The organism is Pseudomonas sp. CP4, assembly GCF_047758505.1.
GTDB classification, from domain to species: Bacteria; Pseudomonadota; Gammaproteobacteria; order Pseudomonadales; family Pseudomonadaceae; genus Aquipseudomonas; species Aquipseudomonas fluorescens_AO.
On record NZ_CP180489.1, the window covers coordinates 5,674,830 to 5,729,940 of the forward strand.

The 55,111-nt window shown below is 60.4% G+C and carries 57 protein-coding genes (1 of these 57 running past the window's edge); 26 read left to right on the plus strand and 31 right to left on the minus strand.

The genetic code is table 11. The features are described 5' to 3' along the window. The 3 genes from ACMYUN_RS25570 to ACMYUN_RS25580 form a co-directional block, all read left to right on the plus strand. Nucleotides 1-218 carry the final stretch of a Gfo/Idh/MocA family protein gene (locus ACMYUN_RS25570; RefSeq protein ID WP_415762128.1) on the plus strand. The gene continues 709 nt to the left of window position 1, outside the view, so only the last 218 of its 927 coding nucleotides appear in the window; its start codon lies beyond the left edge, outside the window; the stop codon is at nt 216-218. A 129-nt stretch (nt 219-347) separates the two neighbouring features. After that, the gene (ycaC, locus tag ACMYUN_RS25575) at nt 348-977 is read left to right on the plus strand and encodes an isochorismate family cysteine hydrolase YcaC (protein WP_016774235.1); all 630 of its coding nucleotides are present in this window, start codon (nt 348-350) and stop codon (nt 975-977) included. Nucleotides 978-1,122: 145 nt separating this feature from the next. Continuing rightward, nucleotides 1,123-1,323, plus strand: a complete 201-nt coding sequence (locus ACMYUN_RS25580; protein WP_415762129.1) for a hypothetical protein — start codon at nt 1,123-1,125, stop codon at nt 1,321-1,323. A gap of 35 nt (nt 1,324-1,358) precedes the next feature. On the opposite strand, the gene ACMYUN_RS25585 is transcribed toward ACMYUN_RS25580, so the two are convergent. Continuing rightward, a complete protein-coding gene (locus tag ACMYUN_RS25585; RefSeq protein WP_415762131.1) occupies nt 1,359-1,985 on the minus strand; it encodes a helix-turn-helix domain-containing protein in 627 nt (208 codons plus the stop codon). A 46-nt stretch (nt 1,986-2,031) separates the two neighbouring features. Between ACMYUN_RS25585 and ACMYUN_RS25590 the strand changes: the two genes are divergently transcribed. Next, on the plus strand, nt 2,032-2,727 hold the full coding sequence (locus ACMYUN_RS25590) for a B3/4 domain-containing protein (RefSeq protein WP_039763216.1): 696 nt from the start codon (nt 2,032-2,034) through the stop codon (nt 2,725-2,727). 1,055 nt (nt 2,728-3,782) lie between these two features. Here the strand turns inward: ACMYUN_RS25590 and ACMYUN_RS25595 are convergent. Both ACMYUN_RS25595 and ACMYUN_RS25600 read right to left on the minus strand, forming a co-directional pair. Then, complete coding sequence (locus ACMYUN_RS25595; protein ID WP_415762132.1) at nt 3,783-4,520, minus strand: SDR family oxidoreductase; 738 nt, start codon at nt 4,518-4,520, stop codon at nt 3,783-3,785. Nucleotides 4,521-4,646: 126 nt separating this feature from the next. Beyond that, a complete protein-coding gene (locus ACMYUN_RS25600) occupies nt 4,647-5,528 on the minus strand; it encodes a helix-turn-helix domain-containing protein (RefSeq protein WP_130000069.1) in 882 nt (293 codons plus the stop codon). Between the two features lie 258 nt (nt 5,529-5,786). Between ACMYUN_RS25600 and ACMYUN_RS25605 the strand changes: the two genes are divergently transcribed. Further along, nucleotides 5,787-6,551, plus strand: a complete 765-nt coding sequence (locus tag ACMYUN_RS25605; protein ID WP_039763211.1) for an SDR family NAD(P)-dependent oxidoreductase — start codon at nt 5,787-5,789, stop codon at nt 6,549-6,551. A 170-nt stretch (nt 6,552-6,721) separates the two neighbouring features. Next, entirely contained in the window at nt 6,722-7,639 is a 918-nt protein-coding gene (locus ACMYUN_RS25610; RefSeq protein ID WP_415762133.1) for an AraC family transcriptional regulator N-terminal domain-containing protein, read from the plus strand. Here the strand turns inward: ACMYUN_RS25610 and ACMYUN_RS25615 are convergent, their stop codons facing one another. Together ACMYUN_RS25615 and ACMYUN_RS25620 are read right to left on the minus strand one after the other, a co-directional pair. Further along, nucleotides 7,640-8,569 (minus strand): LysR family transcriptional regulator, encoded by a 930-nt coding sequence (locus tag ACMYUN_RS25615; protein WP_039763207.1) that lies wholly within the window; start codon nt 8,567-8,569, stop codon nt 7,640-7,642. It lies immediately after the preceding gene. Nucleotides 8,570-8,663: 94 nt separating this feature from the next. After that, complete coding sequence (locus ACMYUN_RS25620) at nt 8,664-9,374, minus strand: SDR family NAD(P)-dependent oxidoreductase (RefSeq protein WP_415762134.1); 711 nt, start codon at nt 9,372-9,374, stop codon at nt 8,664-8,666. 375 nt (nt 9,375-9,749) lie between these two features. On the opposite strand from ACMYUN_RS25620, the gene ycaC (ACMYUN_RS25625) reads away from it, so the two are divergent. Beyond that, the gene (ycaC, locus tag ACMYUN_RS25625; protein ID WP_016774235.1) at nt 9,750-10,379 is read left to right on the plus strand and encodes an isochorismate family cysteine hydrolase YcaC; all 630 of its coding nucleotides are present in this window, start codon (nt 9,750-9,752) and stop codon (nt 10,377-10,379) included. Nucleotides 10,380-10,572: 193 nt separating this feature from the next. On the opposite strand, the gene ACMYUN_RS25630 is transcribed toward ycaC (ACMYUN_RS25625), so the two are convergent. The 3 genes from ACMYUN_RS25630 to ACMYUN_RS25640 all read right to left on the minus strand — a co-directional run bounded on the left by ACMYUN_RS25630 (nt 10,573) and on the right by ACMYUN_RS25640 (nt 12,827). Next, nucleotides 10,573-11,271: a tRNA (adenine(22)-N(1))-methyltransferase gene (locus tag ACMYUN_RS25630; protein WP_415762135.1), complete on the minus strand. Its 699-nt coding sequence runs from the start codon at nt 11,269-11,271 to the stop codon at nt 10,573-10,575. Between the two features lie 129 nt (nt 11,272-11,400). Further along, entirely contained in the window at nt 11,401-12,450 is a 1,050-nt protein-coding gene (locus ACMYUN_RS25635; protein WP_415762136.1) for an NAD(P)-dependent alcohol dehydrogenase, read from the minus strand. A 149-nt stretch (nt 12,451-12,599) separates the two neighbouring features. Then, nucleotides 12,600-12,827 carry a hypothetical protein gene (locus ACMYUN_RS25640; RefSeq protein ID WP_042609586.1) on the minus strand — a complete coding sequence of 76 codons (228 nt, stop codon included), beginning with the start codon at nt 12,825-12,827 and terminating at the stop codon, nt 12,600-12,602. A 164-nt stretch (nt 12,828-12,991) separates the two neighbouring features. On the opposite strand from ACMYUN_RS25640, the gene ACMYUN_RS25645 reads away from it, so the two are divergent. Then, entirely contained in the window at nt 12,992-13,201 is a 210-nt protein-coding gene (locus ACMYUN_RS25645; RefSeq protein WP_039763200.1) for a DUF2945 domain-containing protein, read from the plus strand. Here the strand turns inward: ACMYUN_RS25645 and ACMYUN_RS25650 are convergent. The 5 genes from ACMYUN_RS25650 to ACMYUN_RS25670 form a co-directional block, all read right to left on the minus strand. Further along, nucleotides 13,198-14,451 (minus strand): NAD(P)/FAD-dependent oxidoreductase, encoded by a 1,254-nt coding sequence (locus tag ACMYUN_RS25650; protein ID WP_415762137.1) that lies wholly within the window; start codon nt 14,449-14,451, stop codon nt 13,198-13,200. The two genes, ACMYUN_RS25645 and ACMYUN_RS25650, sit on opposite strands and share 4 nt — an antisense overlap. Beyond that, complete coding sequence (locus tag ACMYUN_RS25655) at nt 14,441-16,033, minus strand: aldehyde dehydrogenase (NADP(+)) (protein WP_415762138.1); 1,593 nt, start codon at nt 16,031-16,033, stop codon at nt 14,441-14,443. The genes ACMYUN_RS25650 and ACMYUN_RS25655 overlap by 11 nt, the downstream gene beginning before the upstream one ends. Nucleotides 16,034-16,096: 63 nt before the next feature. After that, the gene (locus ACMYUN_RS25660) at nt 16,097-17,044 is read right to left on the minus strand and encodes a dihydrodipicolinate synthase family protein (RefSeq protein ID WP_415762139.1); all 948 of its coding nucleotides are present in this window, start codon (nt 17,042-17,044) and stop codon (nt 16,097-16,099) included. 54 nt (nt 17,045-17,098) lie between these two features. Continuing rightward, complete coding sequence (locus ACMYUN_RS25665) at nt 17,099-18,025, minus strand: 4-hydroxyproline epimerase (RefSeq protein WP_415762140.1); 927 nt, start codon at nt 18,023-18,025, stop codon at nt 17,099-17,101. Between the two features lie 22 nt (nt 18,026-18,047). Then, nucleotides 18,048-19,664, minus strand: coding sequence for an APC family permease (locus tag ACMYUN_RS25670; RefSeq protein ID WP_415762141.1), 1,617 nt, complete (start codon nt 19,662-19,664; stop codon nt 18,048-18,050). Nucleotides 19,665-19,885: 221 nt separating this feature from the next. Between ACMYUN_RS25670 and ACMYUN_RS25675 the strand changes: the two genes are divergently transcribed. After that, nucleotides 19,886-20,656 carry a helix-turn-helix domain-containing protein gene (locus tag ACMYUN_RS25675; RefSeq protein WP_415762142.1) on the plus strand — a complete coding sequence of 257 codons (771 nt, stop codon included), beginning with the start codon at nt 19,886-19,888 and terminating at the stop codon, nt 20,654-20,656. Here the strand turns inward: ACMYUN_RS25675 and ACMYUN_RS25680 are convergent. Continuing rightward, a complete protein-coding gene (locus tag ACMYUN_RS25680) occupies nt 20,653-21,249 on the minus strand; it encodes a LysE family translocator (protein WP_122746929.1) in 597 nt (198 codons plus the stop codon). The two genes, ACMYUN_RS25675 and ACMYUN_RS25680, sit on opposite strands and share 4 nt — an antisense overlap. A gap of 54 nt (nt 21,250-21,303) precedes the next feature. After that, complete coding sequence (locus tag ACMYUN_RS25685; protein ID WP_016774246.1) at nt 21,304-22,140, minus strand: AraC family transcriptional regulator; 837 nt, start codon at nt 22,138-22,140, stop codon at nt 21,304-21,306. 1,027 nt (nt 22,141-23,167) lie between these two features. On the opposite strand from ACMYUN_RS25685, the gene ACMYUN_RS25690 reads away from it, so the two are divergent. Then, complete coding sequence (locus ACMYUN_RS25690) at nt 23,168-23,467, plus strand: hypothetical protein (RefSeq protein ID WP_039763483.1); 300 nt, start codon at nt 23,168-23,170, stop codon at nt 23,465-23,467. A gap of 79 nt (nt 23,468-23,546) precedes the next feature. Here ACMYUN_RS25690 and ACMYUN_RS25695 read toward each other — a convergent pair whose 3' ends face one another. The 3 genes from ACMYUN_RS25695 to ACMYUN_RS25705 are packed head-to-tail and all read right to left on the minus strand — an operon-like array spanning nt 23,547 to nt 27,090. After that, complete coding sequence (locus tag ACMYUN_RS25695; protein WP_415762143.1) at nt 23,547-24,785, minus strand: nucleoside permease; 1,239 nt, start codon at nt 24,783-24,785, stop codon at nt 23,547-23,549. A 42-nt stretch (nt 24,786-24,827) separates the two neighbouring features. Continuing rightward, nucleotides 24,828-25,910 carry a sugar phosphate isomerase/epimerase family protein gene (locus tag ACMYUN_RS25700; protein ID WP_415762144.1) on the minus strand — a complete coding sequence of 361 codons (1,083 nt, stop codon included), beginning with the start codon at nt 25,908-25,910 and terminating at the stop codon, nt 24,828-24,830. Then, nucleotides 25,900-27,090, minus strand: a complete 1,191-nt coding sequence (locus ACMYUN_RS25705) for a Gfo/Idh/MocA family protein (RefSeq protein WP_415762145.1) — start codon at nt 27,088-27,090, stop codon at nt 25,900-25,902. The genes ACMYUN_RS25700 and ACMYUN_RS25705 overlap by 11 nt, the downstream gene beginning before the upstream one ends. 177 nt (nt 27,091-27,267) lie before the next feature. Between ACMYUN_RS25705 and ACMYUN_RS25710 the strand changes: the two genes are divergently transcribed. Continuing rightward, on the plus strand, nt 27,268-28,281 hold the full coding sequence (locus ACMYUN_RS25710) for a LacI family DNA-binding transcriptional regulator (RefSeq protein WP_415762146.1): 1,014 nt from the start codon (nt 27,268-27,270) through the stop codon (nt 28,279-28,281). A gap of 5 nt (nt 28,282-28,286) precedes the next feature. Here the strand turns inward: ACMYUN_RS25710 and ACMYUN_RS25715 are convergent, their stop codons facing one another. Then, complete coding sequence (locus ACMYUN_RS25715; RefSeq protein ID WP_415762147.1) at nt 28,287-30,665, minus strand: DUF3772 domain-containing protein; 2,379 nt, start codon at nt 30,663-30,665, stop codon at nt 28,287-28,289. Between the two features lie 165 nt (nt 30,666-30,830). Here ACMYUN_RS25715 and ACMYUN_RS25720 point away from each other — a divergent pair, with 165 nt between their 5' ends. The 5 genes from ACMYUN_RS25720 (at nt 30,831) to ACMYUN_RS25740 (ending at nt 32,808) form a co-directional block, all read left to right on the plus strand. Further along, nucleotides 30,831-31,340: a CinA family protein gene (locus ACMYUN_RS25720; RefSeq protein WP_310408501.1), complete on the plus strand. Its 510-nt coding sequence runs from the start codon at nt 30,831-30,833 to the stop codon at nt 31,338-31,340. Beyond that, entirely contained in the window at nt 31,337-31,855 is a 519-nt protein-coding gene (locus ACMYUN_RS25725) for a hypothetical protein (protein ID WP_039763181.1), read from the plus strand. The genes ACMYUN_RS25720 and ACMYUN_RS25725 overlap by 4 nt, the downstream gene beginning before the upstream one ends. 7 nt (nt 31,856-31,862) lie before the next feature. Beyond that, the gene (locus ACMYUN_RS25730; protein ID WP_039763179.1) at nt 31,863-32,318 is read left to right on the plus strand and encodes a DUF421 domain-containing protein; all 456 of its coding nucleotides are present in this window, start codon (nt 31,863-31,865) and stop codon (nt 32,316-32,318) included. An 86-nt stretch (nt 32,319-32,404) separates the two neighbouring features. Continuing rightward, a complete protein-coding gene (locus tag ACMYUN_RS25735; protein WP_415762148.1) occupies nt 32,405-32,632 on the plus strand; it encodes a PLD nuclease N-terminal domain-containing protein in 228 nt (75 codons plus the stop codon). Nucleotides 32,633-32,670: 38 nt separating this feature from the next. After that, a complete protein-coding gene (locus ACMYUN_RS25740; RefSeq protein WP_165368439.1) occupies nt 32,671-32,808 on the plus strand; it encodes a hypothetical protein in 138 nt (45 codons plus the stop codon). A gap of 129 nt (nt 32,809-32,937) precedes the next feature. On the opposite strand, the gene ACMYUN_RS25745 is transcribed toward ACMYUN_RS25740, so the two are convergent. Continuing rightward, nucleotides 32,938-34,158: an MFS transporter gene (locus ACMYUN_RS25745; RefSeq protein ID WP_415762149.1), complete on the minus strand. Its 1,221-nt coding sequence runs from the start codon at nt 34,156-34,158 to the stop codon at nt 32,938-32,940. Between the two features lie 109 nt (nt 34,159-34,267). Here ACMYUN_RS25745 and ACMYUN_RS25750 point away from each other — a divergent pair, with 109 nt between their 5' ends. Continuing rightward, entirely contained in the window at nt 34,268-34,723 is a 456-nt protein-coding gene (locus ACMYUN_RS25750) for a winged helix-turn-helix transcriptional regulator (protein WP_415762150.1), read from the plus strand. 24 nt (nt 34,724-34,747) lie between these two features. Here ACMYUN_RS25750 and ACMYUN_RS25755 read toward each other — a convergent pair whose 3' ends face one another. Beyond that, nucleotides 34,748-35,611, minus strand: a complete 864-nt coding sequence (locus ACMYUN_RS25755; RefSeq protein ID WP_415762151.1) for an MBL fold metallo-hydrolase — start codon at nt 35,609-35,611, stop codon at nt 34,748-34,750. Nucleotides 35,612-35,703: 92 nt separating this feature from the next. Between ACMYUN_RS25755 and ACMYUN_RS25760 the strand changes: the two genes are divergently transcribed. The 3 genes from ACMYUN_RS25760 (at nt 35,704) to ACMYUN_RS25770 (ending at nt 38,266) form a co-directional block, all read left to right on the plus strand. Next, a complete protein-coding gene (locus ACMYUN_RS25760) occupies nt 35,704-36,045 on the plus strand; it encodes an ArsR/SmtB family transcription factor (RefSeq protein ID WP_039763171.1) in 342 nt (113 codons plus the stop codon). Between the two features lie 166 nt (nt 36,046-36,211). Continuing rightward, nucleotides 36,212-37,456 (plus strand): FAD-dependent oxidoreductase, encoded by a 1,245-nt coding sequence (locus ACMYUN_RS25765; protein WP_415762152.1) that lies wholly within the window; start codon nt 36,212-36,214, stop codon nt 37,454-37,456. Between the two features lie 9 nt (nt 37,457-37,465). After that, on the plus strand, nt 37,466-38,266 hold the full coding sequence (locus ACMYUN_RS25770) for a sulfite exporter TauE/SafE family protein (protein ID WP_415762153.1): 801 nt from the start codon (nt 37,466-37,468) through the stop codon (nt 38,264-38,266). Nucleotides 38,267-38,351: 85 nt separating this feature from the next. On the opposite strand, the gene ACMYUN_RS25775 is transcribed toward ACMYUN_RS25770, so the two are convergent. The 6 genes from ACMYUN_RS25775 to ACMYUN_RS25800 all read right to left on the minus strand — a co-directional run bounded on the left by ACMYUN_RS25775 (nt 38,352) and on the right by ACMYUN_RS25800 (nt 44,601). Next, nucleotides 38,352-39,632, minus strand: coding sequence for a TRAP transporter large permease (locus tag ACMYUN_RS25775; RefSeq protein WP_016775191.1), 1,281 nt, complete (start codon nt 39,630-39,632; stop codon nt 38,352-38,354). Then, entirely contained in the window at nt 39,632-40,159 is a 528-nt protein-coding gene (locus tag ACMYUN_RS25780; protein ID WP_415762154.1) for a TRAP transporter small permease, read from the minus strand. The genes ACMYUN_RS25775 and ACMYUN_RS25780 overlap by 1 nt, the downstream gene beginning before the upstream one ends. Nucleotides 40,160-40,235: 76 nt before the next feature. Further along, nucleotides 40,236-41,210 (minus strand): TRAP transporter substrate-binding protein, encoded by a 975-nt coding sequence (locus tag ACMYUN_RS25785; protein WP_415762156.1) that lies wholly within the window; start codon nt 41,208-41,210, stop codon nt 40,236-40,238. A 60-nt stretch (nt 41,211-41,270) separates the two neighbouring features. Beyond that, the gene (locus tag ACMYUN_RS25790; protein ID WP_415762157.1) at nt 41,271-42,164 is read right to left on the minus strand and encodes an SMP-30/gluconolactonase/LRE family protein; all 894 of its coding nucleotides are present in this window, start codon (nt 42,162-42,164) and stop codon (nt 41,271-41,273) included. A gap of 44 nt (nt 42,165-42,208) precedes the next feature. Next, complete coding sequence (locus tag ACMYUN_RS25795) at nt 42,209-43,033, minus strand: NAD-dependent epimerase/dehydratase family protein (RefSeq protein WP_415762158.1); 825 nt, start codon at nt 43,031-43,033, stop codon at nt 42,209-42,211. 272 nt (nt 43,034-43,305) lie between these two features. Next, a complete protein-coding gene (locus ACMYUN_RS25800; protein WP_415762159.1) occupies nt 43,306-44,601 on the minus strand; it encodes an OprD family porin in 1,296 nt (431 codons plus the stop codon). Nucleotides 44,602-44,908: 307 nt separating this feature from the next. On the opposite strand from ACMYUN_RS25800, the gene ACMYUN_RS25805 reads away from it, so the two are divergent. The 4 genes from ACMYUN_RS25805 (at nt 44,909) to ACMYUN_RS25820 (ending at nt 49,772) form a co-directional block, all read left to right on the plus strand. Further along, a complete protein-coding gene (locus ACMYUN_RS25805; protein WP_415762160.1) occupies nt 44,909-46,564 on the plus strand; it encodes an MFS transporter in 1,656 nt (551 codons plus the stop codon). Continuing rightward, nucleotides 46,561-47,703, plus strand: coding sequence for an HlyD family secretion protein (locus ACMYUN_RS25810; RefSeq protein ID WP_039763160.1), 1,143 nt, complete (start codon nt 46,561-46,563; stop codon nt 47,701-47,703). Before ACMYUN_RS25805 ends, ACMYUN_RS25810 begins: the two co-directional genes overlap by 4 nt. 174 nt (nt 47,704-47,877) lie before the next feature. Then, on the plus strand, nt 47,878-49,374 hold the full coding sequence (locus ACMYUN_RS25815) for a helix-turn-helix transcriptional regulator (RefSeq protein ID WP_415762161.1): 1,497 nt from the start codon (nt 47,878-47,880) through the stop codon (nt 49,372-49,374). Between the two features lie 140 nt (nt 49,375-49,514). Further along, nucleotides 49,515-49,772: a DUF1652 domain-containing protein gene (locus ACMYUN_RS25820; protein ID WP_415762162.1), complete on the plus strand. Its 258-nt coding sequence runs from the start codon at nt 49,515-49,517 to the stop codon at nt 49,770-49,772. Nucleotides 49,773-50,783: 1,011 nt separating this feature from the next. Here the strand turns inward: ACMYUN_RS25820 and ACMYUN_RS25825 are convergent. The 4 genes from ACMYUN_RS25825 to ACMYUN_RS25840 form a co-directional block, all read right to left on the minus strand. Then, a complete protein-coding gene (locus ACMYUN_RS25825) occupies nt 50,784-51,551 on the minus strand; it encodes an SDR family oxidoreductase (protein ID WP_024013283.1) in 768 nt (255 codons plus the stop codon). Nucleotides 51,552-51,588: 37 nt separating this feature from the next. After that, nucleotides 51,589-52,656, minus strand: a complete 1,068-nt coding sequence (locus tag ACMYUN_RS25830) for a phosphotransferase family protein (RefSeq protein WP_415762164.1) — start codon at nt 52,654-52,656, stop codon at nt 51,589-51,591. Between the two features lie 164 nt (nt 52,657-52,820). Further along, nucleotides 52,821-53,789: a 2-hydroxyacid dehydrogenase gene (locus tag ACMYUN_RS25835; RefSeq protein ID WP_415762165.1), complete on the minus strand. Its 969-nt coding sequence runs from the start codon at nt 53,787-53,789 to the stop codon at nt 52,821-52,823. A gap of 152 nt (nt 53,790-53,941) precedes the next feature. Then, complete coding sequence (locus ACMYUN_RS25840; RefSeq protein WP_415762166.1) at nt 53,942-54,325, minus strand: tautomerase family protein; 384 nt, start codon at nt 54,323-54,325, stop codon at nt 53,942-53,944. A gap of 247 nt (nt 54,326-54,572) precedes the next feature. Here ACMYUN_RS25840 and ACMYUN_RS25845 point away from each other — a divergent pair, with 247 nt between their 5' ends. Further along, on the plus strand, nt 54,573-54,767 hold the full coding sequence (locus tag ACMYUN_RS25845) for a hypothetical protein (protein ID WP_415762167.1): 195 nt from the start codon (nt 54,573-54,575) through the stop codon (nt 54,765-54,767). Between the two features lie 49 nt (nt 54,768-54,816). Further along, entirely contained in the window at nt 54,817-54,987 is a 171-nt protein-coding gene (locus ACMYUN_RS25850; RefSeq protein WP_163032915.1) for a hypothetical protein, read from the plus strand. Nucleotides 54,988-55,111 lie beyond the last annotated feature (124 nt).

The window sequence follows — 55,111 nt, forward strand, 5'->3', positions numbered from 1 at the left end:
TCGAAGGCGTCCTGCGCCTGGACAACGGCGGCGCGGTGCTGAGCATCGACGGCGAGCGCCAAAGCGTGTCTGAGGAGGGCGAGTACGCAGCGGTCTATCGCCACTTCCAGCAATTGATCGGCGACAAGGCCAGCGACCTCGACCTGCAACCGTTGCGCCTGGTGGCGGACAGTTTCTTTGTTGGCAGCCGCGCGTTGGTCGAGCCGTTTTACAACTGAAGTGGATTGTCCGGTCTGAGTGGACGGTGAAACGCTTTTCAGCCGATTTATCCCTTTGCTGTGCGTCAGTAATCTGTACCCAACTTGAACGCAACAACAAACTTCAAAATTTGAAAAGGGACGCACACCATGACCACTCCAACCTACAACCGCCTGAACAAAGACGACGCTATCGTGCTGCTGGTTGACCATCAGACCGGTCTCATCTCGCTGGTGCAGGACTTCTCGCCGAACGAGTTCAAGAACAACGTGCTGGCGCTGGCGGATCTGGCCAAGTTCTTCGACCTGCCAACCATCCTCACCACCAGCTTCGAACAAGGCCCGAACGGTCCGCTGGTGCCGGAGCTGAAAGAGATGTTCCCGGACGCGCCGTACATCGCTCGCCCAGGTCAGATCAACGCCTGGGACAACGAAGACTTCGTCAAGGCAATCAAGGCCACCGGGCGCAAGCAGATCATCATTGCCGGTGTCGTGACGGATGTGTGTGTAGCGTTCCCGACCCTGTCGGCACTGGCGGAAGGTTTTGATGTGTTCGTGGTCACCGATGCCTCCGGCACCTTCAACACCACCGTGCAGCAAGCCGCGTGGAGCCGCATGACCCAGGCTGGCGCGCAGATGATGAACTGGTTCTCGGTGGCCTGCGAGCTGCACCGCGACTGGCGCAACGACATCGAAGGCCTGGGCAACCTGCTGTCGCAGCGGATTCCCAACTACCGCAACCTGATGAACAGCTACTCGGCGTTGACGCAGCAGAAGTAAGCGTCAAATCCAAAGCAAAAGCCTGCCTCGAAAGCAGGCTTTTTGCGTTCTCTACAGAAAGCCGTTCGTCCAGTGCCGGGCACTTGTCACGCTTGGGCATTTCACACGCTCAGGTACATCTCGCTGAATCACATCGGAGACCGACATGGACATTGATGAAAACGCACCGGGCAACCACTCGCAACAAGTCGTGACGCGCACCACCGACAACGAGACCGGCCACGATCCCAAGCGTGGAAATCCAGAAGTGCCGTTGCGGCCGGACGATGAGGCACCGGTTGAGGAAGACATGTCGGATGTCGATGCGACGAACTCGGTTTCGACGGAGCATCCGCCGTCACGCTGATTGCGAGCTGTGAATCGATGCCTCTTGCTCCGAAACTAGAGTGAGGGGCTCTCGCGAGCGCCCTGATGCAGTTCAGTTACCGACATGGTGAACACCAGTTTCGACCGCCCACGGTTGGCGTACTCATGCGCCGCATCCGTCCGCGCTACCGCCGAACAGCCAGGCCCGACAAGCAGCTCGGCATCGCCAACCTTGAGATGCAACGTGCCTTTCTCGACATGAAACAGCTCGGTGGTGCCATTCGGGTGTCCGGCGGAAGAAAACGACTCGCCGGGAAACAGTTCCCAGCGCCACAACTCGAGCATGTTCGGGCCGCTGGTGCCGGCCAGCAGTCGCGCCGATCCACCCAGCTCACCGCTCCACAGCGTTGGGATGTCGTGGCTGTCGATCAGGTGCGCCGTCGGAGTGTCGGCGACATTGACGAAGTCGGCCACGGACAAGCCCAGCGCTGCGGCGATCTTGCACAGGGTCGCAATGCTCGGATTGGCCGAGCCTTTCTCGATCTCGACCACCATTCCTTTGCTCACGCCGGAGCGTCGGGACAGTTCGTCCAGGGTGATGCCCTGTTGTTTGCGCGCCTGTTTGAGCGTGCGTGAAACCGCGGCGCTCACGGTCTGGACGTCGGCGCCGGCTTCGGTCGATATATTGACTTTCTTGGTCATTGATCGCTAGCATCGTTTGAAATTCAGGTATGAGGGGGATTCTGGGATGCTGTCTGTCGTGCCGTCAATCGATCCGGCTGTTGCGCAACTCGCGCCGGGCTTCAGAGCGCTGAGTATTGTCGTGCAAGCGGCGCCGATTACTCAGGCCTATGTGGCCGGTGAAGCCTTGGCCAAAGCCTGTCAGGTCGTCGCCGCCGGTGGTCCGCAGTGGGCGCCCGCGCACTTGCAGGCCTGGGCGGACGTGTTTCGCCAGTTCGGCGCCAAGCCGCAGCGCACGCCGTGCTCCGCCGAGGCTCTGCGCAAACGCGTGTTGCGCGACGGCGAGTTGCCGAGCATCGATCCGGTGGTCGATCTGTACAACGCCATCAGCCTCGAATATGCGATTCCCGTCGGCGGCGAAAATGCCGAGGCCTACGTCGGTTCACCGCGTCTGGTCGTGGCTGATGGCAGCGAGCTGTTCGATACGATGAAAGAAGGTCAGCCCGCGCATGAATTTCCGGACGCTGGCGAAGTGGTCTGGCGCGACGATCAGGGCGTGACCTGCCGGCGCTGGAACTGGCGCCAAGGCGTGCGAACCCGCCTCGATGCGCAGGCGCAGCACATGTGGTTCATCCTTGAAAGCCTGCCGGCCATGCCGCTGGAAGCGCTGACCGAGGCCGGCGACAAGCTCATCGAAGGTTTACAGCAGATGATGCCCGGTGCCGAGATTGAAAGCATGTTGATCGGGCCGGGAGCGCGGTAGTCAGCAGCACCGCGATTCCTTGTGGGAGCGGGCTTGCTCGCGAAGACGGCGGCACATCCAACATCTTTGCCAACTGATCCACCGCTTTCGCGAGCAAGCTCGCTCCCACAATGCTCTGTGTTGACCATTGGTTTGGTGCTGCCACAAACCCCCTGTGGGAGCGGGCTTGCTCGCGAAGACGGCGGCACATCCAACATCTTTACCGACTGATTCACCGCTTTCGCGAGCAGGCTCACTCCTGCAATGTTCTGCGTTGACCATTGGTTTGGTGCTGCCACAAACCCCCTGCGGGAGCGAGCTTGCTCGCGAAGACGGCGGCACATCCAACATCTTTACCGACTGATCCACCGCTTTCGCGAGCAAGCTCACTCCTGCAATGTGCTGCGTTGACCATTGGTTTGGTGCTGCCACAAACCCCCAGTGGGAGCGGGCTTGCTCGCGAAGGCGGCGGCAAATCCAACATCTTTGCCGACTGATCCACCGCTTTCGCGAGCAAGCTCACTCCTGCAATGTTCTGCGTGGACCATTGGTTTGGTGCTGCCACAAACCCCCTGTGGGAGCGGGCTTGCTCGCGAAGGCGTCGGCACATCCAATATCTGTGTTGACTGATCCACCGCTTTCGCGAGCAAGCTCGCTCCCACAATGCTCTGTGTTGACCATTGGTTTGGTGCTGCCACAAACCCCCTGTGGGAGCGGGCTTGCTCGCGAAGGCGTCGGCACATCCAATATCTGTGTTGACTGATCCACCGCTTTCGCGAGCAAGCTCGCTCCCACAATTTTCGTGCTGACCATTGATTTGGTGGCGCCACAAATCCCCATTGAGACCGAGCTTGCTCGCGAAGGCGGCGGCACATCCAACTTCTTTACCGACTGATCCACCGCTTTCGCGAGCAAGCTCACTCCTGCAATGTTCTGCGTTGACCATTGGTTTGGTGCTGCCACAAACCCCCAGTGGGAGCGGGCTTGCTCGCGAAGGCGGCGGCAAATCCAACATCTTTGCCGACTGATCCACCGCTTTCGCGAGCAAGCTCGTTCCCACAGATTGACTTCTGGTCTCAGTAGGGGCTGGCGGTAGGACGTACGATCAATTCGCTGACGTCGACATCTGCCGGTTGTTCAACGGCGTAGGCAATTGCACGGGCGATGGCTTCGGCGGGGATGGCGATTTTGCGGAAGGATTTCATCTCGGCGCGGCCACCTTCATCGGAGATGCTGTCGGCCAGTTCCGATTCGGTCACGCCCGGTGCGATGACGGTAACGCGGATATCGCCGCCGACTTCCTGGCGCAAGCCTTCGGAAATCGCCCGTACGGCGTATTTGGTCGCGCAGTACACCGCTGCGGTGGGGCTGACGGCGTAGGCGCCGATCGAGGCGATGTTGATGATCTGCCCGGCGCGCTGGCGCTGCATCAACGGCAGGCTGGCGGCGATGCCGTGGAGTACGCCACGGATGTTGACGTCGATCATGCGGTTCCACTCATCGACCTTCAGCGCGTCCAGCCGCGACAACGGCATGACCCCGGCGTTGTTGACCAGCACATCGACACGGCCGTAATGCTCCACGGCAAAATCGACGAAGCGCTGCACATCCTGCTGATCGGTGACGTCCAGTGCGCGGAACTGCGCGTGGCCACCGGCGCTATTGATCTCTTCGGCAATCACTGCCAGACGCTCGGTGCGCCGTGCGCCCAACACCACTTTGGCGCCACGTTCGGCGAGCAGGCGTGCGGTGGCTTCGCCGATGCCGCTGCTGGCGCCGGTAATCACGATCACTTTGTCTTGAATGTTCAGCATGATGTAGTCCTCTTCAATGTGCCCGTGAGTGGGCTTGGAAGAAGATTAAGTGCTGGGGCTCATGGGTTATTAATCGATTCCTCCACGGGATTTGCCCAATTCTGCTGCATCGCTTTTCGACAGGTTTCAGGCCCCACGTGGCGCATCGCGGTAGGCACTAGGCGTGACGCCGACTTCACGGCGGAACACCTGGGAAAAGTGGCTGGGGCTGGAATAGCCAACCTCCAGGCCAATGTCGATTACGCTGCGTGCGGTCTCCAGCAACAGATGACGCGCGCGGCTCATGCGCAGGCGGATGAAGTATTGCGAGGGCGATAAACCGGTGGCGCGCTTGAAGGTGCGGCTGAAGTGGTAGTCGCTCAGCCCGGCGATGGCGGCCAGATGACTGAGGCTGAAATCCTCCGCCAGATTCGCATTCATGGCTTCGATCACCCGGCGCAGTTTGTAGGCGGGCAGGGCGTTGTCGCGGCGCGGGTTGCTGTCCGGGTCGAGATAGTGCCGCAGCAAATGGATCGCCAACGCCTGAGCCAGGCTGTGTACCAGCAGTGCACTGGGCTGGCGCTGTTCGGTCAGTTCGATGCGCAGTTGCTCAAGGATGAAGCTGACCTGCTCGTCACGCGCACCGGACACATCGACAAACGTCACTGCACCGGCCTGTTCGCCGAACGCTTCGCGCGCCGCTTGTTCGATCAGGCCCAGACCGAGGTAGAGGTGCATGACTTCGAAGACCTCGCAACCTTCGGTTTGCCAGCGCATTTCATAAGGTTCGCGGGTGTTGGTCAGGAAGAAATCGCCCGCCGTGACCTGGCTCGCCTGCCATTCTCCGCCCAACGAACGTTCTTCGACCCGGGCAGTGCCGGCCAATACCAGCACCAGCAGCGGTTCGGCCACGCACGGCACGCGGATCGGCTCAAGCAGGGTTTGATGGCGGAAGAGCTGCACCACCGCATCCTTGGTCTGCGGCCGCGGCGTGGTCGTTTCCGCAACACCGGGCAGATGCTCCGGCATGGCTTCGGCGGCGATGCGCGCGGGCTGGCTGATTGTCGGTGTAGCGGGGCTGGTAGAGGACACAGGACGCTCCATCAAAAGCTTCGGCTGTGAATGATTTTGCAGGTTAGGGCGGGCGGGCAGGAAATTCCAGCGCAAAACTCCGACAGTCCCGGCAATCGCCCGAAAGCCCGGCGGCGGAGAGTGCGCGACAGTGAAGCCGTGTTTACGACCGCGCCATCAGGCGCAACACCGATTCGCTATCGAGGAGTTAAAACCATGACTGATTTCAACCACACCCTGCCACAAGAAGTCGCCGGTAAAGTTGCACTGGTCACTGGCGCGGCCAGTGGCATCGGCAAGGCGATTGCGCTGATGCTGCACGCTCGCGGCGCCAAGGTGATTGCCGAAGACCTCAACCCGGCTGTCGAAGAACTGGCTCGTCCCGATCTGGTGCCGCTGGTGGCGGACATCACCAAGGACGGCGCCGCCGAACGCGCAGTCGGCCTTGCCGTCGAGCAGTTCGGGCGCTTGGATATTCTGGTCAACAACGCCGGGATCATTATCAACAAAGCAGTGATCGACATGAGCCGCGACGACTGGGAAAAGATCCAGGCGGTGAATGCCACGGCCGCCTTCCTGCACTGCCGCGAAGCGGTCAAGGCGATGATCCCGAACAAGTCCGGCGCGATCGTCAATATCGCTTCCTATGCGTCGTACTTTGCCTTTCCGACCATTGCCGCCTACACCGCTTCCAAAGGCGCGCTGGCACAACTGACCCGTACGCTGGCCCTGGAAGTCATCGAGCACGGCATTCGCGTCAACGCCATCGGCGTCGGCGATGTGGTGACTAATATCCTCAATGACGTGGTCGAGGACGGCCCGGGCTTCCTCGCGCAGCACGGCGAAGCGGCGCCAATCGGTCGGGCGGCGCAGCCGGAAGAGATCGCCGAGATCGTGACCTTCCTGGCCTCCGAGCGCGCCAGTTTCATGGTCGGCTCGGTGGTCATGGCCGATGGCGGCATGACGGTAACAGCGGGCTGATAACGGTACAGCCATGGGCGCGCGCGATCGCGCGTCCATGGTTTAACTCCGGTCCAAGCGACGCAGAATCAGGCAAATCTGCAGCATCTTTGATCTAGTCGCCGCTGGGTAAAACTGGCTAATCTTCCTCCGCAGTTGACCGACCTTCGTCTGCTTTCGAGGCCCTTTGAATGGATAACCACGATGCTTCCATCCTCCACGACACGGCGGTGTATCGCGCCGAGCTGGTGCGCTTGCTCACCCAGCGCTTCGATGCGCCGGGCACCTACGAAACCGCGATTGCGCCGCTGCACGTGATCCGTCTCGATGGACCGTCCGAGCTGATCCACGTCGTGCATCGGCCGGCGCTGTGCCTGATCGTGCAGGGGCGCAAGGAAGTCGGGCTGGGTGACGAACGCTTCATCTACGACCCGCTGAATTATCTGGTGGTGTCAGTGACGTTGCCGGTGTCTGGACGGGTCATCGAAGCCTCGCCCGAGGCGCCGTATTTTTGCGTACGGCTGGATTTCGACCCGGCACAACTGACGCAACTGATTGCCGAGTCGCCGCTGACCGGCATGCCGCAGGAAACCGGGCGCGGCATGTTTCTCGACAAGATCGACGTGACCCTGCTCGACACCATGCTGCGTCTGGTGCGCCTGCTGGATAACCCGCGCGACATCGGCATGCTCGCACCGATGGTGTTGCGTGAGCTGTATTACCGCCTGCTGCGCGGCCAGCACGGGCATCTGCTGTATGAGATCGCCGTCAGCGATTCGCAGACCCACCGGGTCACGCGCGCCATCGACTGGCTGAACAGGAATTTTACCGAGCCATTGCGCATCGACGCGTTGGCGCAGGTGGCCAATCTGAGCAATTCGGCGCTGCATCACCGCTTCAAAGCCGTCACCGCGATGAGCCCGCTGCAATATCAAAAACAGCTGCGCCTGCAAGAGGCGCGGCGGCTGATCATCAATGAAGGGCTGGACGTGTCCAGCGCCTGTTACCGCGTCGGCTACGAAAGCGCTTCGCAGTTCAGCCGCGAATACAACCGCCAGTTCGGCTGCCCGCCGTCGAAGGAACTCAGCCGCCTGCGCCAGACCGGTTGATTACCGCGGGGGTCCCGCCCATTCCTCACGAAACCCCAACAGAAAATCCACAAACGCCCGCACCCGCTGCGGCACATAGCGGCCGTGCGGGTAGAGCAGGGTGTAGGGGCGCGAACGTCCGGCGTACGGTTGCAGCACTTCAATCAGGCGTCCATCCGCCAGTTCCTGCTCGACGATGAAGCGGTAAGTCTGAAACAGCCCGGCGCCGTGCTTGGCCAGTGTCACACCGCCGAGCACATCGTCGGAACAGGAATAGCCACCGTCGGAAATCACTTCCAGGTCCCGGCCGTTTTCCTGAAACAGCCAGGAAATCCGCCGCCCGCTGCTGGGCAATTCGAACTGGATGCACTCATGCGCGATGAGATCGTCCAGCGTCTGCGGCGTGCCGGCTCTATGCAGATATTCGGGGGCGGCGACCACCACCAGGGCGGCGTCTTCCAGCAAGCGCGCGATCAGGGTCGAGTCCGGTTGCGCGCGCACGCGTATCGCCAGGTCGTAGCCCTCTTCAACGAAGTCGATATTGCGGTTGCCCAAGTGCACGTCGACCGTGACCTCGGGGTACAACGCGCGAAATTTCGGTAGCAGCGGCAGGATGCGGTGATGCCCGTAGGTGGTTGGCAGGCTGATGCGCAGTCGACCCGATGGCGAAGTCTGCGCGCCCATGACTTCCTGCTGCGCTTCAACCAGTTGCGTCAGCGCCTGGCTGCATTGTTCGAAGAAGCTCCGTCCGGCGTCGGTGAGGCGAATGCTGCGCGTGGTGCGGGCAAACAGTCGCGAACCCAGGCGTTGCTCCAGACGCAGAATCGACCGGCTCACCGCAGCGGGCGTGACCCCGGCCAGTTGCGCGGCGGCGGTGAAGCTGCCGGCTTCGGCGGCCAGGCAGAACAGTTCGATACTGCCTAACTGCAAATCTTCAAAATGGCGTTTCATTGTGGCTCGCACCGAGGATCGACGGACGTTCATCCTCTGTGTACCACAACCAACGACGCCGCCGGTATCCACCGGCGGCGTTGCAGGGTTTCGATCAATGGCCGGCGCTCTGGCCACCGTCGACATGCAGGATCTCGCCAGTGACGAAGTTCGCGCTGTCGAGGTAGAGGATCGCTTGCACGATGTCGTCGATTTCCCCCATGTGGCCGACCGGGTGCAGGCTGCCCAGCGCCTGATGGGTTTCCTCGGCGTGCATCGGCGTTTTGATGATGCCCGGCGACACGGCGTTGACCCGAATGCCGCGCTTGGCGTACTCGATCGCCAGGGATTTGGTCGCGGCGTTGATGCCGCCCTTCGTCAGCGACGCCAATACCGAAGGCACGCCGTCGATTGCATGATCGACCAGGCTGGTGGTCACGCTGACGACGTGGCCGCTGCCGTGTTTTTCCATCTCGGCGATGGCCAGTTGCGAGATGTAGAAGAAGCCGCTCATGTTGGTCGCCACGACCTGGGCATAGTCCGCCTGGCTGTAAGCGGTGAACGGCTTGGCCAGAAAGATCCCGGCATTGTTGACCAGCGTATCGACGCGACCGAAGCGGGCGACAGCGGCGCGAATCACGCGCTCGGCGGTTTGCGGATCGGCAATGTCGCCGGCGACGGTCAGTACATCCGGGTCGCTGGATTCTTTGATCGAGCGCGAGGTTGCGACCACTTGATGGCCAAGGGCGCGAAAGCCTTCGACCAGACCTGCGCCGATGCCTTGCGAGGCGCCGGTGATGACAACTACTTTTTTCGATGGGCTCATGATGATTTCCTCTGTTGCTGGCCCGTCGGAATGGCGGGTGGCTGTTGGAGGAGACTTTAGGAAGTTGTGCCGAGTTGATAAATGGGGGCTGAGGTACATCATTTGTACTGTGGTGTATCGAATCGGGGCGAGCCAAAAGATGCGCTTTTGCAGGAGTGAGCCTGCTCGCGATGGCGTCATTTCAGCGGGTGAATATGTTGGCTGACTTGACGCTATCGCGAGCAGGCTCACTCCTACAGGGGCAGGTTTCGATTGTCCTGTTCAGGTGGACGGTGAAACGCTTTTCAGCCGATTTATCCCTTTGCTGTGCGTCAGTAATCTGTACCCAACTTGAACGCAACAACAAAACTTCAAACTTGAAAAGGGACGCACACCATGACCACTCCAACCTACAACCGCCTGAACAAAGACGACGCTATCGTGCTGCTGGTTGACCATCAGACCGGTTTGATCTCGCTGGTGCAGGACTTCTCGCCGAACGAGTTCAAGAACAACGTGCTGGCGCTGGCGGATCTGGCCAAGTTCTTTGACCTGCCGACGATCCTCACCACCAGCTTCGAACAAGGCCCGAACGGCCCGCTGGTACCGGAGCTGAAAGAGATGTTCCCGGACGCGCCGTACATCGCTCGCCCAGGTCAGATCAACGCTTGGGACAACGAAGACTTCGTCAAGGCGATCAAGGCCACCGGTCGCAAGCAGATCATCATTGCCGGTGTGGTCACGGATGTGTGTGTCGCGTTCCCGACCCTGTCGGCGCTGGCAGAAGGCTTTGATGTGTTTGTGGTCACCGATGCGTCCGGCACCTTCAACACCACCGTGCAGCAAGCCGCATGGAGCCGCATGACTCAGGCCGGCGCGCAGATGATGAACTGGTTCTCGGTAGCCTGTGAGCTGCACCGCGACTGGCGCAACGACATCGAAGGCCTGGGCAATCTGCTGTCGCAGCGCATTCCCAACTACCGCAACCTGATGAACAGCTACTCGGCGCTGACGCAGCAGAAGTAAGTTCACGGCCCACGAAAAAGCCTGCTTTTAACAGCAGGCTTTTTGTTTTTCCGACGGCTGCGGCCAACTTGGTTGCTCTGTAGCTTGACCCACCGCTTTCACGAGCAGGCTCGCTCCCACAGTTGACCGTGTTTCCTCAGGAGAAATGCAATTTCCTGTGGGAGCGAGCCTGCTCGCGAAGACGGCGGCACAGTCACCCGAGCAATTCGCTGATCCACTGCATCTCTTGCTTCAGCGCAAGAATTTTATCCTCCGGCAACGCCTGTTGCGCTCGCGTAAACTGCCCCAACGTCTTCTGCCGCTGCCTCAGCCTGCGTTGCCATTTGTGCAGAAATGCCGGGCAGCGTGCCTGCAGATGCAGCGGTCCGAAAAACAGTTCCCTGGCATCGTAAGTCACCGGATCAAAGCCGCGCTCGGCAACGATGATTTCATAGTCGAAACGGTTTTCGTGCAGCACTTCTTCGCAAACGATGCGGTAGCCGTTATCCATCAACCACTGGCGCAGCGCTTGCTCGCCGCCGTTGGGTTGCAGGATCAAGCGTTCGTGGCCACTGAGATGGGCTTTACCACTGTCGAAAATATCGCGAATGGTTTCGCCACCCATGCCGCACAGGGTGATGGCGCTGATCGCATCGTCAGGTTTGATTGCCGCCAGGCCATCGGCCAGGCGCACGCTGATCTGGCCGTGCAGGTCGTTGTCCTTAACGGTGCGTTGCGCCGCGTGAAATGGCGTCAACGCCACCTCGCCAGCCACCGCCGCTGTAATAAGTCCGCGGCGCAGCAAGGCCACCGGCAGGTAACCGTGATCGGAGCCGATATCGGCCAGTCGCGCCCCCACTGGCACATGGGCGGCGACGCGTTCAAGGCGCATGGACAATGTCTGTTGGTTCAACGGCGACCCCTGTTCACCCAACGGTGGAAAAAGGGGTACGACTGTGGCGAGCAACGTGGGCGCTGTCAAATCGCGCCGATGGATTCCCCGAGCCATCGGCAGCATGTCGCTGCCGATGGACGTTGGCGCTTAGCCGGCGAGGGTTGCGTTGTCGATGACGAAGCGGTATTTCACATCGCCCTTGAGCATGCGCTCGTAGGACTCATTGATCTGGTCGGCACGGATCAATTCGATGTCGGAAACGATGCCGTGCTCGGCGCAGAAATCCAGCATCTCCTGAGTCTCGGGAATGCCGCCGATCATTGAGCCGGCAATGGTTCGCCGCTTGGTGATCAGGTTGAACACGTTTGGCGATGGATGCGGCGAAGCAGGCGCACCGACCAGGGTCAACGCGCCATCGCGCTTGAGCAGCACGAGGAAGGCGTCGAGATCGTGCGGCGCTGCGACGGTATTGAGGATGAAGTCGAAGCTCTTGGCGTGTGCCGCCATTTCCTCGGCATTGCGCGACACCACCACTTCGTCCGCGCCCAGTGCCTTGGCCGCTTCACGCTTGGATTCGGAAGTAGTGAATGCGACGACATGCGCGCCCATGGCGTGGGCCAGTTTGATGCCCATGTGGCCGAGGCCACCGATGCCGACCACGCCGACTTTCTTGCCGGGGCCGGCGTTCCAGTGGCGCAGCGGCGAATAAGTGGTGATGCCAGCGCAGAGCAGCGGCGCGACGGCGGCCAGTTGCATTTCGGGATGACGAATGCGCAACACGTAGCGCTCGTGCACGACGATGTTTTGCGAATAGCCGCCGAGGGTCCAGCCCGGAGCATCCGGGGTCGGGAAATTGTAGGTGCCGATCATGCCGTCGCAGTAATTTTCCAGGCCGGAGTCGCAGTCATCGCAGTGCTGGCAGCTGTCGACGATGCAACCGACACCGACCAGATCGCCGACCTTGTAGGCTTTGACGTGATCGCCGACCGCCGAGACGCGGCCGACGATTTCATGGCCGGGCACGCAAGGGAATTGCGTGCCAGCCCATTCGGCGCGCACCTGATGCAAGTCGGAATGGCAGATGCCGCAGAAGGCGATATCGATCTGCACGTCGTGCGCCGCCGGGGCGCGGCGGTTGATCTGCATGGGCTCAAGGGGTTTGTCGCCAGCGTGGGCGCCGTAGGCTTGTACGAGCATGTGAGCATCCTCCATGGGGTGGTTCGGACGCCCATTGTTGCGCGTGGGGTCGGGCGTGAAGTAGTGCATTTCTGTGCAATGCTTGCCTGATTCTGCCGTTGACCGCAGAACCCCAAGGCAGCCGCAATGTTACGGCTGCCTTTCCAGGTTCAACGCGGATTGGGTTGATCGTCCATCTCGGCGTTGTCGGTTTCTTGGCGTACGCGCTCCGGGTCTAGTCCCGCATCGTCATCATCCAATGGGATTTCGCCTTCGTTGTCGGGCAGTTCGTCGATGCCGCGTTCCTTCATCGGATCGACCTCGGTACGCCCCGGACTCAGCGGGTCGGGCGTGGTTGGGAGCGGATCGTCACCTTGCTTGCCTTGATCGTTGTTCATCTGACACCTCGCAATGGCCGTTTTCTATGGCTTGTGCAAGTTGGAGGTGCGGGTGATTTTCGCCGTTCGATTTTTTTGCCTGCCTTCGGTCGCCTCGCATAAATGCGGAATTTCTGCAACGCGCGCAGCTCCATAAACCAACAAGCCAGAGCGAGGACGCAATGATGAGCAGTTCATTCAAGGTCGGCGATGCGGTGCGCTGGAATTCCGAGGCCGGCGAGATTCACGGCAAAGTGGTCAAGGTGCACACCCGCGACACCGAGTTCATGGGCCGCCACCGCCCGGCCTCGAAAGACGCGCCGCAGTACGAGGTCCAGAGCGACAAGACCGGCCATTTGGCCATGCATCACGGCGATGCGCTGAAGCACGCTTAGAAACGCGCCAGTCGATAGGGCTCGGTGTCGGGCAGCGCGACGGTCGCGCCTGAGAGCATTTGCCCGATCATCTCCGCCGTCACCGCCGCCTGGGTCAACCCCAGATGTTGATGACCGAAGGCGAGCAACACCTTGCCGTCGCACACCTGATCGATCACCGGCAGCGAATCCGGCAGCGACGGGCGAAAGCCCATCCATGGAGTTGCGCCATCAGCGTTCAGGTCCTTGCGAAACAGACCTTGGCTCAAACGCTGCAACTGCCAGGCGCGCGCCATGTTCGCCGGCCGCTCCAGCCCGGCGAACTCGACTGTGCCGGCCAGGCGCAGGCCTTCGCGCATTGGCGTCATGATGAATTTGCGTTCCAGCGAGGTGACGGGGAAGGGCAAGCGATCATGCTCATGCGGCAGCATCAGGTGATAGCCGCGTTCGGTGTCCAGCGGCACCTGCTTGCCGGTCAGCGCGGCGGTAAGTTTCGCCGAGTGTGCACCGCAGGCCAGTAAAACGCGGCTGGCCGTCACACCGCCGTTGCCCGTCACTAGTAAAACGCCGTTTTCCTGCACGTAGCCGCCCTGAACCCGCTGCTGGAGAAAACTCACGCCGCTGCTGCGAGCCGCCTCGACCAGTGCACACACTACGCGATAGGGATCGAGGAAATGGCCAGTGCGTGGGAAAAATAGTCCGCCACGAATCTGCTCGTTGAGCTGCGGCGCGGTTTCGCGGATCGCGCCGGTTGGCCAGTAATCCACCGGCACTTGCTGCTGCTTCAGGCGTGCCTGCAACGCTTCGATGGCCTGTCGGGATTCAGGTTTTTCGAAGACCAGTAACGAGCCGTCAACCTTGAGCAGATCGGTGCGCTGGATATCGCTGAGCAAGCGCTGCCACGCGTCGAGACTGCTTTCATTCAGCGCACGCAAGCCGGCGACGGTTTTCTGAAAAGGCTCAGGCCGCAGATTCAGCAGCAGCCGGGTGAACCATGGCAGGGCCCTCGGCAGATATTTCCAGTCCAGGCGCAGCGGTCCCATCGGGTCCATGAGCATGGCCGGCAAACGCTTGAGGATCGACACGTCTGCAATCGGAAATACCTGCTCAGTGGCCAGATGTCCGGCATTGCCGAACGAAGCGCCATGCCCCGGTTCCTGCTGATCGATGACCACCACGCGCAAACCCTGGCGCGCCAGGCGCAGTGCGCAAGCCACGCCGATGATCCCGGCGCCGACCACGGCGATGTCGTGCGAAGGGTTATTCGTCATGGCGTGTCGCTTCCCGTTGGCCATCGAGCAAGCGCCGAAGGTTGAGCGGATTGGCCTGTTGCAGCGCCGTCGGCAGCAAGCTGTCAGGGAAATCCTGATAGCACACCGGCCGCAGGAAACGCAGGATCGCCGCAGTGCCGACCGAAGTGCTGCGCGCATCCGAGGTCGCCGGGTAAGGCCCGCCATGCACCATCGCCTCGCAGACTTCCACGCCGGTCGGCCAGCCATTGACCAGCAAGCGCCCGGCCTTGCGCTCCAGGGTCGGCAGCAACGTACGCGCCATTGCAAGGTCTGCGTCATCCATGTGCAGGGTCGCGGTGAGTTGGCCTTCGAGGTGTGCGCAGACCTGACGGATTTCCTCGTCAGTGCTGCATTGCACGATCAGCGATGCAGCGCCGAAGACCTCAGCTTGCAAACGCTGATCGGCAAGAAAATTCGCCGCCTCGGTGCTGAAGACATGCGTCTGACACTGATTCGCGCCGCTGCCGACTTGGCCAACCGCTACCGCGCGTGCACGGGGATTGCCTTGCAGAGCCGCCACGCCTGCTTGATAGGCGCCGAAAATGCCGGGCGTGAGCATGGTTTGCGCCGCGCTGCGCAGGATCAGTTCAGCCACCGCGCTGAGGAACCCGTCGAGCGCCGGGCCTTTGCGGGCAATCAACAATCCCGGGTTGGTGCAGAACTGCCCGGCGCCCAATGTCAGCGACGCGACAAACCCTTCGGCCAGCGCCTGCGCGCGATTTTCCAGCGCGGCGGGAAACAGCAAAACCGGGTTGATCGAGCTCATTTCCGCATACACCGGGATCGGCTCGGGCCGCGCTTGCGCAGCTTTCATCAAGGCCAGACCGCCAGTGCGCGAGCCAGTGAAACCAGCGGCTTTGATGCGCCAGTCGCTGACCAGTGCGATGCCGACTTCGTAGCCAGAATCGAACAATAAGGAAAACACGCCCTCGGGCAGAGCGCAGGCTTTGACCGCTTGCGCGACTGCGCGGCCGACCAGTTCGCTGATGCCCGGATGCGCGCTGTGCGCCTTGACGATCACCGGGCAACCAGCCGCCAACGCCGCAGCGGTGTCGCCACCGGCCACGGAAAATGCCAGCGGAAAGTTGCTCGCACCAAACACCGCGACCGGCCCCAAGGCAATCTGTCGTTGCCGCAGGTCGGAGCGCGGCAGTGGCTGGCGTTGTGGTTGCGCATGGTCGACGCGCACGTCCAGCCATTCACCGGCGCGCACCGTGCGGGCGAACAGGCGCAATTGCTGGCAGGTGCGCCCGCGTTCACCCTCAAGGCGCGCGCGCGGCAAACCGGTTTCGGCGTGGGCGCGTTCGATCAGTTCATCGCCAAGGTTGTCGATGTGCTCGGCAATGCTTTCGAGAAATGCCGCACGGGCGCTCAGGCTGGTTTCGCGGTACGCGTCTTGCGCCGCCCAAGCCAAAGCGCAGGCCTGTTCCACCTGTTCGGCTGACGCCCCGGCGAACTGCGGTTCAAGTGCCTGGTTGGTCGCCGGATCGATCCCGCGAAAGGCCGGACGCGTACCCGCCACGGATTGTTGGCCGATCAGCATGTTGCCCGTCAGAGTCATAGTGTCTTCCTGTGAAATGAGCGAGGCCTGCCGCGAATCGTTTTGACTCGCGGCAGGTAGAAGTCAGGCGAAGTTCTGCTCGGCGGACCAGTTTTCGTACCAGTGACGGAACAGCGAATACTGCTTCTCGGCATAGCGCCGTTGCGAGTCGCTCAGCACATCGGTTTCATTGAAGTGCAGGGTGTATTCCTTGTCGCCGTTGAGCACCATCAGGTGCTTGTAATACAGCACCAGATCGCAACCTTCGTCGAACGATGACAGCACCGCCAGCGCCGACTCCAGCTCCCGCGCCTGACGCCGGGCCTTGGCATCGCCTTGCGCGGCCTGCTTGCTCAGCGCCACCAGTTGCAGCACTTCGCGGGGCAGGGCGTTGCCGATGCCGGTAATGGCGCCGGTGGCGTTGCAGTTGACGAAACCGTGCACCACCTGCGTGTCGACGCCGACCATCAGCGTCACGTCGTCATCCTTGGAGGTGATGTTCTCGGCTGCGTAGCGCAGGTCCGCGCCGCCGCCGAATTCCTTGAAGCCGATCAGGTTCGGGTATTCGCGGCGCAGTTCGAAAAACAGATCAGCGCGGGTGGCGAAGCCGTAGTAGGGACTGTTGTAGATCACCGCCGGCAAGTTCGGCGCGGCTTGCAGAATCGCGGCGAAGTGCGCCTTTTGCGCCGTCGCCGAGGCGCCACGGGAGAGCACGCGCGGGATGACCATCAAGCCTTGCGCGCCGACTTTCGCCGCATGCGCTGCGTGGGAGACTGCTTCACGGGTATTCACTGCGCCAGTGCCGACGATGGTCGGCACCCCGGCGGCGACCAGACGCGCCACGCCTTCCTGGCGCTCGGCTTCGGTGAGCAGCGGCCAGTCGCCCATTGAGCCGCAATAAACCACGGCGCTCATGCCGATATCGATCAGCTCGCGACCCTTGGCCACCAGCGCTTCGAAATCCGGTTTGCGCTGGGCGGTGCACGGGGTCATCAGGGCCGGCATGCAGCCGGTGAAGATGTTGTCGCTCATGGTTCAACTCCTTGGCATTTCGTTTGATTCGAGGTGAAAAATCGGCGTGACGGCTCAGATGCCCCACGCGAACGGGTCGGTGTCGTCGATCAGCAAGGTGCTGTCGGCGGTCATGTAGGCGCGGCCGGTGATGAACGGGCGAATGCGTTCGCCCTCCCATTCGAAGCGGCCTTCGAACTGGCTGCCAGTGATGCTCGCCTGAACCCATAGCGCGCCGGGCTGCAGCTTGTCGTCGGCGGCCAGACAGGCGAGTTTGGCGCTGGTGCCGGTGCCGCACGGCGAGCGGTCATAGGCTTTGCCGGGGCACATGACGAAGTTGCGGCTATCGGCGTTGTCGTCGTCGGCGAACAGTTCGATGTGGTCGATGAGCGCGCCGTCTTCGCCAGAGATGCCTTGATCTTCCAGCGCCTTGAGCATCGCCCAGGTGTAGGCCGTCAGGTGCTCGACGTTGTCCATGGTCAACGTCTGGCCATGCTCGGAGACCAGATAAAACCAGTTGCCGCCATAGGCGATATCGCCGACAACGCGACCGAAACCGGGTACGTCCACCGGCACCTGTTTGCGATAACGGTAAGCGGGCACGTTGCCCAGAGTGACCGAACCATCGTCGTGCAGCGTCGCGCTGACTTGCCCCACCGGTGTGTCGATCCTGTGCACGCCCGGCTGGATTTTCCCCAGATGCTGCAACGAGTTGATCAGGCCGATGGTGCCGTGGCCGCACATGCCCAGGTATCCGGCGTTGTTGAAGAAGATCACCCCGCAGGTAGCGTCCGGCGAGACCGGCGGGCAATACAGCGCGCCGACCAGCACATCGTTGCCACGCGGTTCGAGCAGACAGGCGCGGCGCCACTGATCGTGCTGGCTGCGCAGGGCGTCGCGTTTCTCGACCATGCTGTTGCCGGACAACTCGGGGAAGCCGCTCATCACCAGTCGCGTCGGTTCGCCGCCGGTGTGGGAATCAATGACGTGTACTCGTTTCATGAAGAGATCCCGTTGTATGATTTCAGTAGGCGCCGGCAGGGCGGGCGTTGACGGTGGGCGAGGGCGCAGGGCTTTCGCTCTCGTCGTCCAGGCGCAGCAGATGGGCAGGCACGCCGGTCGCTGCGCCCCAGTAGTAAATGCCGGTGGCGCAAGCGGCGACGACGATCGTGTCGAACGGATGGGCGAGGATGCCCAGGCCACCGAAGGTGCCGAGTTTCGACAGCACGATGGTCACCGCGTAGAAGGCGATCAGCCACGCCGATGAACGCACCTGACGCGCCAGGCTCAGGTGTGCGGTCGGCACAAAGCGGCCGCAGAACAGGTAGATGACAAACATCAGAATCTGCAGGCCAAGCAGCCAAGACACGGTGTTCCAGCCCGACCAGTAGACGATGAGCGCGGCGATGATGAACGACACCGGCCCGAGCAGGCCCATGCTCTTGACCCGGAACGGGCGCGGCATGTCCGGCGCATTGCGCCGCAGCGCCGCGACCGACACTGGCGCCACCGCATAGCTCAGCACCAGCGCGGCGGAGACCACGTTGATCAGCGCTTCCCACGATGGAAACGGTAGGGTCCAGAACACCGACAGGGCGAAGGTCAGCCACAGCGCCGGACGCGGGATGCCGGACTTTTCATCGATGTGGGTGAAGACCTTGAAGAAGGTGCCGGTCTGCGCCCAGCCGTAGATCACTCGCGGCGTGGCGTTCATGTAGATGTTGCCGCAGCCGCTCGGCGAGATCACCGCATCGGCAACCACCAGATACGCCAGCCAGCCCACACCGAGCGCCAGGGCGATGTCGCGATAGGGCAGGGCGAATTCCTTGCTGATACCGGCCCAGCCGTTGGCGAGCATGTCCGTCGGGATGCTGCCGAGAAAGGCCATTTGCAGCAGCACGTAAATCAGGGTCGACAGCAGCACCGAGAGAATCAGCGCGATGGGAATGGTGCGCTGTGGATTTTTTACTTCGCTGGCCACGGAAATGATCGGCGTCAGGCCCAGATAGGCAAAGATGATCCCGCCAGCGGAGACCGCCATTTCCACGCCGGACAGTCCGAATGGGGCGAATCCCTGAACCTGGAAATTCTCCGGTTTGAAGAAGGTGAAGAGCACGCCGATCACCAGCAACGGCACGATGAATTTGAACACGCTGACCAGATTATTGGCCTTGGCGAAGGTCTTCACGCTGCGGTAGTTGAGCAGGAAAAACACGCACAGCAGGCCGAACTGCACCAGCCAGCCGAGGATGGTCGGATCGCCACTGCCAGCCTTGGTCAGGCCCGGAAACCACGCCGCCGCGTATTGGCGCGAGGCGACCACTTCGATCGCCACCAGACTGGAAAACGCAATCAGCGTAATGAAGCCCATCAGGTAGCCGAGCAGCGGGCCGTGGGAATAAACCGGGTAGCGCACCACGCCGCCGGCACGGGGTAATGCCGCGCCCAGTTCGCAGTAGACGATGCCCAGCAGCAACACGGCGAAACCGCCCAGCAACCAGGAAAAAATCCCCGCCGGACCGGCAATCGCCGAGACGTGGCTGGCGGCGAACAACCAGCCGGAGCCGAAGATCGCGCCGAGTCCGATAAAGGTGAGGTCGATCAATGAAAGCTGTTTTTTGAACTTGCCTTGGCCTGACATGGCATCGCCTTCTTGTGAGTTATTGGATAGGCAGTTGTGTCACGGGGACGAGCAGACTTTGCACCGCTCGGCAGTGGCGGCGATTGATGTTTTACGCAGGGATCGATGACGAATTCAGCACAGTGGCAGTGATGAATGCGCGGCCTCGACAGGGCCGCGACGTTGCTGCAATCTGCTCGCGAGTGGCATTTATGGTGGTTCAGCTCGAGGGGAAGTCTTTGATGCAGTCAGCGTTTTCGATCCTGTGCCAGGGCACTGACGGCTTGCGTGCGCAGACCCTCGAAGAGATGGTCGCCAGTGCCGCGCAGCTGTTGCCGATACTCGATGTGATCCCCAATGCGGCGATCTTCATCAAGGACCTGCAAGCGCGCTATGTGCTGGCCAACCGCACGCTGGTGCAACGTTGTGGTTTGAAGGATTTGCGCCCGTTGCTCGGCAAAACCAGTGCGCAGGTGTTCCCGGCGCAGTTGGGCCCCGGTTATACCGAGCAGGATCGCAAGGTGCTGGAGGAAGGATTTGTGCTGGAGGATCAGCTCGAACTGCACCTGTATGGCAGTCGCGAACCAGGTTGGTGCCTGACCCACAAGCGGCCGATCTACAACCGTGACGGGACGATCATCGGCCTGGTGGGGATCTCGGTGGATCTGCAATCAGCCAGTGAAACCCATCCGGCGTTCGAGCGTTTGGCGGCGGTCGATGAATACATTCGCGGTAACTTCAACCGGCGGGTACCGCTGAGTGAACTGACGCGGATCGCCGGAATTTCCGTGGCGCAACTCGAGCGCTATTGCAAACGCGTTTTCCACCTGACACCACGGCAGATGATTCAGAAAGTCCGCCTGGAACACGCGCATCGATTGCTGCACAGCGACTTGCCGATCACCGAGGTTGCGCTGCAATGCGGCTACACCGATCACAGCGCTTTCACCCGTCAGTTCAAGGCCTCGACCGGGTTTACACCACGCGAATACCGGCAGGCGACCGGGCTTTAGACCAACACGGCCAGCCACGCCGAGAGCAGCAGAAGGAGGGCCAGCGCCGCGTTCATTCGTTTGAACGCTTGCGGTGAGCTGAGCAAGCGTGCGCTGCCAACGCCGAGCAATGCCCAGAGCGTCATACACGGCAGCGATACCAGCAGAAACGCCAGCGACAACACCAGCAGGCGCAGCGTCTTGTCGCCGCCGCCAACAAATACGCTGACCACGGCCACAGCCATCATCCACACCTTAGGGTTGACCAGTTGCAGCAGCGCCGCGCCGAATACGCTCAAACCTTGTTCCTGCGCGGCATTCGGGTCCAGCGATGGCGGCGGGCTGCGAAAGATCTGCCACGCCAGCCAACTCAGCCAGAGCACACCGCCCCAAGCCATCGCTTGTTGCACGCGCGGAAAGCGCAACAGGGTTTCGCCAGCACCGAGCCCGACCACCAGCACAATCAGCGCCGCCGCCGCACAGGCGCCAAAAATGATCGGCAATGTGGCAATCAATCCGCGCCGGGAACTGTGGCTCAGCACCAGAATATTGGTCGGCCCCGGGGTGATCGAGGCAACGAAAGCAAACAGCAGAAAGGGCAGTAAAGACGCCATGGTGCAAATTCCTGAATGTCGAAACAGGACATCATGATCGTCAGCGCGAAGGCCTCAGTCTGGAAGATTTGAGCAGCGTCTGCGGTAGTCCGCCGGGGTCAGTTGGTAGGCGCGGCGGAACCAGCGACCGAGGTGACTCTGGTCGGCGAAACCAAGCACGCTGGCCACCTGCGCTGGCGTCTCGCCGCGCGCGAGCAATTGCCGCGCCTTGGCCAGGCGCAGTTGGATCAGGTAGGCGTGGGGAGCGAGACCGAAAGCGGCTTTGAAGGCGCGGGTCAGGCGAAAACGATCGACGCCACAGGCTTGCGCAAGGTCGTCGAGGCCGATGTCTTCATAGGTGTGGGCATGCAGATAGTCCCGCGCGACCTGCGCAACCAGTGGCAGGCGCGGATCGAAGTCCTGACGCTTGCGCCAGTCGAGATGGCGGGTGAGGGACGCCAGCAGGCCATCCAGCGCAGTCTGCCGGACGATGCGCAAGTCACCGTCGTGCAGCGCATGGAAGGCCTGCACTATCGCGGTCGACAGTCGGGGGTCGTGGCTCAGGGTGTCGGCAAAGCCTGGCTGACTGTCGGCGGGTGCCTCTTCGAACAGCGCGTGCAGTTCGCGCTCCAGCCAGTGCGGATCGAGATACAGCATGGAGTAGGTAAAGCCATCCTCCGTCGGCGCATGGCCGTCGTGGATTTCACCCGGCTCGAGCAGAAACACGTGCCCCGGCGTACTGCGATGACGCACCCGGCGGCAGTTGAATTGCTGGACGCCTTGTTCGGTCACTCCGACGAGAAAACTGTCATGCCAGTGTGGATCGTAGGCATGCCCACGGAAATGCGCACGAATCGACTCGATCCCGGTATCGACATCCTGGGAGAGAGAGATCCAGTTGCGTTTGTCCATGGGAGGACTCCATAGGGCGGTTGAGCAGGGGCGTTTCCAAAATACCGCGTGGAGGAGGAGAGTGTTTAGAAGATTTGTGCAGGTGCGCAGGGGGGATCGCGTCAGGCAATGTGCCTTGGATGGGACCAGAAAACGCAGACGAAAAAAAACCGCCTTCGCGGGGCGGTTTTTCATGCCTCGGTTTGGAGCCGAGGCCGTGTGCATCACTAGCCACACCAACATGTCCGCGCATGGTATTGAGTTTCTCCCGTCAGTGCAACGAAGGTTTAGCGTGGTGTGCGAGGTTTTTTCGGAACGTCCAGCGCATGAAACTGAATTCAGGTCTGTCAATAAACATTGTCAGAAATACGATTTTACAAAGGTTCTGTCGTAGCCGCAGAATAACCTTGGCTACTCGGGTTTTCTCTTCTGATTTCTGCGTTAAGATGCCCGCGCTCATCTTGTTGGTAGAGCAGTGAGGTTTGGCTGGGGGCGCAAAAGGTTTTACGCCCTCTGACGCGGATTCGCACCCGCGCCGGAATGATGTCTCGGAGGGATTTCAACCGGCCGCCTCGCTAGCTACACCAACATGTAGGCTGAAGGCACGCATGGTCCGGTAAGTTTGCTGGAGGTTTGGCCGCCAGCCCTGGAGGCCAAAACGTATGAAGCTTTTGCTGCGTACGCTGAGCCTTGTATGGAGATTGTTGAAAGCCTTGCGCTTTTACGAGTTCCTGCGAGATCACTTTGACGACTTGAAATAAGGTCGTCTAAGTGGGAAAAGACCCGTTTCGGTTTCGACTGATACGGGTCTTTTTTTTGTGTGAATAATACTGTCAAAAATGAGATTGTCAGTTTTATGCTTTCCACTTTGTAGGGCGTTTCGCTTGGTGACGTAAGCAATAGCATAAAGATCAATCCAATAGCGGCTCATGCTCGACCAGCTATTGATTGCGTCAATAACAACCATTAAGTCAATGAAGTTCTCATATCCATGGTGCGGCGTAAGATCGGCTCCATACCCAACCACTGCAACTCGGAGCACATCATCATGAAACGCCAGACTATCCTCGGTATCGCTTTCTCGGTTTTTGCACTGAATGCCTTCGCCGCCACCGAAACCGACCCGCTGTTCAGTGATGCGGTCGCGGCCGCCACTCAAACAGACCGCTTGTTCAGCGACGCGGTAGCCGCCACCGAAACCGACCCGCTGTTCAGCGATGCAGTCGCTGCGACCGAAACTGACCCACTGTTCAGCGATGCAGTCGCTTCTGACGGTTCCGATCATCTGCAAGGCAATCGGGTCGCCGAAGGTGGCGCTGACCGTCTGCTCGAACGTCGCACCGCTTGAGCGCAACGATGAGCATCGATAACGAATGCCGCCTCAACCACAGGCGGCATTCGTTCTATTCACGCTTTACAACTCTGCTCTAAACCGCACTCGGCAGCACGGCCTTGTCGCGATCGCGGCTCTTGAATGTCGCCCAGAAGCACAGCAATACCACCACGGAAAAACCGGCGGGGAACAGCCAGATGCTTTGCCAGTCATGGCCTGCACTTGATGTGAAGTGGTCAGTAATCCGTCCCGCAATCCAGAACCCAATCAACATGCCCAACCCGTACGTGGCCAAGGTGATCAAACCTTGCGCGGAGCTGCGGAAGCGTTCCGGTGCCTTGGCATCCGTGTAGATTTGCCCGGACACGAAGAAGAAGTCATAGCACACGCCGTGCAGGGCAATGCCGATCAGCAACATGAATGCCTGATCGTCGTTATTGCCGAAGGCAAACAGCACGTAGCGCAACGCCCAGGCAGCCATGCCGACCAGGAGCGCGATCTTGATGCCGAAGCGGTGGATGAACAGCGGCAACAGCAACATGAACAGCACTTCCGACACCTGACCGATGGCCATTTTCGCCGTCGGATTGGTCACGCCGATCTCGGCCAGAAACGGATTGGCATTCTGGTAATAGAACGCCAGCGGAATGCAGATCAGGATCGAGGCAAGGAAGAACACCAAATAGCTGCGATCCTTGAGCAAACCCAGCGCATCGACGCCGAGCATCTGCTTGAGGCTTGATGCGCCGGCTGTGGTTTTCAGGGGTGCAGTGTTCGGCAGACTGAAGCTGTAAAGCCCCAACAGCAGCGACGCGATGGCGGACATCAGGAACGTATTGCGCAAGCCTCCGGCGGCGATGCTTTGCTGCGAATCCCAGGCGAACACGAAGCTGATCACCACGCCAGCGACAATCCAGCCCACCGTGCCCCACACGCGAATCCGCGAAAACTCCAGCGCCGGGTTCTTGATCTGGCGGAACGCCACGGCGTTGACCAGTGCCAGTGTCGGCATGTAGACCATCATGTAGGCAAGCACGTAGGGATAGAACGCGCTGAAATCCGCCGCGCGATAAAGCTGATAGAGCAACACCGCGCCGAGCAGATGCAGCACCGCCAGAATACGTTCGGCATTGAAGAAACGGTCGGCGATCAGCCCAATGACAAACGGTGCCAGAATCGCGCCCCAGGACTGCGTGGCGAAGGCCATGCCGACCTGACCACCACTGGCGGCCAGCGTTGTCGCGAGAAAAGTACCGAGGGTGACGAACCAGCCACCCCAGATGAAAAACTGCAAAAACATCATCACGCTGAGTCGCGCATTCATTACGTTCATTTCAGATCACCGTATTGTTTTTATGTCGGTAACGCGGATGAATCAGTCGTCAGTCAGGCCGAGCAAGCGCCGGTTGGAAGCGGCGTCAGCGCTGACCCCGGCGAAATCGTCGAAAGCCTTGGCGGTCTTGCGGATCATGTGCCGCTCGATGAACGCCGCGCCTTCCGCCGCGCCCTGTGCGGAGTCTTTCAGGCAGCACTCCCACTCCAGCACGGCCCAGCCGTTGAAGTCGTATTGGCACAATTTGCTGAAGATTGATTTGAAATCGATCTGGCCATCGCCAAGCGAGCGAAAGCGCCCGGGACGCTCGACCCAGCCCTGATAGCCGCCATAGACGCCGGAGCGCGCATCGGGGCGGAACTCGGCATCCTTGACGTGGAACATGCGGATGCGTTGGTGGTAACGGTCGATGAAACCGAGGTAATCCATTTGCTGCAGCAGCAGATGACTCGGGTCATACAGAATTGCGGCACGAGGGTGGTGATTCACCGCTTCGAGAAACTGTTCGAACGACGCGCCGTCATGCAAGTCTTCGCCGGGATGGATTTCGTAGCACAGATCAACGCCTGACTCTTCGAAGCAGTCGAGAATCGGCAGCCAGCGCTTGCCCAGTTCGGCGAAACCTTGCTCGACCAAGCCAGCCGGACGTTGCGGCCATGGGTAGACGTAGGGCCAGAGCAGGGCGCCGGAGAAGGTCGCGTGGGCTGTAAGTCCCAAACGCTGGCTGGCACGGGCGGCCAGTTTCAACTGTTCGATGGCCCACTCGGTGCGCTCCTGCGGCTTGCCGCGCAGTACTGGCGGGGCGAAGTCGTCGAACAAGCTGTCAAACGCCGGATGCACCGCGACCAATTGTCCTTGCAGGTGCGTCGACAGCTCACTGATTACCACGCCGGCGCGGGCGCAGACAGCGATCAGCTCGTCGCAGTAATCCTGGCTCTCAGCGGCGCGCTGCAGATCGATGAAGCGTGTGCCGAGGGTCGGTACCTGGATGGCTTTGTAGCCTTGCGAGGCCGCCCATTCGGCGATGTTGGCGAGCGAGTCGAAAGGCGCTTCGTCAGCGATGAACTGCGCGAGGAAGATACCGGGGCCTTTCAAACCTGCGGCGTTCTGCTGATTACTGTTCATTGTTCGGGGCTCCTGTCAGTTGGCCGGGGATCTCGCTCCACTTCTCGTTGCCAAGATGATTGGCGATGGCGGTTTCGATAAACGCCATGCCGCGCAGGCCGGTTTCAATGCCCGGAACGCCCGGCGCTTGATGTCCCTCAGTGCCTTGTAGAATCGCTTCGGCGAGGGCGCCGTACAGATTGGCCATGGCTTCCAGATAACCTTCGGGATGCCCGGCGGGCAGGCGCATGCGCTGGGTTGCGGCGGCGCACAGCCACGGTTGTCCGACGCCGGAACGCAGAACGCGCATCGGCTCGTCCAATGGTCGATGAATCAGGCTGGCCGGCTCTTCCTGACGCCATTCCAGCCCACCCTTGTCCCCGTAGACGCGAATCTTCAGCGGGTTCTCTTCACCGGCGCAGACCTGGCTGGCAAGCAATACACCACTGGCGCCGTCGCTCATTTTGAATAGCATCGCCACATCGTCATCCAGTTGCCGACCCTCGACATGCGAGCCGAGCATCGCGCTGATGAACTGGATCGATTGGCCGGCAACGAACTCCGCCAGGGAAAACGCATGAGTGCCGATATCGCCGATGCAGCCGCCGATCCCGGACTGCGCCGGGTCGTCGCGCCAGCCGGCCTGCTTGTTGCCTTGCCCGGCGACATCTGTGCTGAGCCAGCCTTGCGGGTATTCGACGAGGACTTTGCGCACGCGCCCGAGCACGCCGCTGACGACCATTTCGCGGGCCTGCCAGACCATCGCGTAACCGAGGTAGGTGTGCGCCAGCCCGTAAATTCGCTGGCTGTTGATGACCACCGAGCGCAGCGCCTGCACCTCGGCGAGGTTCAGCGCCGCGGGCTTCTCGCTGAACACATGAAAACCGGTACTCAACGCTTCGCGGGCAATCGGTGCGTGCAGATGATTGGGGGTGACGATGACCAGCAGTTGCATGCGCTGCTCGGCGGGCAGGGCGGCCTCGCGGGCGAGCAGGGTTTGCCAGTCGTCATAACAACGCTCGGCAGCAACACCCAAGGCCGCAGCGGTGCGCTGATTATTCTCCAAGTCCCGGCTAAACGCGCCACAGACCAGTTCGAAGCGTCCGTCGAGGCCGGCGGCTTGCCGGTGGGCACGGGCGATGAAGGAGCCTTCACCGCCGCCGACGAAACCCATTCTTATTTTTTTTGCGGCAGCGTACATGGCAGTCGTCTCGGTAGCTTGATGCAAGATTGATAATGATGTAACCGGTTACATCGTGGGCGAAATCTAGGCGTGAATTAGCCGAGTGTCAAATGCCAACGGATGATCGACAGCGTTTCGATCGCTCGTCGCCTGCGGTAAGCTCCGCGCCTGATCGGCATGAACAACGAGGTGGTTTTGTCCAATATCCGCGAAGTGGCTCGGCTGGCCGGCGTTTCCGTGGCGACGGTGTCTCGTACGTTGAAATCGCCCGAGCGCGTCCTGGCGCCAACCCGTGAGCGCGTCATGGCCGCCGTGGAGCAGGCCGGCTATCGGCCGAATCTGATGGCCGTGCAGTTCCGCTCGCGGCGTACCGGCAATCTGGTGATTCTGGTGCCGACCATCGCCAACACCTTTTTTGCCCGAGTCATCAGCGGCGCGCAGCAAGCGGCGCAGGCCGCCGGCTATCGTTTGCTGCTCTGCGACACCCAGGGCCGGGAAGAACTGGAGCGGCAATTTGCCGAATTGGTGTACGCCTATCAGGCCGACGGGGTGATCCAGTTGCGCGCCTACGATCCGTTCGAAAGCGCCCCGGTCGAAGCCGATTTGCCGCCCATCGTCAACGCTTGCGAAGTGGTTAAGGCCGGGCGTTATCCGACCATCAGCCTCGACAACGTCGGCGCTGCCAAAGCCATGACCGATCACCTGATTGCATTGGGACACCGACGCATCGGCCTGATCAAAGGCTCGAAAAACAGCCCGCTGACCCGCGATCGACTGGCAGGCTACGAAGCGGCATTACTCGCGGCCGGAATCGCCTTTGACGAGGCACTGATTTGCCATGGCAACTTCACCCTTGAAGCCGGCTTCGCAGGAGCGGAAAGGATGCTGGCAATGGTCAATAGACCCACCGCGCTGTTCTGTGAAAACGATGAAATGGCCATCGGTGCGCTCAAGCGCATCCGCCAAGCGGGACTGCGTGTGCCCGAGGACATTTCCCTGGTCGGTTTCGACGACATTCCCATGGCTGCCTACTGCGATCCGCCGCTGACTACTATTTCGCAACCGGCCGAAGTCTTCGGGACCAAAGCGGTCGAGATGCTGATTGCCCTGATCGAAAAACAGCCGCTGTCAGAAAGGCATGTCGTTCTGCCGTTCGAGCTGACGCCACGCAGCAGTACGGCCAGCGTCGACAACTCGGGCAAGCGGTAGCCGAATCACGCCGCTGGCGGCTTCGCCAGCGCAATCCCCGCCGCGCCCAACCGCTTCAACACTTCAAACAACAAATCGCTCTTGGTCAGCCCGACAATCCTCGGGCTACCGACATAACCGGTGACCGTGAGGGTTATGCCGTCCGGCGACAACTTGCTGAAACGCACGAACGGCGCCGGTTTATCGAGGATGGTTTCGTTCTCGTGATACGCATCCAGCAGCAGCTGTTTGACCTGCTCAGGATCGATATCCAGCGGAAACACCAGCTCCAGCGATGCCACGCCCTGAGCACTGCCGCCGAGGGTAACGTTACGCAGGTTCTGCGAGATCAGCTGCGAGTTGGGCACGATCACGATCGAGCGGTCGCTGAGCTGGATTTCCGTGGCGCGCACGTTGATGCGGCGAATGTCGCCCTCGACGCCGCTGATGCTGATCAGGTCGCCGACCTTCACCGGGCGCTCGGTGAGCAGGATCAGGCCGGAGACGAAATTCTTGACGATCTCCTGCAAACCAAAGCCAATGCCCACCGACAGCGCACTGACGATCCACGCCAGGTTCGTCCACTGCACACCCAGCGACGACAGTGTCAGCAGAATCACAAAGGCGTAGCCGATATTGGAGAACAATGTGCTCAGCGACGCGCACATGCCTGGGTCCATGTCGGTCTTGGGCAGGAACTCGTTATCGAGCCAGCGGCTCAATGCGCGGATCAGCCAGATGCCTATCAGCAGCGCCAATAGCGCATTGAGCAGGTGTGCCGGGACGATGTTCAGCTTGCGCAAACCGGCGCCGCCGAGGGTCGACATGATATTGGTGATCAGTTGGCCGAACGTGGTGCCGATGCCGCCGACAAACAATGAAATCAGCGCCATCAACATCAATCCGGCGCGGCTGAAGCCGGACAGCAGAATAGAAATCTGATCGAGGCGCCGATCACTGATCCCCAGCAGTTGCTTGAGCGCCTGGCCGCTCGCGTGCTTCGGCGAAAACAGGTGCTCACAGGCGTCCTTGACCAACTGAATCAGCAAGTAAAACCCCGACAACACGATATAGCCCCACACCAGCTCATAACTGATGAACCGCGCCAACGATACATATCCCGCCAGCAAGGCGATGGCCGAGGCAAACATCGAGAGGCTGGCGACGCTGTAGATCAGCCCGGCGAACACGCTGTTCGTCGCCGAGGGATCATTGGCCGCGACCAGCGCCTTGCGCACTTTGCCGACGCGCAACAGCATCGTGCCGATGATCGCCAGTACCACCAGCGAAATCACCCCGCGCCCCGCCATAACGATATTGCTGCTCATGCCTGTGGCATTGGCGACTTGCACCAGCGTCACCAGCACCAGCAAGGTGCAGGCAAGAATCCGCGGATAAGGCTTGAGCGCCATCGCCACCGGATCGGCAATCGCCGGCAGGCGCCACGACGGATGTTCGGTCGACAGCAATGCGCGGCTGAGCCCGGTGATCAGCACGCAGGCGTACACGACTTTTTCGAACTCTTCGGAAAACGTCTCCAGCACTGGCGGCAGGGCGTCGTGGCGGGTACAGGCGTAGAACAGCAGTTTCAGGGCGATGGCGGTGGTTATGAACGTCGCGATGGCTGACGCGAAGGCCAAGGCACTGCGCCGCAGTCGGCCCTCCGCCACGCGATGAATGCAGAACCAGGTCAGCCCGCGCTCAGCCAGACGCCTGCCGAACGTCCAGATCAGCAGGGCCAGCAGCACCAGCACGCAGGTGAAGAAACGATCGCCCGGCGCCCAGACCGTGGCCCAGACGTCACCGACCTGTGCCACGAACAGGCGCAGCCGCTGGCGGTCGTCCTCGCTTGGACTGACCAGCGGCGCCCAGAAGTGCGGACTCAATACGCTACGGGTGCTCAGGGTCAGTTCACTTTCCAGCAGGGTGCGGCGGATGCCGGCGATTTGCGTGATCAGGTCGGCGGCATTCTGTTTCAGTGCGGCGAGGCTTTTCAGCGTGCCGTCGACCTTGCTTTTCTGCTCCGCCAGCGTCGCCCGCTGCGCGACGATATCGGCTTGCTCGGCGGCCACCTCGGCATCGGGCGCCGTGCCCAGTACGCCCAGCTGCACCGCCAGTTGCGCCTGTTGTGGCAACAGCGCTGCCGACAGCCGGTCGACATCGAGAATGAACGCCTGCACCCGGTCCTGCGGGCCTTCGAGCTGGTTGTAATTGTTCGCTGCCGAAATCTGCTGCTTGAGCCCGTCGAGGCGTTGTTGCAGGGCTTGCAGATCGCTTTGCGAAATCACCGGCAGCGGCGCTGCGCTTGAGTTCGCCGGCGGCGCAAGGTCGGCCGCCCACAGTGCAGCGCTGCCCGGCATCAGCAGCAACAGAATCAAAAACAACGACTTGGATGAACAGCGCATGGGGGCGGCAGGCTCGAGTGGATCGCACAGTCTATGAGGGTAGGTGATCGCACCGAATGGGGCGGAAAACTTTCCGGGAAAAGGCCTTTGGCACGCTCAGCAGATCCAGCGGAATGATCAGCGCAACGCATGGTCAACCGGCAACAAAGGCTTCGAGAGCACACCATGTCCATTGCCAAGGAAACGATTGAATATCTGCGTCACCATTCACTGATGATCACCACCGCTGAGTCCTGTACGGCGGGAGAAATCGTTATGCTTTTATCGGAAGTGCCCGGCAGCGGCGAGTTGATCGAATGCGGCTATGTGGTCTACTCGCCGCAGGCCAAGCAGCGCTTGCTCCACGTCAGCCCGGCGACCATGGAAACCTTCAACCTGACCAGCGTCGAAGTCGCCAGTGAAATGGCGATCGGCGCGCTGCGCGACAGCACCGCCAACGTCGCGGTCGCCACCACCGGCATTCTCGGCCCCGACGACATGGATGGGATAAAAGCCGGAACCGTGTGTTTCGCCTGGGCGTTCCAGTTCGATGACGGACATTTTCTGTTCAGCACTCAGCAGTGGTTTCCCGGCTCGCGCAGCGAAGTGCAGACCCGCGCTTCTGAGTTCGCCTTGCAGCAGATGGCGGTTTTTCATCGTCGCGCTTTGCAGGGTGAAGGGCGGTGGAGCCGATGAAGCCTGACGCTGAGCATCCCGATTTAAAGAGCCGACAATTCCCGGTGCAGGAGGACATGGCCTATCAGTTGAAGGTCTGGCGCTTTGAGCACATCGGTTGGTATCTGCTGGTTGCGTGCATGCTGCTCGGCCTGTTGGGCCTGTTTTCCCGTGGCGTGCTCAGTTCGCAGGACGCCCGCAGCGACGACGGCAAAGTCCAGGTTGAATACGAGATGTTCCATCGCAACGGCTCGACCAACCCATTGAAACTCAGCGTGCACACGACGCCTGAAGCCACTGTCGAACTGGACATCGGCGGCGAGCTGCTCGATGGCTTCAGCATTGAAACGATGCAGCCGGCGCCGGTGCGTATGCGCAGCTCAGCGCAGGGCATGCGCTTGTGGTTGCAGGCGGACGCGCAGGGCCAGGCGACGCTTTACCTGACCCTGCGCGGCGACGGATTGGGCCTGTTTCGCAGCCATATCCGCGCGCCGGGCTCGAGCGAAGTCAGGCTCACTCAATTCATTTATCCATAGGTGACCCATGGACTCGGTGTTGCGCGCACTCGCGATGTATCTGGCACTGATGGTGCTGTTCAAAATTGCCGGCCGGCGGTCGCTGGCCGAGCTGACGACGTTTGATTTCGTGCTGCTGATGATCATCGGTGAAGCCACCCAGCAGGCCTTGCTGGGCGACGATTTCTCCCTGACCAATGCGTTTCTGGTGATCATCACCCTGATCGCCATCGACGTTGGGTTTTCCTTGCTCAAGCAGCGTTCCGGGTGGGTCTCGCGATTGATCGATGGCGAGCCGACAATCATCGTCGAGAACGGCAAGCTGCTGCATCGACGTCTGCGTCATGCGCGCCTGGTCGAGGCGGATGTCATGGAGGCGGCGCGCTCCAGCCAAGGCATTGAAACCATCGACCAGATCAAATTCGCGATCATTGAGCGCAACGGCAAGATTTCCGTGATCCGCCAGGATCCGGAAGGTGGCTGAACCCTTGGCGCCGGTCGCGGGCAATTTTTTTGAACGCTGAAAATCCCGCGTAGCCCAATGCTTACCAGTCATTGGAGGATTGCGAAATGAACGAGGCAGCGAGTTATTTTTCCATCGCCGTGGCGGTGATCATTCTGCTGGTCGACCTGTGGGCGATTGTCAGCGTGTTTCGCAGCAACAAGAGTGTTGGCGTCAAAGCCGCTTGGGCGATCGGTCTGATCGTGTTCCCGGTGCTCGGCCTGATCGTGTGGGGCGTCGCCGGCCCGCGCGGTGTCAAGGAAGGGCCTTCGTCGCCAGAGCACAGCAAGGGCTGAGCATTGATGCAACCTGACCACTGTTTAAGGAGATCGTCATGAAAAAAATCTGTGTATGCCTGGGCTTCTGCTCGATGTTTCTGTTGCATGGCTGTTTCGATTCGAACAAGGCGACCAGCCAGGACGAAGACAAGAGCAAGGCATCGGTGCAAATGCAGCAGAAGAAGGCAGATTAGCCCGGTAAGGTTCTCAGGGTTATTGGCGCACGGCGCCGCTTTTCTTCGAACAGACTCGCTTCCACCTTTCGCAAATCCTGTGGGAGCGAGCCTGCTCGCGAAGGCTTTCGATAGTGAACAGCCAGCGCCTCACGCGTCAGTCCATTCCAGCCATGCCCAATAAACCATAGCCGCAGCACTGATAGTCGCTCCCAGCAGACAAACGCCAACCCAGCCAAAGTGCGCATAGGTGTACGTCGCCGCGATCGCGCCCAGGCCACTGCCCATCGAGTAAAAACACATATACGCACCGACCAGTCGGCTTTGCGCATCGGGTCGTGCGGCAAAGATCAGACTTTGATTGGTGACCTGCACGGCCTGGACGGCGAAGTCGAGCAGGACTACGCCCACAGCCATCGCCAACAGCGAGCGCTCGACAAACGCGATGGGCAACCACGACAGGGTCAACAGTGCCAAGGCGATGCCGGTAGTGCGATTGCCCCAACCGCGATCGGCAAGGCGTCCGGCCCGTGCGGCGGCAAGTGCGCCCGCCACCCCGGCCAGGCCGAACAGGCCGATCTGCGTATGCGAGAGCGACAGTGGCGGCGCGCTGAGCGGCAGCACCATAGACGTCCACAACACGCTGAATGCAGCAAAGACGAGCAGCGCGAACATGCCTCGGATCCGCAATACGCGCTCAGTCATAAACAACTGAAAGACCGAACGCAGCAATTGCCAGTAGTTGCCCTGTGCGGGCGGTTTCGCCGAAGCGGGCAGGGTGCGCGACAACATGATCGCCACGCCGATCATCATCATTGCCGAGACGAAATAGACGCTGCGCCAGCCCGCCACGTCGGCGACTACGCCGGAGACGAAACGCGCCAGCAGGATGCCAAGCACCACGCCGCTGGTGACGGTGCCCACGGCTGCACCGCGCTGATCCGGGCTCGCCAGGCTGGCGGTGCAGGCGACCACCACTTGCACGACAACCGCTAACAAGCCTACCAACACCATGGCTGCGAGCAGCATGCCCCAGCTTTCGGCGAAGCCGACTGCGCACAGCGCCACCGCCGACAAAAGCAACTGGCTGATGATGAGCTTCTTGCGATCGAGCAAATCACCCAGCGGCACGATGAACAACAGGCCGACGGCATACCCGGCTTGGGTGGCGGTCACTACAACGCCGATGGCACCAGACGAAACGCCCAGGCTGACGGCCATGGATTCGAGCAACGGCTGGGCGAAGTAAACGTTGGCCACCGCCATGGCGCAGGTAATCGCAAAAAGGAAAGTGTGTAAGCGACTCAAACCAGCCGACGAGGTGTGAGCCGCATCGTCTGGATCGACCAGGGTTTGCGTGGGGCAGGGCATCCTTGCGTCCTCGTATTGTGGTTTTGAATTGAAACCTTGGCGTTGATCTTTGTCTATTCAGGTTGTTAAATGCAACCACATTCAGCAGCTGACACAGTTCAGGAACAACATGGCCCGACAGCAATTTTTGGCCCAGAGCGAATGCCCGGTGGCGCGGACCCTTGAGGCCATTGGCGATCGCTGGGCCTTGATGATTATTCGCGATGCATTCGATGACGTGCGCCGTTTCAGCGAATTCCAGAAACGGCTGGGGCTGGCGAAGAACATCCTCTCGGCCAAACTGAAAAGGCTGGTCGAACTCGGTGTGCTGGAGATTCAACCGGCGTCCGACGGCAGTGCCTACAAGGAATACGTGCTCACTGACACGGGCCGCGCGGTGTTTCCCATCGTTGTCAGTCTGCGTCAGTGGGGCGAGCGCTTTCTGTTCGCGCAAGGCGAGGAGCATTCGGTGTTACTCGACAATGAGCGGGCCGAGCCTGTTGAGACTATCGTCGTCCGTTCGACCGCCGGCGCGCTGCTGACTCCGGCCGATTGCCATCGAAAACTGGTGACACGCGGGCGATGATGCGCGCTGGCTGTGAATTGTCTGTCAGAGTTTGTTGAGCGGAATTTTCAGATAGACCACGCCATTGTCTTCCGCTGCCGGCAGATTTCCCGCCCGCACATTCACTTGGATGGCCGGCAGCAACAACGTCGGCATGCCCAGCCCGGCATCACGCTGAGTGCGCATTTCGACGAACGCCGCTTCATCGATTCCGTCGTGCACGTGGATGTTGCTTTTGCGCTGTTCGCCAACGGTGGTCTGGCAGTGCGAGGCGCGGCCCTCGGGCGGGTAATCGTGGCAGACGTAGAGCTTCACGCTGGCCGGAAACGCCAACAGCTTCTGGATCGACTTGAATAATTGCTGCGCATTGCCGCCGGGGAAATCGCAGCGCGCGGTGCCGACGTCGGGCATGAACAGCGTGTCGCCGACGAGGATCTGTTCGGCGTCGATCAGGTAGGCCATGTCCGCCGGCGTATGGCCGGGAACGTGCAGGGCGGTGGCCTTGAGATTGCCGATCATGAACGACTCGTCCGGCGCGAACAGGTGATCGAACTGCGAGCCATCGACGCGAAATTCCGGCTCAAGGTTGAACAGCGCCTTGAACACGTTCTGCACTTTACTGATCGATTCGCCGATGGCGATCTTGCCGCCCAATTGACGACGCAGATAAGGCGCGGCGGACAGGTGATCGGCGTGTGCATGGGTTTCCAGCAACCATTGCACTTGCAAGCGATGCGCACGTACGAAGGCGATGATCTTGTCCGCCTGTGCCGTGCCGGTGCGTCCGGCGGCACCGTCGTAATCGAGCACCGGGTCGACGATTGCGCACTGGCCACCGTCGGCTTCATAGACCACGTAGCTGTAGGTCGAGGAGGCGGGGTCAAGAAACGCTTCAATCAGGGCGGGCATGGCAAAAACCTGTGTTGGGGAATTTCGGGTTGCAACACTTTATGTAAAAACATAATGTTCGCAGCTTAAGTGACCTTCAAGGCCTCGTGCAAATGCAATCCAGTCTGACCGAATGTGAAGTCGCCCAACTGCGCGCCTCGGCGTCCAAAGCCTGCGCGCTGCTCAAGGCTCTGGCCAATGAGGATCGCCTGTTGATTCTCTGCCAACTGACGCAAGGCGAACGCAACGTCGGCGAGCTGGAAACCATGACCGGTGTACGCCAGCCGACGCTGTCGCAGCAACTCGGCATCCTCCGCGACGAAGGGCTGGTCGCGACCCGTCGCGAAGGCAAATACATTTTCTACGGCCTGGCCAGCCACGAAGTGATCCAGGTGATGAAGACCCTCTCGGGGCTGTATTGCGGAGCGGTGCTAAAGAGCTGGGAACAGTCATAAATGCCAGCCTTCACACCTGCCAATTGTGGGAGCGGGCTTGCTCGCGAAAGCGGCGTGTCAGTCGAACATTCTTTGTCTGACACGGCGCTTTCGCGAGCAAGCCCGCTCCCACATTTTTTATGGGTGTGAAGACTGAAATCCTTGCGTGCAGCAAAAGGAACAAGCAATGAACGATCAACACTGGGGCCCATCCATCAGTGCGGACATCGTGGTCATCGGCGGGGGGACGGCCGGCATCGCTTTTGTCGCCAGCCTGCTCAAGCGTGACCCGCATCTCAACATCACCATAATCGAACCGAGTTCAGAGCATTACTATCAACCGGCGTGGACGCTGGTCGGCGGTGGCGCGTTTGACGTGAAAGACACGGTCAGACCGATGAGCAAAGTCATGCCGCGTCAGGCAACGTGGATTCAGGCCAGCGTCAGCGCCATCGATCCGGATCACCACCAACTCACCCTCGACGACCAGCGCACCGTCAGCTATCAGAACCTGATCGTCTGCCCCGGCCTGCGCCTGGCCTGGGAGAAAATCGAAGGCTTGCAGGAAAGCCTCGGCCAGCACGGCGTCACCTCCAACTACAGCTATCAACACGCCCGGTACACCTGGGATCAAGTGCAGAAACTGCGCGATGGCCGGGCGCTGTTCACCCAGCCGGCGATGCCGATCAAATGCGCCGGCGCGCCGCAAAAAGCCCTGTACCTGTCTTGCGACCATTGGCGCAAATCCGGAGTACTGCGCAACATCAACGTTGAGTTCAATCTGGCCGGCGCTGCGCTGTTTGGCGTGCCGACCTTCGTTCCGCCGTTGATGAAGTACATCGAACAGTACGACGCGCAACTGGCGTTCAACTCGAATCTGGTCAAGGTCGACGGCCCGGCGGAAACCGCGTGGTTTGAAGTCAAGGACGCCGACGGCAATGTCAGCCGGGTCGCGAAAACCTTTGATCTGCTGCACGTCGTGCCGCCACAAGTCGCGCCGGATTTCATCGCACAGAGTCCGCTGGCCGATGCCGGCGGTTGGTGCGAAGTCGATCCGCACAGCCTGCAGCATCCGCGCTATCCCGAGGTGTTCGCACTGGGCGATATCTGCGGCACCAGCAACGCGAAAACGGCGGCGGCGGTGCGCAAGCAGGTTGTCGTCGTTGCGCAGAACCTGCTGGCCTCGCGCAAGCAACTGCCACTGCCGCTCAAGTACGACGGCTACGGCTCGTGCCCGCTGACGGTGGAGAAGGGCAAGGTGATCCTCGCCGAGTTCGGCTATGGCGGCAAACTGCTGCCGACCTTCCCGCTGGACCCGACCGTGCCCCGCCGTTCGGCATGGTGGCTGAAAGCGACGCTGCTGCCGTGGTTCTACTGGAATGGCATGCTCAAGGGCCGCGAGTGGTTGACGCGCCTGTCCAAGGTCGATTGAGAAAACCCTATGTTGCTGGCAAGTCTGTTTGGCGTGGTGATGGGGGTGGTGCTCGGCCTGACTGGCGCGGGCGGAGGGATCCTCGCGGTGCCGGCGCTGGTGCTCGGGCTCGGCTGGACAATGACGCAAGCGGCGCCTGTGGCGTTGTTTGCGGTCGGCAGCGCGGCAGCGGTCGGGGCGATCGATGGTTTGCGCCACGGCCTGGTGCGTTACCGCGCGGCGCTGTTGATCGCGGCACTGGGCGCGGTGTTTTCGCCGCTGGGGATCTATTTCGCGCATCAGTTGCCGGAGAAGATTCTGATGATCCTGTTCAGTCTGCTGATGGTGCTGGTTGCCTGGCGAATGTTCAGAAAGGAACGTCAGCAAGCGGGGCCGAGCGATCACGGGCACGCCAGTTGGGGCCAGAAAAACTGCATGCTCAACGAGCAGACCGGGCGCTTCGACTGGACCGCCAAATGCACCGCCACTCTGGCTGCACTGGGAGCGGTTACTGGCGTGGTGTCGGGTTTGCTTGGCGTCGGCGGCGGGTTTTTGATCGTGCCGGCGTTCAAACAACTGACCGATGTGCAGATGCGCGGCATCGTCGCCACGTCGTTGATGGTGATCAGTCTGATTTCCGCGATCGGGGTGATCGGCTCGTTCCATGCGGGCGTGCGTATCGACAGCCAGGGTGCGGCGTTCATCATTGCCAGCATTGTCGGCATGATCATTGGCCGCAGGCTTTGCGCACGGGTGCCGGCGCGGGCGTTGCAGGTGGGGTTTGCCAGTGTCTGTCTGGTGGTGGCGGGGTACATGTTGTTGCGGGCGTGAAGATCAGAAGATCGCAGCCTCGTTGCACTCGACAGCTCCTACAAGAGACTGCGGAGCTGTCGAAGGCTGCGATCTTTTCAGACGGTTACAACACCAGGTGCGGCAGCCACAGCGAAATCGCCGGCACGTAGGTCACCAGCAGCAGCACCAGGAACAGCACGCCATAGAACGGCAGCAGCGCTTTTACGGTGCTTTCGATACTGACCTTGCCCACCGCCGAGCCGACGAAGAGCACGGCCCCCACGGGCGGTGTTATCAATCCGATCCCCAGGTTGACCAGCATGATCATGCCGAACTGCACCGGATCGACGCCAATACCCATGATCACTGGCATCAGGATCGGCGTGAGGATCAGGATCAGCGGCGCCATGTCCATCACCGTGCCGAGCAACAGCAGCATGACGTTGATGCACATGAGGATCACGTAGCGGTTGTCCGACAGGGTCAGGAACAGCGTGGTGATCTTCGCCGGAATCTGCATCAGGGTCATGATGTAGCCGAAGCTGGCGGCGAAACCGATCAGGATCATCACAATGGAGATGGTGCGCACCGTGCGGTGCATCAGCTTGGGCAACTCGCTCCATTTGTAGTCGCGGTAGATGAACATGGTCACGAAGAATGACCACAGCACGGCGATGGCCGCCGATTCAGTGGCGGTGAAAATACCCGAGAGAATGCCGCCGAGGATGATCACCATCGCCATCATGCCCCACAGGGCTTCGCCGACGATCTTCAGCGCCTGGCGCATCGGAATCACTTCGCCCTTGGGGTAGTTGCGCTTTTTCGCGAAGATCAGGCACAGCACCATCAGGCAGGCGCTCATCAGCAGGCCCGGGACGATGCCGGCCATGAACAGCGAAGCGATCGAAACGGTACCGCCGGCGGCCAGCGAGTAGAGCACTGAGTTATGACTTGGCGGGGTCAGCAGGGCTTGCACCGAACCGCTGACGGTCACGGCGGTGGAGAAGTCCCGTGGATAACCCTTGCGCTCCATCTCCGGAATCAGCACCGAACCCACCGACGCGGTGTCGGCCACTGACGAACCGGAGATTGCGCCGAAGAAGGTCGAGGCAACAATGTTGACCAGCGACAGACCACCACGGACGAAACCTACCAGCACCCCGGCACACGCCACCAAACGCCGGGACATGCCGCCCTCGGCCATGATCGCGCCGGCGAGGACGAAGAACGGAATGGCCAGCAGCGAGAATTTGTTCACCCCCGAGGCGACCTGGATCATCACCGCCTGGAAGGGAATGTCGATCCACCAAGCGCCGATCAGCGCAGCGGCGCCCAACGCGTAGGCGACCGGCATGCCGATCAGGATCAATACGATAAAACTGCCCAGCAGGATCAGAGCGTCCATTAAACGGCACCTTCACTTTCTTCAACCAGGTCGAACTGCACGACCCGTCGTTTGCTCTGGTCACCGAGCAAGAGTTTTTCCACGACAAAAATCAGCGTCAGCAGGCCGCCCAGGGGGATCGGCAGATAGGTTACGCCAACGCGCAGATCGGGCAGGGCGGCCATGAACTGGTTCCAGGTGGACATGCACAGCTTGGTCCCCCAGATGGTCATGAAGATGCAGATGGCCGCCATCAGCAGTTGCGAAAAAATCGCCGCTGCGGATTTCAGCTGCGGTGGCATGCGGTCGGTGAGCATGGCCACGGCCATGTGCGCACCGGCGCGGTAACTGGCGGCGGCGCCGATGAAGGTGAAGACCATCATCAGCAGGATCGCCGTCGGCTCTGGCCAGCTCGAGCCGGTGCCGAGCACATAGCGGGCGAAGACGCCCCAGGGAATCATCAGGGAAATCGCCAGGACGGAAAGGCCGGCGATCCAGATGCACGTCATGTAGATCTTGTCGTTGATACGCAGCAGCAGATTCTTCATCGGGTTCCACCGTAACCGGGCGCGCCTGAGTCATCAGGCGCGCCGGGCCTTGTTCATGAGTACGGAGCGGGGGGCGTTACTGAACGGCTTCGATTTTTTTGATCAGGTCGGCGTACTTCGCACCGTACTTTTCCCGTACCGGAGCGGTGGCGTCGTAGAAGGGTTTTTTGTCTACGGTGATGAACTCGACCCCAGCGGCCTTGAGTTTTTCTTCACTGGCGGCGGACTTCTTGTCCCACAACACGCGTTCTTCGGCCTGCGCAGCCTTGGCGGCTTTCTTCACCAGTTCCTGTTGATCGGGGGTCAGTTTTTCCCAGGTGATTTTCGACATCACGATCGGTTCTGGCAGGATCAGGTGACCGGTCAGGCTGTAGAACTTGGCATTCTGGAAGTGGTTGTGTTCGAGCAGGGTCGGCGGGTTGTTTTCCGCGCCGTCGATCACGCCGGTCTGCAGGGCGCTGAAGATTTCCCCGGTGTCCATGGCGATACCGTTACCGCCCATGGCGTTCATCATGTCGATGAACATCGGGTTGCCTTGTACGCGGATCTTCATGCCCTTGAGGTCTTCGAGCTTGCGCACCGGTTTCTTGGTGTAGATGTTGCGCGTGCCGCCGTCCATCCACGCCAGGGCCACCAGGCCGAATTCGGAGTTGGTGATCTTGTCGAGAATCTCGTCGCCCACCGGGCCATCGATGACGTTACGCATATGTTGCTGGTCGCGGAAGATGAACGGCATGTTGAACACGTTCACATCCGGCACCACAGGGCCGACGATGCCCAGGCTGACCCGCGACAGTTGTACCGCGCCGACCTGCATCTGCTCGATGACTTCCTTTTCGGAACCCAGCACACCGCCGGGGAAGTACTGAAAGGTCAGTTCGCCGTTGGTTTCCTTGGTCAGGGTATCGCCCATGGATTTTTCAGCTACCACGGTTGGGTAACCTGCGGGGTGAATGTCGGCAAATTTGAGTTTCATTTCCGCCTGAGCGGCACCGGCAAAGGTGAACATCAGTGGAAGTGCAGCGGCGAGCAAGGTGCGTTTGAAGTTCATGGGGGTGAGTCTCCAGTCTTGTTATTTTTGTGTTCAAGGCGCAGCGGTGCAGCAGAGGGTCTAAAGCGAATCGGTGAATTGCGGTTCGGCGAGGCCTTTGACGCCGGGCTTAAGGGCGAACACGCCGCCGGCCAGGGACTGCGGGTCGTGGTCATCGCCGGGGCGAATCGAAGCGACAAACAGGGTGTCCAGATTGCTGCCGCCGAAGGCACACATGGTCGGTTTCTTCACCGGCACTTCCAGCGAGAAATCCAGCCGCCCATCCGGGGCAAAGCGGTGAATCAGGCCGGCGTCGTTTCCGCAGATCCAATAGCAGCCTTCGGCATCCACGGCGGCGCCGTCAGGGCGGCCGGGGAAGTGATTCATGTCGACGAAGATTCGCCGGTTCGATGGTGTGCCGGTCTCGGTGTCGTAATCGAAGGCCCAGATCAGCTGAACGTTGGGGTGCGAATCCGACAGGTACATGGTTTTGCCGTCAGGGCTGAAAGCGAGGCCGTTGGGCACGATGAAGCCATCGAGCTGCGCTTCGATCACGCCAGTCTGCCCGGCGCTGTAGCGATAGAGTCGGCCTTCAGGTGCGTTCAGGCCCATGTTCAAAACCATGCTCCCCGCCCAGAAACGCCCTTGGCGATCGCAGCGACCGTCGTTGAGGCGCATGTCAGGGCGGCTGTGCTCGACGGTGGCGAGCAATTCGCTGTCGAGGCTGCCGTCGGTGTGCGGGTGCAGGCGAAAGAAACCGCTTTCCATGCCGGCGACCCAGCCGCCACTGCGGTGGCGGGTGATGCAGGCGAGCATTTCCGGGGCCTTCCAAGAGGCGACATGCCCGGTGTCGGCGCTCCAGCGTTGCAGCCCGCCGTTGGGAATATCGACCCAGTAAAGCGCGTTTTCCTGCGGCACCCAGACCGGGCTTTCACCGACCGCGTTGCGGGCGTCGACGATCAATTCGGCTTGCATACTCATTCCCGTGGTTTTTATTGGAGGGGGATCAAGTCGAGCGATCAATCGCCAAACGGGCCTGCTGCGACAAAGGCGCCGCCCTGGTAGATCCGCGCCGGATCATCGTCGGCCGGCATCGGCTGCGCTTCGACCTTGTCGCGGAACACTTCCGAGCTGTCCCTGGCTTCGAAGCCGAGGTGGCTGGCGTAGCGGTTGTCCCACCAGACGTCTTTGTTGGCGGACATGCCGTAGACCACGGTGTGGCCGACGTTCGGTGTGTACAGCGAGCGTTCGAGCAGTTGCGTGAGATCGTCGAAGCTCAGCCAGGTGTGCATCATCCGGCGGTTCTGCGGCTCGGGGAACGAGGAGCCGATGCGGATGCTGACGGTTTCGATGCCGTAGCGATCGAAATAGAAACTGGCCATGTCTTCGCCGTAAGACTTGGAGAGACCGTAGTAACCGTCAGGACGGCGCGGAGAAGTGGCGTCGATTTTCTCGTCCTGCTTGTAGAAGCCGATCACGTGGTTGGAGCTGGCGAAAATCACTCGCTTCACACCGTGCTTGCGGGCCGCTTCGTAAATGTGGAACACGCCGCTGATGTTGGCGCCGAGGATTTCTTCGAACGGCCGCTCAACCGAAACGCCGCCGAAATGCAAAATCGCATCGACGCCTTCGACCAGTTGATGCACGGCTTGCTTGTCGGCGAGGTCGCAGAGCACGACTTCTTCGTGTTCATCGACGGCCGGGGCGAGGGCGGCGATGTCGGACAGGCGCAGCACATTGGCGTAAGGGCGCAGGCGTTCGCGCAGGACTTTGCCCAGGCCTCCGGCGGCACCGGTCAGCAGCAGGCGGTTGAAAGGAGCGCGGGGGGTAGATGTAGACGTCATGGCAATCCCTGAACACATTGTTATTAGGTTTGTTGTAGGTTGTCGTATGACTGCGCTGAAGTATCGGTAGGGTTTCCGGATCTTGTCAACGCGACTTTTGGTGTAGATGACGGAAGGGGCGATTCATTTTCTCAACACCCTATACCTGACTTGCAATGCAATCCCCTTGTGGGAGCGAGCCTGCTCGCGAATGCGGTGTGCCAGTCAGAACAAATCGACTGGTCCGGCGCTTTCGCGAGCAGGCTCGCTCCCACAGGGCAAACCGCCAACCGTTACAACAACGAAATCGGATAGCTGATAAAAATCCGGTTCTCGTCAAATTCGTTGGTGCTGAAGTCCCGGCGAATGGTCGCGTTGCGCCATTTTACGTTGAGGTTTTTCAGCGGGCCGCTCTGCACGGTGTAGGCCAGTTCCGACTCGCGGCCCCATTCCTTGCCATCGTTGGTGCTGGCGGTGTGCACGTTATCGCCGCTGATGTAGCGGTTCATCAGGGTCAGGCCAGGCACGCCCAGCGCAACGAAGTTGTAGTCGTGACGCACCTGCCAGGAGCGCTCTTTGGCGTTGTCATAACTGGCGTTGTAACTGTCGTTGGCCAGGGTGCCGCCGCTGGTGCCGTTGACGCGCATCCACGCATCGTCGCCGGTGAGTTTCTGCAGGCCGACGTAGAAGGTGTTGCCGCCATATTTGGCCGAGAGCAGGGCGAACGCGGTCTTGTTGTCGAGGTCGCCGGCCTGGGCGCTGCCGTCTTCCTTGCCGGTGAAGAAACCGAGGTTGGCGCCCAGCGTCCAGTCGCCCATCGGCTGGCTGTGGCTGAGGTTGAAATACTGCTGCTGATAGATGTCAGTGAGCTCGGCGTACCACACGCCGACCATGGTGCGTTTTTCGTTGAAGGTGTATTCGCCGCCGCCGAAGTTGAAGCGATCGGAGGTGAATGCACCGCGGCCGTTCATCGACATGTCTTCCATGCTCGCGTCGTTGCGCGGGCTGTTGCCACGGAACTGGCCGCCGTAAACAGTCAGACCGTTGATCTCGGTGGAGGTGATCTGGCCGCCGCGAAAGGTCTGCGGCAGGGAACGGCCGTCGTCAGAGCGCAGGATCGGCAGCACCGGCATCCATTCGCCGACCTTCAGTTCGGTCTTCGAGACTTTGGCTTTCAGCGCCACGCCGAGGCGGCCGAAGTTGTCGGCGGGGCGGCCGTCATCATGGATCGGCAGCAACTGCGTGCCACCGGTACCTTTGCCGCCATCGAGCTTCTGCGAGTACAGGCCAAGGATGTCGAGACCGAAGCCGACGGTGCCTTGGGTGAAGCCGGATTTGGCGTCGAGGATGAAGTTCTGCGTCCACTCTTCAGCCTTGCCTTGCGGGTTGGCCGGGTTGACGAAGTTGCGGTTGAAGTAGGCGTTGCGCAGGTTCAGCGTGGCTTTGCTGTCTTCCAGAAAGCCTTCGGCATCGGCGCTCATCGGCAACGCCAGGGCGAGGCTGCTGCAGCCGATCAGGCTCAGGGTCGAACGCGGTTTGAAATGGGCAAAGCGTGAAGGGCGGACGGAATTGCGGGCGAGTGGGCTCACTGTGACGCTCCCTGAATCGTTTGTTGTTTTTATTATTTGTCATACGTCGTCGTACAACATCGATGCGAATATTTCCCAGATTTTCGGGGCTTGTCAACTGGAAGTTATACGATGACCTCCCATGCGACGCAGAACCCTGTGGGAGCGAGCCTGCTCGCGAATGCGGACTTTCTTTCAATGAAGTTGTCGACTGACACAGCGCTTTCGCGAGCAGGCTCGCTCCCACAGGGTTCCTTGGTGTCTGTCGAGTCGTGTATTGCCCGTCAAATTGCGGCAAACTTCCTCACCCCCAGCACCAGGCCGATCCATGGATAAATACGCCCCGCGCAACTGGCAACCCCACGAGAAACCCAGTCTGCCCGGATCCCCCTCGACTCCATTGCACTCCACGCCCAAGCGCTTGGCATACGCGGCGGTCGGTGTGCTGGTCGCGGTGACCGGTGGGCTGGGGAATTCACTGGTGGTTGCCAACCTGCCTTATCTGCAAGGTTCGCTCGGCGCGACCACGGCGGAGATGGCCTGGCTGCCGGCGGCTTACGTCATGACCAACGTGTCGATGAACCTGCTGCTGGTGAAGTTTCGCCAGCAGTTCGGCTTGCGCGCATTCACCGAGGTGTTTCTGGTGCTGTATGCGCTGGTGACCTTCGGCCATTTGTTCGTCAACGATCTGAATTCGGCGGTGGCGGTGCGTGCTGCCCACGGCATGGTCGGTGCAGCGCTGAGCTCGCTGGGCTTGTATTACATGGTCCAGGCGTTTCCGGCGAAGTGGCGGCTGAAGGCGCTGGTGCTCGGCCTCGGCACTTCACAACTGGCGTTACCGCTGGCGCGGCTGTTTTCCGAAGACCTGTTGCAGATTGCCGAATGGCGCGGCCTCTATCTATTCGAATTGGGCATGGCGCTGCTGTCACTTGGCTGTGTATTGCTGCTCAAACTGCCACCCGGCGACCGCTTCAAGACCTTTGAAAGACTCGACTTCCTGACCTTCGCCATCCTCGCCACCGGTGTGGCGTTGTTGTGCGCGGTGCTGTCGCTCGGGCGGATCGACTGGTGGCTGGAAGCAGACTGGATCGGTGTGGCTCTCGCATGCTCGATTGCGCTGATCATCATGGGCCTGGCCATCGAGCACAACCGCAGCAACCCGATGCTGATGACCCGCTGGCTCGGCAGCGGAACGATGATTCGCCTGGCGCTGGCGGTGACCCTGATTCGCATGGTCACCTCGGAGCAATCCACCGGCGCGGTGGGGTTCATGCAGAACCTCAACATGGGCTATGAGCAGTTGCACAGTCTGTATGTGGTGATGCTGATCGGCAGCATCGCCGGCCTTGCCACCAGCGCGTTGACCATCGACCCCAAACACCTGCTGATGCCGTTGATCATCTCGCTGGCACTGATGGCCACCGGTTCGGTGATGGACAGCTTCTCGAACAACCTGACCCGCCCCGAAAACATGTATTTCAGCCAGTTCCTGCTGGCGTTCGGCAGCACGTTTTTTCTCGGCCCGACCATGGTCTTCGGTACGCGCAACGTGCTGACCAATCCGCGCAACCTGGTGAGTTTTTCCGTGCTGTTCGGGATCTGCAACAACCTCGGCGGACTGCTCGGCGCGGCGTTGCTTGGCACCTTTCAGATCGTGCGGGAGAAGTACCATTCCAGCCACATCGTCGATCATCTGGTGATGTCCGATCCCTTGGTGGCTGCGCGAGTGCAGAGCGGCGGCTCGGCGTTCGGCGGTTTGCTCGCCGACCCGAGCCTGCGCAATCTGGCCGGCATTCGCAGCCTCGCCAATGCGGCGACACGCGAAGCGAACGTGCTGGCCTATAACGATGTCTTCATGCTGATCGCGGTCATTGCCGTCCTGACCATGATCTGGCTTTCGATTCGCGCGTTGTGGCTGATGAGCACCACCAAAGCCATTGAACCGACACCTTCCGTACCACCCAGCGGTGCCACTTCTTCATGACCGAACCGACCACCACAACCACCAACGCCATCGCCGCCACGCCTGAAGGGGAGGCGCCGCCCTCATCACCCAACACTGCGCCGCGTTCGCTGCGGGTGCGGATCATTTCTTCACTGGGCTTTGCCGCAATCGCCATCGTCGGCGTACTGATCGTGCTGTATGCGTGGCAACTGCCGCCATTCAGCAGTGCGGTCGAAACCACCGAAAACGCCTTGATCCGCGGGCAGGTGACGATCATCGGCCCGCAGCTCAGCGGCTATGTGTTCGAAGTGCCGGTGCAGGACTTCCAGTACGTCAAGGCTGGGGACCTGCTGGTGCGTCTGGACGACCGCATTTATCAGCAACGCCTCGACCAGTCGCTGGCACAACTGGCGGTGCAGAAAGCCGGATTGGCCAATGTCGTGCAGCAGCGCAACAGCGCCGAGGCGACGATCAAATTGCGTCAGGCAGTGCTCGCCGACAGCCAGGCGCAGTTGCGCAAGAGCGAGGCTGATCTGCGGCGCAATCAGGAACTGGTGCGTGACGGCTCGGTGTCCAAACGTGAATTCGACGTGACCCTCGCCGCCAACGCGCAGAGCACCGCGGCGGTAGCGCAGGCCAAGGCCAATCTGGAAATCGCCCGCCAGGATCTGCAAACGGTGATCGTCAATCGCGGCTCGCTGGAAGCCGCCGTGGCCAGTGCCGAAGCGGCGGTGCAACTGGCGCGGATCGATCTGTCGAACACGCGGATTGTTGCACCGCGAGATGGCCAGCTCGGGCAGATCGGCGTGCGCCTCGGCGCCTATGTCAACTCCGGCGCGCAGTTGATGGCATTGGTGCCGGATCAGAAATGGGTGATCGCCAACATGAAGGAAACCCAGATGGCCAATGTGCGTGTCGGGCAACCGGTGCGCTTCACCGTCGACGCTTTGAACCACCGCAGATTCACCGGCCATGTGCAGCATATTTCGCCGGGCACCGGGTCGGAATTTGCCTTGCTGCAGGCCGACAACGCCACCGGCAACTTCGTCAAGATTGCTCAGCGGGTGCCGGTACGGATCACGATTGACCCGGATCAGCAGGAAGAAGAGCGGCTCAGGCCGGGGATGTCAGTGGTTGTCAGTATTGATACTGCAGCGGGTGATACTCAGCATCACTGATTAGCCGCGACGTCTGCTCGCGAAAGCCGTGTATCAGTGACAAATACGCCCACCGACTCACCGCTTCGCGAGCAGGCTCGCTCCTGCAACGGGCATTGGTTTTCCGGGTGTCGCACGATCCTGAGCCGCTGCGGTCGTACTTTTCACCTAGCCGCATCACAGTGTGGAGATCCAATGAGCCAGGAAGTCCTGACTACCGAAACCAACCGTCGCCAGTTGCAGCAGATCATCGCCGGGCTGTCGGACGGGGTGATTCTGCTGGAGCTCGACAAAAGCATTCTCTGGGCCAACGAAGCGGCGCTGACCATGCACGGTGTCAGCACCATCGGTGATCTGGGCACCAACGCTGACGAGTATGCCAAGCGCTTTACGCTGCGCTACCGCAATAATCATGTCTTGCCACCCGAGAACTACCCGATCAGCCGCGTGGCGCGTTGTGAGGCGTTCAGTGATGTGCTGATCGAAGTCTCCTCCGTGGACGACCCCGAGCATATCTGGGTGCACAGCGTGCGCAGCATGGTGCTGACCGACCGCGTCGGCCAGCCCGAGTCGCTGGTGCTGATCATGAGCGACGTCACCGATTGGGCCAACGCCGAGTTGCGCTTCGAAAAAACCTTCAATGCCAACCCTGCGCCGGCAGTGATCTGTCGTCTGAGCGATTTGCGTTACATCAAGGTCAATCCGGGCTTTCTGGAAATGACCGGCTACACCCGCGATCAAGTGATCGGCACTTCGGCCTATGAAATCGATATTTTCGAACAGGCCGATCAGCGCGATCTGGCCGTTCAGCGCTTGCGCGATGTCGCGACCATCCCGCAAATGCAGGCGGAATTGCGTCTGCCGGATGGGGGCAGCAAGCAGGTGATCGTTGCCGGGCAGCCGCTGCTGCTCAATGACGAGAATTGCATGCTGTTCTCCTTTGTCGACATGGAGCCCCGGCGCCGCGTGGAAGTTGCCTTGCGTCAGAGCGAGGAGCGCTTCGCAAAGGCGTTTCGTCTGACACCGGTACCGATTCTGATCTGCACCGCTGACAAGCAGGAGGTCATCGACGTCAATCAGGCATTCCTCGATACCTTGGCCTATGACAGCGATGACGTACTCGGGAAAACCGTGACGCAATTGAGCTTCATCCACGATGACGGCGCGCGCACGCGGCTGTTATCGGCGCTGGCGAAGAACGGTCGGGTGGATCGCGTCGACGTGCCGGTTCGCAAGAAGGATGAGGAGTTGCTGGAGTGTGCAGTTTCCGCTGACACCGTAAATATTCACGATGTTTCCTGTTATCTGCTGGTGCTGATGGACATGACCGAGCGCAAGCGCACTGAGCTTGAGTTGGTGGGGGCGATTGAAGAGGTGATGAAGGATGCGTCGTGGTTCAGCCGAACGTTGATCGAAAAGCTGGCCAACGTGAAGAAAATCAACTCGCCGCAACTGCCCAGCGCTTTGTTCACTGATCTGACGGCGCGTGAGCGCGATGTACTGGGTTTGATCTGCGAAGGTCTGGCGGATAAGGAGATTGCCCTGCGGTTGAAATTGGCGCCGAACACTGTGCGCAATCATGTCGCCACTGTGTATTCGAAAATTGATGTGCACAGCCGCAGCGAGGCGATTGTCTGGGCTCGAGAGCGAGGCTTGTTTTCGGGAGAGTGGGGCACCAAGGGCCAGCGTTGAGGGGTGCAAATGCACTAGTTACAAGGGTGCAAATTCATGTATTGGCGAGGGCGTTGTGTTCTTAGGCTGGTGGGGTGCGGTGTGGGCCATTTCGGGCCTGCGATCGTGCCCCTTTTGAAACAGTCATAGGAACGACGTCAATGATGAATCTTGCGCAGTTGCGCGCTCGGCTCGAGCACAGTTTTGCGCCGCTGTCTTGTGAGTGTTCGGTGGATGGTGACCATTCGCTGACGGTCAAGTTGTATCACCGGGATTCGGGGCAGGTGGATCTGGTGATCAGCGGTCTGGATCTGGCTTCGCTGCGTACGCCTGGGGCGGTTGAGGCGTTGGTGGATGAGTTGCGGTATGAGCTTGAGAGCAACTCTTTGCGCTCGTCTCGGGATCCGGATTTGGCTTAACGCGCTTTGGTCTTGGCGGCCTTTGGGCCGGCCATGCTGTGGGGGGGTGGGTGTATATCCGTTTCTGCGGGTGCTACTGGTTACGGTTCCGCCCTTACGGCGGGTCACTTTTGGCAAACGCCGGAATGCCGGCCCAGCCCAAAGTAACCAAAAGGTCTTCGCCCTGACGTTCGGCCCGCTCGCTGAGGCTCGGGGTTCCTTCGCTCCGGGATCGATCCTGGCGCAGCGGCTACGGTTTGCTTCGCTGCACCTCCTTCCGCTGTGCACGACTGCGTCGTACGGTCGCTGCGCTCCCACCCCCGGATCAATCCCTCCGCTCAGCCTTCCGACGTCGCCTGTGGATCAAGATCAAGGGCACTCGAGCTAACGCTCATTGTTTTGAGTGGTGAAGAGCGGATGAGCTTTGCTTCTTCCGTTTCTGTGGGAGCGAGCCTGCTCGCGATGAGGCCCTCGCCGGCAACGATGATCTCAATCCAGCCCACTGCCGGAAAATTCGCGCAAAACCGACAGCCAATCCCAGCCTATCTCCCCAATCCACTGGCGCTAACAAGGCGCTCAGCTATAAATAACGAGTGGTCAGGTCTTCCGCGGCCGGTTGGGTTGCGGGAGTTTGTCTCTCTTTACCGCGGGTCGCCCTATGAATAATCCTGGGAAACGCGTATTGCCGTTGGCTTTTCTTGCAGTGTTGTTGGCCGGTTGTGCCAGTCCTCCACCGCCTGCGCCTGTCGCGCCGCCACCACCGCCGGAACGTCGGTGTGAGGTGCTGGAGAATACTGAGGTTGCCGGGGATATGTATGTGGATGGGCAGGTGACGCGCCACATCACCACTACCCGTTGCATAACCCAATAAGACTCGCGATTCCTCGATCGCACGAGGCCTGGAATCCTGCAGTGACCCTGTGGGAGCGAGCCTGCTCGCGAAGGCGTGGTATCAGTCAAGACATAGCTGACTGACCCAACGCTTTCGCGAGCAGGCTCGCTCCCACAAGGGTCAGGTATCCGTCCTGAAAATCAGGACAGGAACCCGCCATCCACATTCAGCGCCACACCAGTGGTGTAGCTCGACGCATCGCTGGCCAGGTACAACACTGCTCCAGCCATTTCGCTTGGGTCGGCTACGCGCTTGAGCGGAATCTGCGTGAGCGCCTGTTTCAGAATCGCGTCGTTTTTCACCAGGGCCGAGGCGAACTTGGTGTCTGTCAGGCCGGGGAGCAGGGCGTTGCAGCGGATGCCGAATTGCGCGCATTCCTTGGCGAAGACCTTGGTCATGTTGATGACCGCCGCTTTGGTCACCGAATAAATGCCTTGGAAAATCCCCGGAGAGATGCCGTTGATCGAGGCGACGTTGATGATGCTGCCGCCACCGTTTTCGCGCATGAGCTTGCCGGCTTCGACCGACATGAAGAAGTAGCCGCGAATGTTCACGTCGACGGTCTTCTGGAACGCACCGAGATCGGTGTCGAGCACGTTGCAGAATTGCGGGTTGGTCGCGGCGTTGTTGACCAGAATGTCGAGGCGGCCGAACTGTTCCTTGATCCCGGCAAACACTTGGCTGATCTGCTCCATCTCACCGATGTGACAGGCCACGGCCGTGGCCTTGCCGCCGGCGGCGGTGATAGCGTCGGCGACGTGCTGGCAGCCTTCGAGCTTGCGGCTTGAGACGATCACGTGGGCACCTTGCTGGGCCAGCAGTTTGGCGATGGCTTCGCCGATGCCACGGCTGGCGCCGGAGACGAAAGCGATTTTGCCGTCGAGGTCGAACAACTGAGTCTTGGACATGGGGTTCCCTTGTTGAAGGTCTTGTTATTGGCCCGGATCAGAGGCTGGATTTCTGGATGACCTGCAGGCTCATCTGCTCGAGCAGTTTGTTCATGTGAATGAACTGCGCGAAGCGTTTGTCCTGCGTCTGGCCATGGTAGAAGCGGTAGTAGATCTGCTGCACGATGCCGGCCAGGCGGAACAGGCCGTAGGTGTAGTAGAAGTCGAAATTGTCGATGCGGATGCCCGAGCGCTCGGCGTAGTAGTCGACGAATTCGCGGCGGGTGAGCATGCCCGGCGCGTGGCTTGGCTGGCGGCGCATCAGTTGCACCGGTGCCGGGTCGCCGGCTTCGATCCAATAGGCGAGGGTGTTGCCCAGATCCATCAGCGGATCGCCGAGGGTGGTCAGTTCCCAGTCGAGCACGCCGATGATCTGCATCGGATTGGCCGGGTCGAGGATGACGTTGTCGAAGCGATAGTCGTTGTGGACGATGCTTGAGGTCGGGTGGTCGGCCGGCATCTTGTCGTTAAGCCAGGCTTTCACAGCTTCCCAGTGCGGCGCGTCCGGGGTCAGGGCTTTTTCGTAACGCTCGCTCCAGCCTTTGATCTGCCGCGCGACGTAGCCTTCAGGCTTGCCCAGATCGCCAAGTCCGCAGGCGTTGTAATCAACGCGGTGCAGTTCAACGAAACGGTCAATGAAGCTTTTGCACAGTGCTTCGGTTTTCGCCGAATCGAGACCCAGCTCCGGTGGCAGCTCGGCGCGCAGGATGATGCCCTTGACCCGTTCCATCACATAGAACTCGGCGCCGATCACCGTTTCATCGGTGCAGTGCACGTAGGCCTTTGGGCAATACGGGAAGCCGTCGCGCAGTTGGTTGAGGATGCGGAATTCACGGCCCATGTCGTGCGCGGATTTGGCCTTGTGGCCGAACGGCGGACGGCGCAGGACAAATTCTTGTTCCGGGTATTCCAGCAAATAGGTCAGGTTCGACGCACCGCCGGGGAACTGGCTGATCTGCGGGCTGCCGGTCAGGCCGGGGATGTGCGCCTTGAGGTACGGATCGATCAGGCTGGCATCGAGTTCTTCGCCCGCGCGGATCCGGGTGGACTGGTCAGTAAGCGCCATGCTTATCCCTTCTGCTTATTTTGGAGGCCAGACATCATTGGCTAATCTAATGGCGCGCTCGAATGCTCACAAGCGCGGGTCGGTCTTATAGGTTAGCGTGTTGCTGGATGATCAACTTTGAGAATGGGGGCGATGAACGCTGCAGACCGAGGATCCCGAGCGCCTTAATGCACACGCTGGTTAATCAGTTTCGGTGGCAGCGCGACGGGAGTCAGCACCGGTTGTCCGGAAAAAAATGCCATCAGATTTTTGCCCACCAGCTCAACCGTGCCTTGTGTAGCCTCGGGGGAAAGCCCGGCTACGTGCGGAGTCAGCACAACATTGCTGAGGCTTTTCAGGGCATCGGGCACTTCCGGTTCGTGATCGAATACGTCCAGTGCGGCACCAGCGATGCGCCGTTGCTCCAGTGCGGTAATCAGGTCCGCCGTAGCGATCACGCTGGCTCTGGCGATATTGACGATGAATCCATTCGGTCCGAGCGCGTCAAGCACCGTTCGGGTGACCAAATGCTGCGTTGTAATGCCACCGGGCGTGGCAACCACCAGAAAGTCCGAAACTCTCGCCAGATCGGTCGGAGTCGAGCAAAACGCGTAAGCCACATCGCTGCGCACCTGGCGGTTGTGGTAGCTGATCTGCATGTCGAAACCCAATTCCGCGCGCTTGGCAATCGCCATGCCCACCGCGCCCAGCCCAAGAATTCCCAGGTGCTTGCCGGCCAGTGACGGGCGCATGATTTTCGGCCATTCACCGCGGCGCACCGCTGCATCACAGCGCGGAATGTCGCGGACCAATGCCAGCAACAGCGCCATCGCATGATCGGCAACTGAGGAGGCGTTGACCCCGGCACCATTGGTGACGGTGATCCCGCGGTCGCTGGCCGCTTGCAGGTCGACCTGTTCATAGCCCGCGCCGATCACCGTGATGATTTTCAGGGCGGGCAGGGCGCTGATCTCTTGGGCGGTCAGGCCCAGCGGGCCGCGAGTCAGCACGGCATCGATACGACTGCCATGGGTGATGATGGCTTGCGCACGTTCGGCCGGCGTTGGTGCAAGGATCAGATGGAATCCCTGGTGTTCGAGAATCGGCAGATAGTCATTGATCGTTTCAACCAGTACCAGAACGGTTGCGGGCATTGCGCGGCTCCTGTGATGGGCGGCGGGTGGGTCGCGAAAGTCGACTCAGAGTGCTGAATCCGCAGCGGCTTGGCAATCGTTGCATTCACGCAGTGGTGCTTTGATTCTGGACGGGTTCGTGGAACAAGCAAGCACCCATGGCGTACGGCCAATCAGGTGACGTATTGCGCAATGCCATTGCCGAACGACCAGTTCTCTTTTTTCACCTCCACGAGATTGATGAACACATCCTCCGGGCGTATCCCCACGTGCGCATGCAGGCTTTCGGCGATGGTTTTGAACAGCAATTGTTTCTTCTCCACAGTGCGGCCTTCACTGATGGTGATTTGAATGAACACCACGCCGTCGCTGCGCTGGATGCCGAGATATTGCGGGTCATATACGAAGTGCTGGCCGTCGTGCTCGTTGAGAATCTGGAAATTGTCGTGCTCGGGCACATCGATGCAGCTGCGCAGGGCGGCGTAGATTTGTTCGCCGATGCGCCTGGCGAAAGTCGGGTCGGGGTTTTGCTGGATGTCGACGCGAACCAGTGGCATGGGGCCTCCTCGGGTTAAGGCTTCTCTCACACTAGATCAAAGGCAGGGTTCTGGCAGGTAGTCGGTCTGGAATATCGCGGATTACTTGTATGAGCGGGCTTACGTGACTCGCGGATTTTGCCTACGGGAATGGCAGATGCGTCTGCTGGTCAGCGTGAATGGAACAGTTTGATGATAAGGGCATGACGATAGCCGTCGATGTGCATGCAAATGCTGACCCCGATCCGCCAGCAGCCAAGGAGGGCAAATGTTCCATAACGATCGCGAAAATCTGGAGCTCGACAGGCTGGAAAACGAATCAAGGAAACTCGTGGCTGAATGGAAAAAGCTTCAGGCTGAAGAGAAAAAGTTATCAAGGGAGACAAAGCTCTATTCAATTGCAGTGTTTGGTGGAGTCTTAACTGCAATCACCGCAGTGGCAGGGTTTTTCTTCAAGTTGTGAATCTTCATGCTTCACGACCGTCAGGCGCATTATTCAAAGGTTAATCAGTATGAGCACATATGACCGTAAGGCACGACTGGAGCAAATTGAGCGAGAGTTCGCAGAATATGACGAAGCGGTGCGCAATAGGGACAAGCGCGAAAATGGCAAGCTCTGGTTGCTTTTCGGCTTCGGGCTGTACTGCGTTTTATTGGGTTTCATGCTCGGCATATCGCTCTAGGCGCATTCGATGACGCATGGGTGGGTGCAAAACGTATCCGTTTGCGGCATCTGACGTATCCATGAACGACCTTGTTTTTTCCATAAACGACCATCCTTGGATCTGCTCCGCACAACCATTCCTC

Coding starts and splice junctions, on each gene's coding strand:
- ycaC (WP_016774235.1), top strand. CDS start 348: ATGACCACTCCAACCTACAACCGCCTGAACAAAGACGACGCTATCGTG.
- ACMYUN_RS25580 (WP_415762129.1), top strand. CDS start 1,123: ATGGACATTGATGAAAACGCACCGGGCAACCACTCGCAACAAGTCGTG.
- ACMYUN_RS25585 (WP_415762131.1), bottom strand. CDS start 1,985: ATGACCAAGAAAGTCAATATATCGACCGAAGCCGGCGCCGACGTCCAG.
- ACMYUN_RS25590 (WP_039763216.1), top strand. CDS start 2,032: ATGCTGTCTGTCGTGCCGTCAATCGATCCGGCTGTTGCGCAACTCGCG.
- ACMYUN_RS25595 (WP_415762132.1), bottom strand. CDS start 4,520: ATGCTGAACATTCAAGACAAAGTGATCGTGATTACCGGCGCCAGCAGC.
- ACMYUN_RS25600 (WP_130000069.1), bottom strand. CDS start 5,528: ATGCCGGAGCATCTGCCCGGTGTTGCGGAAACGACCACGCCGCGGCCG.
- ACMYUN_RS25605 (WP_039763211.1), top strand. CDS start 5,787: ATGACTGATTTCAACCACACCCTGCCACAAGAAGTCGCCGGTAAAGTT.
- ACMYUN_RS25610 (WP_415762133.1), top strand. CDS start 6,722: ATGGATAACCACGATGCTTCCATCCTCCACGACACGGCGGTGTATCGC.
- ACMYUN_RS25615 (WP_039763207.1), bottom strand. CDS start 8,569: ATGAAACGCCATTTTGAAGATTTGCAGTTAGGCAGTATCGAACTGTTC.
- ACMYUN_RS25620 (WP_415762134.1), bottom strand. CDS start 9,374: ATGAGCCCATCGAAAAAAGTAGTTGTCATCACCGGCGCCTCGCAAGGC.
- ycaC (WP_016774235.1), top strand. CDS start 9,750: ATGACCACTCCAACCTACAACCGCCTGAACAAAGACGACGCTATCGTG.
- ACMYUN_RS25635 (WP_415762136.1), bottom strand. CDS start 12,450: ATGCTCGTACAAGCCTACGGCGCCCACGCTGGCGACAAACCCCTTGAG.
- ACMYUN_RS25640 (WP_042609586.1), bottom strand. CDS start 12,827: ATGAACAACGATCAAGGCAAGCAAGGTGACGATCCGCTCCCAACCACG.
- ACMYUN_RS25645 (WP_039763200.1), top strand. CDS start 12,992: ATGAGCAGTTCATTCAAGGTCGGCGATGCGGTGCGCTGGAATTCCGAG.
- ACMYUN_RS25650 (WP_415762137.1), bottom strand. CDS start 14,451: ATGACGAATAACCCTTCGCACGACATCGCCGTGGTCGGCGCCGGGATC.
- ACMYUN_RS25655 (WP_415762138.1), bottom strand. CDS start 16,033: ATGACTCTGACGGGCAACATGCTGATCGGCCAACAATCCGTGGCGGGT.
- ACMYUN_RS25660 (WP_415762139.1), bottom strand. CDS start 17,044: ATGAGCGACAACATCTTCACCGGCTGCATGCCGGCCCTGATGACCCCG.
- ACMYUN_RS25665 (WP_415762140.1), bottom strand. CDS start 18,025: ATGAAACGAGTACACGTCATTGATTCCCACACCGGCGGCGAACCGACG.
- ACMYUN_RS25670 (WP_415762141.1), bottom strand. CDS start 19,664: ATGTCAGGCCAAGGCAAGTTCAAAAAACAGCTTTCATTGATCGACCTC.
- ACMYUN_RS25675 (WP_415762142.1), top strand. CDS start 19,886: ATGCAGTCAGCGTTTTCGATCCTGTGCCAGGGCACTGACGGCTTGCGT.
- ACMYUN_RS25680 (WP_122746929.1), bottom strand. CDS start 21,249: ATGGCGTCTTTACTGCCCTTTCTGCTGTTTGCTTTCGTTGCCTCGATC.
- ACMYUN_RS25685 (WP_016774246.1), bottom strand. CDS start 22,140: ATGGACAAACGCAACTGGATCTCTCTCTCCCAGGATGTCGATACCGGG.
- ACMYUN_RS25690 (WP_039763483.1), top strand. CDS start 23,168: ATGAAACGCCAGACTATCCTCGGTATCGCTTTCTCGGTTTTTGCACTG.
- ACMYUN_RS25695 (WP_415762143.1), bottom strand. CDS start 24,785: ATGAACGTAATGAATGCGCGACTCAGCGTGATGATGTTTTTGCAGTTT.
- ACMYUN_RS25700 (WP_415762144.1), bottom strand. CDS start 25,910: ATGAACAGTAATCAGCAGAACGCCGCAGGTTTGAAAGGCCCCGGTATC.
- ACMYUN_RS25705 (WP_415762145.1), bottom strand. CDS start 27,090: ATGTACGCTGCCGCAAAAAAAATAAGAATGGGTTTCGTCGGCGGCGGT.
- ACMYUN_RS25715 (WP_415762147.1), bottom strand. CDS start 30,665: ATGCGCTGTTCATCCAAGTCGTTGTTTTTGATTCTGTTGCTGCTGATG.
- ACMYUN_RS25720 (WP_310408501.1), top strand. CDS start 30,831: ATGTCCATTGCCAAGGAAACGATTGAATATCTGCGTCACCATTCACTG.
- ACMYUN_RS25725 (WP_039763181.1), top strand. CDS start 31,337: ATGAAGCCTGACGCTGAGCATCCCGATTTAAAGAGCCGACAATTCCCG.
- ACMYUN_RS25730 (WP_039763179.1), top strand. CDS start 31,863: ATGGACTCGGTGTTGCGCGCACTCGCGATGTATCTGGCACTGATGGTG.
- ACMYUN_RS25735 (WP_415762148.1), top strand. CDS start 32,405: ATGAACGAGGCAGCGAGTTATTTTTCCATCGCCGTGGCGGTGATCATT.
- ACMYUN_RS25740 (WP_165368439.1), top strand. CDS start 32,671: ATGAAAAAAATCTGTGTATGCCTGGGCTTCTGCTCGATGTTTCTGTTG.
- ACMYUN_RS25745 (WP_415762149.1), bottom strand. CDS start 34,158: ATGCCCTGCCCCACGCAAACCCTGGTCGATCCAGACGATGCGGCTCAC.
- ACMYUN_RS25750 (WP_415762150.1), top strand. CDS start 34,268: ATGGCCCGACAGCAATTTTTGGCCCAGAGCGAATGCCCGGTGGCGCGG.
- ACMYUN_RS25755 (WP_415762151.1), bottom strand. CDS start 35,611: ATGCCCGCCCTGATTGAAGCGTTTCTTGACCCCGCCTCCTCGACCTAC.
- ACMYUN_RS25760 (WP_039763171.1), top strand. CDS start 35,704: ATGCAATCCAGTCTGACCGAATGTGAAGTCGCCCAACTGCGCGCCTCG.
- ACMYUN_RS25765 (WP_415762152.1), top strand. CDS start 36,212: ATGAACGATCAACACTGGGGCCCATCCATCAGTGCGGACATCGTGGTC.
- ACMYUN_RS25770 (WP_415762153.1), top strand. CDS start 37,466: ATGTTGCTGGCAAGTCTGTTTGGCGTGGTGATGGGGGTGGTGCTCGGC.
- ACMYUN_RS25775 (WP_016775191.1), bottom strand. CDS start 39,632: ATGGACGCTCTGATCCTGCTGGGCAGTTTTATCGTATTGATCCTGATC.
- ACMYUN_RS25780 (WP_415762154.1), bottom strand. CDS start 40,159: ATGAAGAATCTGCTGCTGCGTATCAACGACAAGATCTACATGACGTGC.
- ACMYUN_RS25785 (WP_415762156.1), bottom strand. CDS start 41,210: ATGAACTTCAAACGCACCTTGCTCGCCGCTGCACTTCCACTGATGTTC.
- ACMYUN_RS25790 (WP_415762157.1), bottom strand. CDS start 42,164: ATGCAAGCCGAATTGATCGTCGACGCCCGCAACGCGGTCGGTGAAAGC.
- ACMYUN_RS25795 (WP_415762158.1), bottom strand. CDS start 43,033: ATGACGTCTACATCTACCCCCCGCGCTCCTTTCAACCGCCTGCTGCTG.
- ACMYUN_RS25805 (WP_415762160.1), top strand. CDS start 44,909: ATGGATAAATACGCCCCGCGCAACTGGCAACCCCACGAGAAACCCAGT.
- ACMYUN_RS25810 (WP_039763160.1), top strand. CDS start 46,561: ATGACCGAACCGACCACCACAACCACCAACGCCATCGCCGCCACGCCT.
- ACMYUN_RS25815 (WP_415762161.1), top strand. CDS start 47,878: ATGAGCCAGGAAGTCCTGACTACCGAAACCAACCGTCGCCAGTTGCAG.
- ACMYUN_RS25820 (WP_415762162.1), top strand. CDS start 49,515: ATGATGAATCTTGCGCAGTTGCGCGCTCGGCTCGAGCACAGTTTTGCG.
- ACMYUN_RS25825 (WP_024013283.1), bottom strand. CDS start 51,551: ATGTCCAAGACTCAGTTGTTCGACCTCGACGGCAAAATCGCTTTCGTC.
- ACMYUN_RS25830 (WP_415762164.1), bottom strand. CDS start 52,656: ATGGCGCTTACTGACCAGTCCACCCGGATCCGCGCGGGCGAAGAACTC.
- ACMYUN_RS25835 (WP_415762165.1), bottom strand. CDS start 53,789: ATGCCCGCAACCGTTCTGGTACTGGTTGAAACGATCAATGACTATCTG.
- ACMYUN_RS25840 (WP_415762166.1), bottom strand. CDS start 54,325: ATGCCACTGGTTCGCGTCGACATCCAGCAAAACCCCGACCCGACTTTC.
- ACMYUN_RS25845 (WP_415762167.1), top strand. CDS start 54,573: ATGTTCCATAACGATCGCGAAAATCTGGAGCTCGACAGGCTGGAAAAC.
- ACMYUN_RS25850 (WP_163032915.1), top strand. CDS start 54,817: ATGAGCACATATGACCGTAAGGCACGACTGGAGCAAATTGAGCGAGAG.